Source organism: Kitasatospora sp. NPDC006697 (assembly GCF_042869935.1).
GTDB lineage: Bacteria > Actinomycetota > Actinomycetes > Streptomycetales > Streptomycetaceae > Kitasatospora.
Genome location: NZ_JBIAGU010000028.1, coordinates 57,672 through 113,339, shown reverse-complemented (window position 1 = coordinate 113,339; position 55,668 = coordinate 57,672). Strand labels below are relative to the sequence as shown.

The window sequence follows — 55,668 nt, the reverse complement described above, 5'->3', positions numbered from 1 at the left end:
TGGAGGGCGTCTTCGGCGCCTACGCCACGGTGGCCCCGGGCGCGCCCGTCGGGCCGCCGACCAGCTCGCGGGACCGCTCCGGCCATGTGCTCGCCTATGGCACCGACGGGCCTGCGGCGGCCGCGATCGCCGACAAGGCGGCGGCGCTGATCAGCTTCGAGCTGGCGGACTGACCGCGTGGGGGCGGGGCCACGGCCCCGCCCCCACGCCGGTTCAGCCGGCGGCGTGCCGGGCCCGCAGCGCCTTCTTGTCCACCTTGCCCATGCCGGTGACCGGCAGCCCGTCGGTGAACTCGACCACGGCGGGGGCGAAGTACTCGCGCAGCTGCCCCGCGACCAGCGCGCGCAGCTCCTCCGCGCCGACCCCGGCCCCCGGCGCGCGAACCACGTAGGCGTAGACGGCCTCGCCCAACTCCTCGTCCGGCACGCCGATCACGGCGGCGGCGCGGACCTCCGGGTGGCTGGTGAGGGCGTCTTCCACCACCCGGGAGAAGACGTTGGCGGCGCCCCGGCCGGTGACGATCATGTCCTTGGCCCGGTCCACCACGTAGAGGTAGCCGTCGGGGGCCAGCCGGCCCAGGTCGCCGGTGTTCAACCAGCCGTCCACCAGGGTCTCCCGGGTGAGTTCGGGATCGTCCCAGTAGCCCGTCATCACCAGCGAGCCGGCCACCCAGATCTCGCCGACCTCGCCGGCCGGCAGCGGCTTGCCGTCCCCGTCGCGGATCTCGATCCGGGAGTCGCGGAACGGCAGGCCGCAGGAGGCGATCCGCTCCGGGTGCGCCGGATCGGGCGCGGCGCCCGGGTACTCGCTGACGAAGGCGGCCTCGCTCAGCCCGTAGACCACCCGCACCACCGGGCCCAGCCGCTCGGTCGCCTGCGCCAGGCGGCGCGGGAAGACCGGCGCGCCACCGGTGTTGAGCAACTGCAGACTGCTCAGGTCGGCCGTCGCCAGGGCCGGGTGGTCCAGCACCTGGTAGAGCTGGACGGGCGTGAGCAGCACGCTGCTGGCGCGCTCGGTGGCGATCAGCTCCAGCAGCTCCGGTATGTCGAAGCCGCGGAAGAGCACCAGGGTGCTGCCGGTGAAGAGCATCAGCAGGTTGGTGACCTGCCCGCTGACGTGCGCGAAGCCGGCCGTGGCCACCTGCTTGAGCTGCGGGCCGCCGGCCGCCAGGTAGCCGGCGCCGAAGGCCAGCAGGGCCTGGAAGAAGCGCTGTTCGTGGTGGACCAGCTTGGGCCGCCCGGTCGTGCCGCTGGTGTAGAAGAGCGCCTCGGGGTCGGGTCGGCCCGCGGCCCCGGCCGGGTCGGCCGGCGGGGCGTCGACGGCCAGCAGGTCCGGACCGGCGCCGCCCGGGCCCAGGCAGAGCACCCCGCCCTGCCAGTCGCCGCGCGCGAGCAGGTCCGGGCCGTTCTCCCGGTTGTGGGTGGTGTCGTAGACCAGGAAGTCCGCCCGGGACCGGCCCAGGTAGTCCGCCTGCTCCTGGGCCGGGCTGTAGCCGGCCATCCAGACCGTGCGGCAGCCGAGCAGGTGCGCGGCGAACTGCAGCATGACGGTCTCGGGTTCGTTGCCGCTGAGCACGGCGACGGCCGAGCCCCCCCGCACGCCCTGCGCATGCAGCGCGCCGGCCAGGCGCAGGATTCCGTCGTGCAGATCGGCATAACTCAGTCGGCGGGAGCCGGAGACGATGGCTTCCCGATCGCCGAACTCGGCGAATCTTCGAAGGGCGATGACCACGTAGTTCGCGACCGAGTCGCGGGCAGCAGCATCCACGTGGGCCATTCAACCAGAGCTGCAATTCCTGTCAATGAGGACGACGGGCAACAGAATTGACGCCCGCGCTTTTCCGCCACCACTTCGCCGGACGGTTCGTCGTCGGAGCGATATCCCGCGTGGCACCCGAATGACGCATCCGATTCATGGCGCTATCGGGGCAATTGCTCTTGCCCGCGGGGGTACGGGCGTAGCGCGGTTGGAAGACCCGCGGTGCAGGCGGCCCAACCGGCCGGCGGGTGGTGGGTGGTGACCAAGGGCAGGGCCCGAACGCAGTCCGCCGAGCTGCCTCGCTCTGGGCGCGGCAGCTCGGGCCGACACCTTCTCGCGCGCCTTCCGCACCGGCGTGGTCCGGCCGACCACCGGGCCTCACCCCGCCCCCAGGTCCTTCGTCACCTCCGTCATCACCGTCTCGAGCAGCGGGCAGGCGTCCAGCTGGTCGCTGCCCTTGCTGGCGGGGGCCGGGCTGACGTCGACGGAGATCAGCTGGGCGTCGCCGGAGGCCTGCGCGGTCTGGCGGGTGAAGTTCAGCGAGCCCAGGCAGAAGCCGGTGCCGGGGAACTCGAGGCCGTCGACGTGCCCGATGGTGATCGGGTGGGACTGGCCGGAGCCGCCGGTCTGTTCCGCGTCCTGCTTGAAGGTGACGGCGATCCGGTAGGTGGTGTCCTCCTTGACCAGGGGGAGGACGCAGGCGTAGGCGCCGGTGTAGTACGCCGTGGCGGTGCTCCACCCGTTGGTCGCGAGCGCAGTGGGGTCCAGGCCGTGGCAGGGGTCCTTGCCGATCAGGGAGCGGCCGGTGGGCTGGGCCGGGCGCATCGCGAGGGCCTGGACCTTGGGGTTGATCAGGGCCGCGTACTCGGCGGCGGTGGAGCAGGCCTCCGCCCAGGGGGCCTGGTCGCTGTTCTGCTGCGGGTAGTAGCGGTTGACCTGCAGGGAGGCGCCGAATCCGGTGGTGCCGTAGGGGAGGTAGACCGTGCAGTTGTTGTCGGAGGGGGAGTTCGGGCCCTGGAACATCTGCACGCCGCCCGAGCTCACCGGGCTGTACTGCACCCGGGCGCCCGCCGTCAGGTCGGCGCTCAGGTTCACCCGGAAGCGGACCGACAGGTCGTTGGCACCGCCGTTGCTGGCGATCACCTGGCACTCCGTCAAGGGAGCGGAGGGGTGCGGGACGTGCTGCACCGACGTGCCGAACTTGGTCGGGTAGGTCAGGTCCAGCACCGCGCACGGGTCGCTGGCCCGGACGCGGGACAGAAGCGCGGCCCCGGCGGGGGCGGCACCCGCCTGCTCGGGCTTGTCCGGGACGGTGGTGGCGGCGACGGAGGGGGAGGGGGAGGCGCTGGGAGCCGGGGGTGCGCCGGTGGAGCCCGCGTGGGTGGCGTGGTGGGTGGGCGCGGAGGACGGCCAGAGCACCGCCACCAGCGCGGCCGCGGCCGCCGTGGCGACGCCCGCCGACAACCCCAGGGCCAGCCGCCGGCGACCGCCGGAGGGCGCGGGCGGCTGCGGCGGCCGGTCCCGCAGGGTCGCGTCGCCCGTCAGTGCCGCCCGGACCTCCGCCGCGCTCTGCGGGCGGTCGGCCGGGTCCTTCGCCATCAGCCGCAGGATCAACTCCGGCAGCCACGGCGGCAGGTCGGCGCGGCTGGTGCCCGGGCGGGCGGGTGTCGTGTTCAGCTGCTGCAGCATCACCGCGTGCACCGAGTCGGCGGCGAACGGCGGACGGCCCTCGACCAGGGCGTAGAGCAGGCAGCCCAGCGAGTAGAGGTCGCTGCGGTGGTCGATCCGCTCGCCGCGCACCTGCTCCGGCGACATGTACTGCGGGGTGCCGATCAGCGCGCCGGTCAGGGTCAGGGTGGGCGCCTGGGTGCGGGTCTCGACGAAGCGGGCGATGCCGAAGTCGAGCACCTTGACGGTGCCGTCCACGCCCTGGAAGACGTTGCCGGGCTTGATGTCGCGGTGCACCACGCCCTGCGCGTGCGCGGCGGTGAGGGCGTCGCAGACGCCGACCCCGACCGCGTGCACGGTGGCCGCCGGTACCGGACGGCCGTGGGCCAGCAGGGCGTTGAGCGGGGTGCCCTGGAGCAGTTCCATCACCAGGTACGGGGTGGAGCGGCCGTTCAGCACCGTCCGGCCGAAGTCGTGCACGGCCACGATCGCGGGGCTGGCGAGGGCGCCCGCGATCCGGGCCTCGCGGTCGAAGCGGTCCAGCGCCTCCTGGTCGTAGTAGCCGCTGAGCAGCTTGACCGCGACCTCGCGGCCGATCCGCTCGTCGCGGGCCCGCCAGACCTCGCCCATGCCGCCGCTGCCGAGTGTGGCCAGCAGGCGGTACCGCCCGTCGAGCAGCAGTTGGTCCACCGTGGGTGCTCCGTCCTTCGTCAGCGGTAGGCGTTGAGGGTGTTGCCGTCCAGCGCGAGGACGGTGCGGCCGGCCACCGCCGCCATCCGGTGGCCGTCCGCGCCGGAGCCGGGCAGCCGGCAGACCGCCGCACGCCGACCGGAGGCGCTGTCCAGCACGGTGAGCGCGGTGCCGTGGGCGGCGGCGAAGGCCGCGAAGCCGGGTCCGGCGAAGGCCGGGTGGGTGCTGCTGGCGTCGCCGCCCGCGTCGCGGTCGGGTGCCGCGCCGGAGTCGGCGGTCCAGTGCCAGCCGGTGTGCCCGGTCGCCGCGTCCACGTACCAGGCGTCCGGGCCGCAGCCGAAGTAGAGCCGGTCGCCGACCGCGCAGCTCGTGAGGTAGCCGTCGGAGCGGACGTCCTTGTTGCTCCACAGCTGCCGGCCGGTGGCCGGGTCCAGGCCGAGCAGGCGGGTGCCGTCCAGCACCGCCCAGACCCGCGCGGTGAGCACCGAGCGGGCGACCCGGGCCGGGTCGAGGCTGTTCGGCGCCTGCCAGGCGTCCGCTCCGGTCCGCGCGTCCACCGCGTATCCGGTGCCGCCGTCCAGGACGTGGACCAGCTTCCCGTCGGTCTGCACGCTCAACGCGTAGAGACGGTCGGGGGTGTTGATCGGGCGGCGCCAGAGCAGTCGGCCGCTCGACACGTCCAGGGCCGTGAGCTGCGGTCGGCTGCTGCCGGGCGGCGAGGCCGGGAAGAGTGCGATGCCGCCGCCGACGTCCCACATGAGGGTCTGTGAGTCGAGGCCGGCGTCCGGCGGGATCGGGCAGTTCACGGTGGTCGCGCCGTGCTCGTCCACGCCGAAGAGGACGTCCGGCCCGCCGTGGCTGAGCACCCAGGAGTAGCAGCTGCCGTCGAATACCCCGTAGACGCCCATCAGCGCGTTGCTGTCCGGCGGCAGCTTGCTCTGCCCGTCCAGGCCGGTGGAGCGGAGGTTCCACAGCGGCGTGCCGTCGTCCAGCCGGTAGGCCTCGGCCCGGCTGTCGCCGTGCCAGACCACGGTGGAGCCGAAGACCTGCATCCGGGTCACGGAGACGCCTGCGGGTCTGGGCCGGGTCCACACGGGCTGTGCCCCCAGCGAAGCACCGCTACCGTCGCCACCGCCGCCGCCCCGGACCGCCGCGAACACCGCCGCCCCGCCCGCCAGCGCGGCCACCCCCGCCGCCGCGCCGAGCAGCACCGACCGCCGGCTGCGCCCGGCGCCCGCCCGCCGCGGCGGCGCGGGCTCGGCTGCCTGCCGCAGCCGGGCCAGCTCCTGGTGCGCCGCGGCGACCGTGATCGGCAGCGCCCCCGGGGTGGTGAGCGCCAGGGCCAGGGCCCGCACGCCGTCCGGCGCGCCGGGCGCCAGCAGTCCGAGCAGCAGGCCCAGCCCGTGCGGGTCCCGGGCGGCGGCCTCCGCCCGCTCCAGCGGCGGATCCTGCAGCGCCGCCAGTTCGAAGCCGGAGAGCCGCACCGACCCGTCCGCGCCGATCAGCACCAGCTCCGGCGAGAGCAGCCCGTGCGGCACCCCCTGGGCGTGCGCGTCGGCCAGCGCCCGGCCGAGTTGCTCCGCCCAGACCACCGCCCGGCCCGCCGGCGCGGGCAGCGACTGCGACAGCAGGCCGGCCGGCAGCTCGGTCACCAGGTACGGCAGCGCCCGGCCGCCGACCACGGCCCGTCCGACGTCGTGCACCTGCACCAGCGTCGGCCCGACCAGCCCCGCCGCCGCCCGCAGCCCCGCCTCGCACCGCCCGAGCTGCGCCTCGTCGGCCACCGGGTACACCGCCACCGCGACCTCGCGCCCGACCCGCTCGTCGCGGCACCGCCAGCGGTCCGCCCCCAGCTCGGCGAGCAGCAGGTACCGCCCGTCCAGCCGCTGCCCCGGTCCCAGCCCATCCATGCGTCGACGTGCCCCCCCTCGCGCCGCCCCCCTGACGGCGCTCCGGCAGCCTACTCAGCCGATCAGCGCCGCCGCCACCTGGTGATGCCATGTCAACAAGCGTGCAGGTGGGCCGCCCACCGTGGCCGGGCCGCAGACTAGGGTGACCGGTCAAGGGCCGTGCAACGGGGAAGGACCGGCACAGATGAGCAGGCCGAAGTCGGCGCGGGTGACGGTCCGGGACATCGCCGCCGAGGCGGGGGTGTCGATCGCCACCGTCTCGCGGGTGCTGAACGGCGGGGCCGCCGTCAGCCCGGCCACCCGGCTGACGGTCCGGCAGGCGATGGAGCGGCTGGGGGCGGCCGTACCGGTGCCCGTCGCGCGTCCGGCCGGGGCCCGGACCGGGGCGGTCTTCGTGCGCTGCCCGTACCTGCTCACCGACTACTTCGGCACCCTGGTCTCGGCCGTCGCCGAGGCGCTGGACCGGCACGGCCGCCGGCTGATCCTGAACGCGGGCGACGCCGCCAAGGAGGCCCGGGTGCTGGCGGGGCTGCCGGAGCGGCGGGACATCGACGGGGCGCTACTGGTGCTGCCGGTGGAGGAGGCGGCGGAGCTGGCCGAACTGCGCAGCCGGGACTTCCCGTTCGTGGTGGTGGACCCGCGCACGCCGCTGCCCCGGGACATCGCCGGGGTCTCCGCCGCGCACTTCGCGGGCGCGCGCAGCGTGGCGGCGCACCTCGCGGAGCTGGGGCACCGGCGGATCGGGCTGATCAACGGGCCGGCGGACTGGCTGGCCAGCAGCTCGCGGTTCGGCGGGCACGCCTCCGCGCTGGCCGAGGCCGGGGTGCTGGTCGCGCCGGAGCTGGTGGTCAACGTGGAGCCCACCGCCGAGGAGGGGTACCGGGCGGCCGGCCGGCTGCTCGACCTGGCGGACCGGCCGACCGCGCTGGCCGCCTTCAACGACAAGACGGCCGCCGGGGCGCTGCGCGCCGCGCACGAGCGCGGGTTGCGGATCCCCGGCGACCTGTCCGTCGCCGGCTTCGACGACCTCTACCTCAGCCGGACCTCGGTGCCGATGCTCACCACCGTCCGGCAGCCGCTGGCCGAGCTGGGCGGGCTGGCGGTCAGCCTGCTGCTGCGGCTGCTGGACGGGCACACGGTGGAGGCGCTGCACGTGGAGCTGGCCACCGAGTTGATCGTGCGCGGCTCCACCGGGCCGGTGCCGCAGCACCGTTGAGGGCTCAGGGGCCGGCGGTGAGGTAGGTCACGGTCGGACTGCCGGAGACCTGGCCGCCGGAGTTGTCGATCACGTGGCGGATGGTGCCCTGGCCGCCGAGCGAGACGGTGACCATGTCGTGGAACGAGGAGCCGGCGGACGGCACTTCGATCGCCCGGTCGGCGACCACCGAGGAGTTGGTGCTCATGTAGCAGTAGACGCCGAGGCCCCAGGCCTGGTGCGAGGTGACCGAGTCGGCCACCTTGTAGGACGGGTAGCCGCTCTCGCCCCCGCCGGGGGTCCAACTCGCGTTGTCCGGGACGTCGTAGGGCATCTCGGACTGGTAGAAGTAGGTCCGGCCGCCGTTGCCGTTCCAGAGCGTCTGGTACTGCTGGTAGTGCTCGACGGCGAGGCCGTACATGGTGACGTTGTTCCCGTTCACCACCAGGCCGTTGGCGGCCGGGTTGGTGGTCCAGCCGACCGTGCCGCCGTTGCCGTGGTCGGCCCGCCAGATCCACAGGTCGCTGCCGATGGTGTTGTTGCTGTTGACCACCAGCGACCGGGTGGCCCGGCCGGCCACGTCGCCGCCGACCCGGAAGAAGACGTCCTGCAGGACGGTCGGGTCGGCCGAGTGGTCGGCGCTCGCGCCGGCCGGGCCGATCTGCACCAGCGAACCGCTGTTGGCCGTGCCCGCGCTGACGATCAGTCCGGCGATGTCGATGCCGTTGACGTCGGCCGTGGTGATCGCGGTGACGCCGTTGTCGGGCATCAGGGTGGCCATGCCCAGGCCGAGCACCACGGTGTCCGGGCGGGTGATGTTCAGCGGCTGGTCCAGGTGGTAGACGCCCGGCGTGATCAGCAGGTTCTTCCCGGAAGAGAGCGCCGAGTTGATGGTCCCGGCGGTGTCGCCCGCCTTCACCACGTAGAACTGGGTGATCGGGAGCGAGGTGCCCGCGGTGGTGCCGCCGGTCCAGTCCGGGCCGCCGGCGTTGCTGCGCAGCGCCGGGACCATGACGTTGTAGAGGCCGGTGGAGTCCTCGTACAGGTAGGGCTTTTCGCGCACCGTGGGGGTCTGCGCGACGGTGGTGTAGGTCGGGAAGGACTGGGCGGGCGCGCCGTTGTCGCCGACGAAGACCATGTTCCAGTTGGAGCCGGCCCAGCTGCCCATGCTGCTGTCCTGGGTCAGGAACTGCTGCTGGGTGCCGGAGTTGACCTGGCCGGAGATCCGGGAGTCGCCGATGAAGCCGCCGGAGGACCAGTTGCTGCCGGAGTTGCCGGAGGTGTAGTCGTCCAGCGTCATGTTGCCGTGCACGTCCACCCGGCGGAACGGGTCGGCCTGCGAGACGGCGTACTCCAGGGTGCCGGAGGACGGGGTGTCGGAGAGGTTCTCCACGTCGCGCCAGAAGTTCTGGGTGGCGTTGCCGCCGGACCAGGCCGCGTCCACGTGCACGCCGCCGCCGGTCAGCGAGACGTCGTCGGGGGAGGCGCCGAGGCCGGCGACCTGGGTGTAGAAGCCGACCGGCACGTCCACGCTGTAGCTGCCCGGGGCGAACAGCAGGGCGTACCGGTTGCCGCCGAACTGGTCGGACTGCTGGGAGTTGTAGACCGAGTTGATGGTGGACTGGATGCTCGCGGCGGACATCGACGGGTCGAAGAGCTTGACGTTCGGGCCGAGGTCCGGGTTGTTGGGGTTGCCCGGCGGGGTGGTGCCGCCGCTGACGGCGTTCAGCGCGAAGGACTGCGCGCCGGTGCCGTTGCAGGAGTACTGCTGGAGCTGCACCGAGTCGGCGGTGGAGGCGCTGGGCACGTCCAGGCAGAGGCCGCTGTAGTGGTTGACGAAGTGGTAGCCACCGCCGGCCTCCTGGACCGGCTGCCACTCCTGGCTGCTCCAACCCCCGTTGGACCAGAGGTGGATGAGCGCGCCGTTGGCGCTGGAGGGGCCGGCCACGTCGACCGCGGGCTGGGCGCCGTTGGAGTTGACGATCACGTAGTAGCCGGGGTCGGCGGCCGGGCGCAGCTGCCACTGCTGGGCCGTGGTGCCGTTGCAGGAGTACTGCTGGACGACGGTGCCGTTGGCGGTGCCGGCCGCGGCGGCGTCCACGCACTTGCCGCTGTTGGCGTTGACCAGGGTGTACCAGGTGGAGCTCGAAACGGCGGCGTGCGCGCTGCCCGCGCCCGCGGCGGTGGCGAGCGCCGTGGCGACCAGGACCGCGGCGGCCCCTGGTCCGAGCACGCGGCGCGCCGACCGGCCGTGCTTCGGGAAGTGTTTCATGATGGCCTCTCCCGGACGGGATTCTGTTTCTGAAACAAAAAGGCGCACATCCCGGACCGATGCGGTCGACGGCTGCTGCTCGGGGTCGCCTGGTCGAACGTCAGGCCCCGCGATGTGTGTTTCTTGAAGGAAGCAGAGGGGATGACGCCGCGTCAATACTTCGGACTCAACTGGTCCAGACCAAGTTGAGTTCAGATCATGGAAGTAAATGCGGGGCTGAGCAGGCGTTTCGCTACGACTCTTGACGCGATGTCATGGCCGCCCCCAGACTCCCGTTCTGCTCGGGTCTGATGCAGCAGATGCAGCACCGGATGAAACAGCATCCCCCACCGCCCCCACCATCGGCCATCCCTGGAGCCCCCATGCGTGCCACACCCCCGCGCCTCAAGCACGGCTTCGCCGTGCTGGCCGCGACCGCCCTCGCCTCCTCCGCCGCCCTGCTCGGCACGGCGGGTCAGGCCCACGCGGCCGCTCCGGCCCTGCCCGCCCACTTCGCCGCCCCCTACCTGCAGCTCAGCGACGGCACCGCCGGCGACCTGGCGTCCGACCTGAACGCCACCGGCCTGAAGTACTACACGCTCGCCTTCCTGATCCCGCAGTCCGGCTGCACCGCGCAGTGGGAGGACGGCGGCGCCGGGGTCGGCGCCTACACCTCGCAGATCAACGCCCTGAAGGCGGCGGGCGGTACGGCGATCATCTCGTTCGGCGGCGCGTCCGGTGGCGAGCTGGCGCAGACCTGCACCTCGGTCTCCGCGCTCACCGCGGCCTACGCCAACGTGGTCAACACCTACGGCATCACCCGCCTCGACTTCGACATCGAGGGCGGCACCCTGGGCGACAGCGCCGCCAACCAGCGCCGCAACCAGGCGCTCGCCGCGCTGCAGGCGCAGAACCCCGCGGTGCAGGTGGCCTACACCCTCGCCGTGGACCCGACCGGCCTGCCGGGCGAGGAGTACGGCGTGCTCACCGACGCCAAGAGCAAGGGCGTCAACGTCAGCGCCGTCAACATCATGACGATGGACTTCGGCAACGGCCAGAACGCGCTCAACGACGCCGAGTCGGCCGCCCGCGGCACCGCCGGCCAGCTGGCCGGGCTCTACGGCATCTCGACCTCGGCGGCCTACGGCCGGCTCGGCCTCACCCCGATCGCCGGGCAGAACGACGACAACGAGTACTTCTCGCAGTCCGACGCGCAGACCCTGGAGGGCTTCGCCGCCGCCAACGGCGTCCAGGAGCTCGCCTTCTGGGAGGTGGACTACTACGACAAGCCCACCGGCTATGCCTACTCCCGGACCTTCAACCAGCTGACCGGCGGCGGTGGCGGCTCCACCCGCACCGGCCGGATCACCGGCTACGGCGGCAAGTGCGTGGACGTCGCGGGCGCCAACTCCGCCAACGGCACCGCGGTGCAGCTCTACGACTGCAACGGCACCGGCGCCCAGCAGTGGACCGTCGGCACCGACGGCACGCTGCGCGCGCTCGGCAAGTGCATGGACGTCACGGCGGCCGGCACCGCCGACGGCACCCAGGTGCAGCTCTACGACTGCAACGGCACGGCGGCCCAGGCCTGGCAGCCGCAGGCCAACGGCGAACTGCTCAACTCCAACTCGGGCAAGTGCCTGGACGCCACCGGCCCCAGCTCGGCCAACGGCACCCGGCTGCAGATCTGGACCTGCTACGACAGCGCCAACCAGCAGTGGGCGCTGCCCAGCTGACCCCCTAGCCCCGCTAGCCCAGCTGACCCCGCTGACCCTGCGCCCGACGCGCCCTGAAGGCGGCCGCCTTCACCCGGCTCTGGCAGGCGGTGCCGCAGAACTGGCGCACCCCGTTGCGCGAGGTGTCGACGTAGACCCGGTCGCACAGCGGAGCCTGGCAGACGCCGAGCCGGCCCGCCAGGTCGCTGCCCACCGCCAGCGCGAGAGCGGTCGCGCAGCCGGCGCTCCACCCGACGGCGAGCGAGTCGTCGGACCCGTGGAAGTGCAGCTGCCAGGGCTCGCCCGGCGCCCGGTCCAACTGCGGCCGGGCGCCGGTGCCGAGCAGCAGGGCATTGACGGCGGTCGCCGCATCGTCGATCCGCTGCTCCTCGACGGCCTCGAAGACCAGCCGCAACTGCCGTGCGGTCTCGGCGAGCTGGGCGGCCTGGGCGGGGTGGACCGGGGTGCGGTCGGCGGTGGCGGGCAGCGCGGCGGCGACGGCGCCGGGCAGGGCGTCGCCGGTGGGCGCGGTGTAGCGGCGGCCGCGCTGCCCACCGTCGGTCAGGGCGTTCACGAGCGAGACGGACACGGCGAGCAGCGTCCCCACGTGACTGTCGAACATCACTTGACCGGTCACTCCTTTGGCATCTAGCGTGCGTGACTGACGATACCAAGTTCGTCGGTAATGCATACCTCGGGGGTGCCATGGGATCCGTACCGCGCACGGTCCGGCTGCTGGTCGTGGCCCGGGCCGTCAACCGGCTCGGCGCGTTCTCACTGCCGTTCCTCACCGTGCTGCTCACCACCCGCTACCACGCGAGCGCAGTGACGGCGGGCGGCGTGGTGGCGGCCTTCGGGATCGCCACCATCCCGTCACGGCTGGCGGGCGGGCGCCTCGCGGACCGGCTCGGGCGGCGGCGGACGATCGTGCTGGGGCTGACGGGGTGTGCGGTGGCGCAGGTGGGGATCGCCGCCGCCCGCGGCCTGGCCGTCGCCGCCTTGTCCGCCGTCCTCCTCGGCCTCTGCTACGAGGTCTACGAGCCGCCCAGCCAGGCGATGATCGCGGACGCGACCGGCGACGAGCACCGGGTGCGCGCCTACGGCCTGCTGAACGCGGCCCTGGCGGCGGCGGGGATGGGCGCGGGACTGCTCGCGGCGGGGGTGGGGCGATGGGACCTGCGCTGGCTGTTCGCGGTGGACGCGGGGAGCTGCCTGGCGTGCGCGGTGATCGTGCGGCTCGTCCTGCCTCCTGACTGCCCGTCGGATACGCCTCGCTCCGCCACCCCCGCCCCATGGCGCGACCGCAGACTCCTGGCAATGCTCGCAGCGGGCACCCTGTTCGCCCTGGTGTACCTGCAGATCATGCTCACCCTGCCGCTCTCGCTGGCCGACCGCGGCCTCCACCCCGCCGACGCGGGGCTGCTGATGACCGCCTCCGCCGCCACCATCGTCGCGGGCCAGCCACTGCTGCGCCGCACCTCGCTGCCGACCGCGCCGGCCTTCGCCGTCGGCTGCACCCTGCTCGCCGCCGGGCTGGCGGGTTATGCCGCTGCCCGCACCCTGCCCGCGCTGCTGGCCGTCACTGTCCTGTGGAGCCTCGGCGACCTCCTGCTCGTGGGCCGCGCCCATGCCGCGGTCGCCACCCTCGCCCCGACCGGCGCCACTGCCCGCTACCTCGCTGTCTATGGCACGAGTTGGGGCGTGGCCGGGGTGGCGGCCCCGGTGCTCGGCACGCAGTTGCTGCAACACCTGGGCCCGGCCGGGCTCTGGCTGAGCATGTCGGGGGCCGCGCTGGTGCTGGCGGCGGGGTATCCGCTCGCGCTGCGGGTGCCGCGCCCGGGAGGCGGCTGAACAGGAGAACGGCCCACCCGCCGCCTGGTCCATGCGATACGTCGGACGGATCGGGCGGCCACCCGCGGTCGGCTCCGCGATATGGTGCGATCCGGTGGTGACAGATCAGACGTATCGCCGCGAGCCGACCCGCCGTCAATCCGAACCGGCCGATCGGCGTGCGCCGCTGTGGTAGACGACTGACCGGTCGACAACCCATCAGCGCGCAGTGCACCCACCAGGTCCGCACCAGGTCCGCCCGGAGTCGTTCCACCGGGGCGGACCACGCACGCCGAGACCGCCAGGAGACCGAGCCGCCATGCCGGACACCCCCACCCGCCCCCGTCTCGCCGACGTCGCCGCTGCCGCCGCCGTGGACGCCCTGCCCTCCGGCCTGGCCGGCGGCGAACCCGGCACCGTGGTCATCCCGACCGTTCCCCGCATCGTCACCCGCGGCTCCGCCGGCGCCCCGCCGGCCGCCGCCCAGCGAAACGAGACCTGAGTGAAGATCTGGCACACCGCCCCCGAACCGCTCGACCACCCCGCCCTGCTGCTCGGTGAGGGCCCGCGCTGGGACGCCGCCACCGGCACGCTGAGCCTGGTGGGCATCGAGGACCGGCTCTTCGGCACGGTCCGCGACGGCGTCTGCGCCTTCGCCGCCGTGCCCGACACGCTGGGCTGCGCGGTGCCCTGGCAGGACGGGCGCTGGCTGGGCGCCTGGGGCACCACCGTCGGCGGGCTCACCGCCGAGGGCGCGGACCCGGTCCCGTTCGCCCAGCTGCCGCCGGACGCCGCCGAGTTCCGGGCCAACGACGGCGCCTGCGACCCGGCCGGGCGGTTCCTGGTCGGGGTGATGTCCCGCCGCGCCGCCGAGGGCCTGGGCGGGCTCTGGCAGGTCCGGCCGGACGGCACCCACCAGCAGCTGCTGGACGCGATGACCATCCCCAACGGCCTCGGCTGGTCCCCGGACGGCTCGGTGTTCTACGTCACCGACTCCGGGCCCGGCACCATCACCGCGTACGCCTACGACCCGGCCACCGGGGAACTGGGCGAGCGCCGCGGCGTGTTCCGGATCGACCCGCGGCTCGGTGCGCCGGACGGCCTGGCCGTCGACGCCGACGGCAACCTGTGGACGGCCGTCTGGGACGGCGGTGCGGTCCTGCGGCTGGCCCCCGACGGCGGGATCACCGGCGTGCTGGAGTTCCCCTTCGCCCGGCCCAGCGCCTGCGCCTTCGCCGGCCCGGAGCTGGACGAGCTGGTGGTCACCTCGGCCCGGGTCGGGCTGGAGCAGGCAGAGCTGGACCGCTTCCCGCTGTCCGGCCGCACCCTGCGGATGCGGGTGGACGCCCGCGGCCTGCCCGCCACCCGGTTCGGGGCCGCGGGGTGAAGCGGGTCGCCGTGATCACCGGGGCGGCTGCGGCCCAGGTGGTACCGGTCACCCGCATGATCCCGGCGAACCGGCCTGCCCGCCGGGAATGACCGGCGGGGGCAGCGGGGCCGGGCCGAGCGTGGTGGTGCCGGGGCGGGCCAGTCGGGTGAGGCCGTACCGGTAGGCCTCGACGGCTTCGCGGGTGCGGCCCTGGCGGTCGAGCAGGTCGCCGAGCAGGCGGGAGGTGTCGGCGAGGTCGCCGGTGACATCGGCCTCCTGCTGGAGGGCGATCGCGGTGCGGTAGTGGGTCTCGGCGCCGGACAGGTCCTCGGCGCGTTCCCGGATCCGCCCGAGCAGGTGGTGCGCGGCGGCGGCGTGGACCGCGCCGTGGCCGGGGCCCAGGCCCGTCAGCAGCTCCCCGAGGAGCTCCTCGGCCTCCGCGACGCGGCCCAGGCGCCAGCGGACGTCGGCCAGTTCGACCTCGACCTGTACCGCGTAGAAGGCGGCTCCGGTGGCCCGCAGCATGGCGGCGGCGGCGCGCAGTTCGGTCTCGGCGTCGTCCAGGCGGTCGTGCTGGGCGTGCAGGTAGCCGCGCATCCAGTGGCACTGGGCGAGTTCGGCGCGGATCTCCCACTGCTGGTACACCTCCGCGGCCCTGATCAGGGCGGCCTCGGCCTCGTCGAACCGGCCGGCGGCCGCCAGGGTGCGCGCCACGGAGCGGTGCAGGGTGGCGATGGCGACGGGGTCGGGTACGCGTGGTGCCAGGTCGAGGGCCAGTTCGGCGGCCTTCGTGGCGCGTTCCAGCGCACCGAGATCCAGGTAGGGGCCGATCACCGAGGCGTACAGCAGCATCAGCGCGCCCGGATCGGGCAGCCCGCCGCTGTTGAGTTCGTTGATCGTCGACTCCAGCAGGTAGCAGGAGTACCGCACGTCGCCCTGGAGGTAGTGCGCGGTCGCCCGGCCGCGGACGGCGCGGACCCGGGCCGGCAGCGGCTGGTCGGCCAGCAGCGCCTCGGCCTGCTCGAACTGCTCCCGGCCGGCGCCCAGTTCGCCGCGCTGGAGGAGGAACGAGCCCAGCGTGGTGCGCAGTTCGGCGACCAGGTCACCCAGGTCGTGCGCCGCGGCCCGGTCGATCAGCTCGGTGAGCACCGCTTCGGCCCGGCCCGGGTCGCCGCCGTCCATCAGTGAGCGGGCCGCGGCCTGCCCTTCGCGGATCTCGGTGCGCAGGCCGCCCGGCACGCCGTCCGCGAGCTCCTCGTAGCTGACGGCGAGCCGTTCGGCGAAGTAGCGCAGCGCCGTCTCCGAGGGCCGGGCCTTGCCGGACTCCACGGTGGAGACGAAGGCGGCGGTGTACCCGGGCTCGGCCAGGGCGCGCTGCGTCAGCCCGCGTGCGGTACGCAGCTTCTGCAGTCGCCGGCCGACCCGCTGCTCCGCGGTGTCCTGACCGCCGGCGGAACCGGGCATCGTCGCTCCTCCTCGTTCGGGGCGGGGGATTCCCCGCACTCCTACCACGAAACCGCACGGGGCCTTGTGCCCCGCGAGGTCCTGCCCTACGTTAAATCGTGCAGTAAGTGAAGTTACTGATTCATTTAACCAGGGGCGTGGGGACCGTGCGATCCGGCATCCGGCCGACCGGCCATGTGTGCGATGCTCCGCCGTTCCACGACCGCCGACCGGCGGACGCCTGCTGCCCCACCCTGCGCCCGACCGCGCGGGCCGCCTCGCGACCGCGCGGCCGGGTCCCGGGCTTCGACGCCGCATCGGCCCTGAACCGGCCGGCGGAGCCCGCGGTGCTCGACCACCTCATCCAGCTCGCGCGCGACGCGAGCCCTCTCCCCCAGGAGGAGTCCCCATGACAACGTGGAAGTCCCGCACCGCTCGCAGGCGGGCGAGCCGGCCCCGCACGGCCGCGGCAGTCATGGCCGCGGCGGCGCTCTGCTCCGGTCTGCTCGGGGTGGCGCCGGCCGTGGCGGCCACCCCGGTGGCGGCCACCGCCGCTCCGGCTCCGCCGCCCAGCATGCCGCCGGTCGCCGCGCCGGCCGCCAACGGTCCGATCTGCTGGTACGGGGCCTGCTACGACTACGTCAGCGGCCACCAGTGGACCGACACCACCGGCGCCCAGGTCCTGATGAAGATCGAGGCCCCCGTGGTCAACCCGGCCCGGACCGGTGAGCACAGCCTGCAGGAGATCGCGCTCCAGAACACCGCGCGGACCTCCACCGTCGAGATCGGCTGGACCGTGGACCCCGAGCTCAACGGGGACAGCCGGCCGCACCTGTTCGTCTACCACTGGGTCGACGGCCAGGAGAGCTGCTACAACGGCTGCGGATTCGTCCAGGTCTCCCCGGCCGTCCAGCCGGGGATGCCGCTGCCGCCGCACGCCGCGGCGAGCTTCGCGATCCGCAACATCCACGGCGACTGGTGGACCTTCCTCGACGGCCTCCCCGTGGGGTACTTCCCCGGCTCGCTGTGGAACGGCACCTACCGGAGCGCCCAACTCGTCTCGGTCTTCGGCGAGGTGGCGGAGAACACCGCCGACACCCCCAGCTGCACGCAGATGGGCGACGGCCGGTACGGCACCGATGGCGGCTCCTCCTGGATCCGCGACTACCGCATCGATGGCACGGCCGACCGGCCGAACCTGACCGTCAGCGCCACGAGCCCCACCCACTACGACGCCGGGGCGGTCACCGCCACCTCGTTCCGACTGGGCGGCCCCGGCACCGGGGCCTGCACGACGGCCGCGAGCACCACCGGCTGAACCCCGCCCGCCCTGCCGGCGGCCGTGGCGCCCCCGGTCACCTCCAGGCGTACGGACCGCGTGAGGCGTGAACGGCAGCCGTGTGCACGCTCACAACGGAGTCCGGGCCCCGGCTCCGGCCGTGAAGACCGTCGGAGCCGGGGCCCGGGGCCACAGCCGGATCACCAGGCGCACGGCCCGCCTCAGGCGAGCCGGGTGAACTCCACCCGCACCTGCGGAAGTTCGCCCTGGGCGCCGCGGTAGACCCCCTTGTGCGGGGGGACGTCGCCGTACTCGCGTCCGCGGGCGACGATGACATGGGACTCGCCCGGCTGGGTTCCGTTGGTGGGGTCGTGGCCGACCCACTCGCCTGCCCAGTACTCGACCCACGCGTGGCTCTCACCGGCCACCGGGCGGTCGAGCTGGGCGTCGGGCGAGGGATGGAGGTAGCCGGAGACGTAGCGTGCGGGGAGCCCGGCCGCGCGGAGCAGCGCGGCGGTGAGATGGGCGAAGTCCTGGCAGACGCCCACCCGGTGGTCCCAGGCGTCCTGCGCGCCGCTCTGCACACCGGTGGTGCCCGGGGTGTAGGCGAGGCGCTCCCCGACCAGTTCGCTGAGCGCCGCCGCCGCCTGGTGGGCGTCCAGGCCGTCGGCGGCCGCGACGGCCCGGGCGGCGAGGTCCGGGCTCACCGTGGTGCGCGGCGTCGCGGAGAGGTACTCCGCCAGGCGGGACTCGGCCGACCGCGCGGCGATCTCGGCCCGGCTCGGCGGGGTGGGCAGCTGGGTCGGTGGGGCGGTCTCGACCAGGCTGGTCGCCGTGAGCGAGAGGCTGGTGTGGGGGTCCGCCAGGTCGAACACGGTGACCTGGGTGCCCCAGTAGTCCCAGTAGGTCCACATCGCCGCGCCGGGGGTGACGACCACCCGCGAGTCCAGCACGGTCTGGGTCGGCAGGGTGAGCGGGGTCATCCTGGCCTCGTTGTGCGAGGAGGAGGCGGGGCTCGGGTATCCCACCCGGGTCTCGTGGCGTATCCGCAGTCTGCTGGCCATGCCGGTCACACTCCCTCGCGTGGTACGGAATCGTGGTGGGACCACTCGACCGGGCCGTCGTAGGGGAAGTAGCGCTCGGCCACGGCCCGGGTGGCCTCACCGCAGGCGAGCTGGAGTTCGCTCAGCAGCGCGGGCAGCCGCTCCAGCTCGGCAGCGTCGAGGTACTCCAGCCGGGTGCGCATCCGGCCCACGGTCAGCCGCGCCGGTTCCGGCCGCTGCCACGCGGGAGTGCCGCCGCCGAGCTCGGCCAGGCAGCCCTCGGCGGCGGTCAGCGCGTGCAGGACGGAGCGCGGGAATCCGCGGTCCAGCAGCAGGAAGGCCGCCGCCTCGCCCGGATCGGTGCCGGCGCCGCGTGCCCGGACGAACGCCTCGTCCGCGCCGCTGGCGCTGAGCAGTGTGGGCCAGTCGGGGGCGTGCACGGCGGCGAGCACCCGGACCGCCAGCAGCCGGGCGGTCATGTCGACCCGTTCGAGGCTGCGCCCGAGGACGACGATGCGCCAGCCGTCGTCGCGGCTCATGGTGGAGTCGGCGAGCCCGAAGAACAGGGCCGCCCGGCGGCGGACCAGCCCGAGGTAGGCGTGCGGTCCGGTGCGGCGCGCGGCGCGGCGGTGCTCGGCCAGCTGGTGCCAGGTGGAATTGAGGGTCTCCCACATTTCGGTGGAGACCACGTCGCGCGCCGTCAGCGCGTTCTGCCGGGCCGCGGTGAGCGCGCCCTCGATGGAGCCCGGGTTGATCGCGTCGAAGGCGAGCCGGGCCAGTACCGAGCCCATGTCGCAGTGCTGTTCGGCCGGGACGGCCACGCCGAGGATGGCGTGCAGGGAGCGGCAGGCGGCGTCCTCGTCGCTCCACGGGTCCTCGAGGAGCCGGTGCAGGTAGGCATCCAGGATGCGGGCGGTGTCGTCGGCGCGCTCCACGTAACGGCCGAGCCAGAACAGGGACTCGGCGATCCGGGAGAGCATGGTGTCGGTGGTGATCACTGCTGCTGTGCCTCCTCCTGGGTCGAGCTTCCGGGTATGCTCCCGGCTCCCGGTCCGAACTGACGAGGGCTCACCTCCTGTACAGCGGCGGGCTGTTCGGCGGCCTTCCGGGCCGGCTGGGTGCCGGGGGCCAGCACCCAGGTGTCCTTGGAGCCGCCGCCCTGGCTCGAGTTGACGATCAGGTTGCCCTCGCCCAGGGCCACCCTGGTCAGCCCGCCGGGCAGCAGCCACACGTCGGTGCCGTCGTTGACGGCGAACGGCCGCAGGTCGATGTGGCGGGGTGCGAGCCCGTCCCGGCCGTCCGCCCGATGGCTCAGCGTCGGGGAGGTGGAGAGCGCCACCGGACGCTGGGCGATCCAGCCGCGCGGGTCGGCCGCCACCTCCTTGGCGAGCCGGTCCAGCGCGTCCCGCTCGGCCCGCGGGCCGATGACGATGCCCTTGCCGCCGGCGCCGTCGACCGGCTTCAGCACGAGTCGGTCCAGCTGGTCCAGCACCTCTTCCAGCCGGCCCGGCTCCTCCGGCCGGATGCTCTCGACATTCGGCAGCAGCGGCTCCTCCGCCAGGTAGTAGCGGATCAGGTCGGGAACGTAGGTGTAGAGCAGCTTGTCGTCGGCGATGCCGTTGCCCACCGCGTTGGCCAGGGTGACGGTCCCGGCGTGCGCCGCGGCCATGATGCCCGGTACGCCGATCAGCGAGTCGGGGCGGAAGTGCAGCGGGTCGAGGAAGTCGTCGTCGAGCCGCCGGTAGATCACGTGGACCGGGGACTCGCCCCTGGTGGTGCGCATCCGCACCCGGTTGCCCGAGCAGACCAGGTCGCGGCCCTCGACCAGCTGCACGCCCATCAGCCGGGCCAGCAGGGCGTGTTCGAAGTAGGCCGCGTTGGCCACCCCCGGAGTGAGCACGACCACGACCGGATCGGTCACGCCCTCGGGCGCGCAGGCCTGGAGAGCGGCCAGGAGCCGCTGGGGGTACTCGGCCACCGGGCGCACGGGCTGCTCGGCGAAGAGCGCGGGGAAGGTCCGGGTCATCACGCGGCGGTTCTCGATCACGTAGGACACGCCGGACGGCACCCGGACGTTGTCCTCCAGCACCCGGAACAGGCCCTCCTCGTCCCGGACCAGGTCGATCCCGGAGACGTGGATGCGGACCCCGTTCGGAGGCTCGACACCGTGCGCCGCGCGGTGGAAGTGCGGCGACGAGAAGAGCAGCCGGTAGGGCACCACACCGTCGGCGAAGACCCGCTGCCTGCCGTAGGCGTCGGCGAGGAACGCCTCCAGGGCCAGGACCCGCTGTCGCACGCCCCGGCTCAGCTGATCCCACTCGACGGCGTCGAGCAGGCGTGGCACCAGATCGAGCGGGAAGGGGCGTTCCTCGCCGCCGTAGGAGTAGGTCACCCCGCGGTCGGTGAAGGCGCGCGCCATCTGGTCGGTCCGGTACCGGAGTTCCACGGAATCCAGGGGGTTCAGTGCGGCGAAGACGGCCTCGTAGGCCGGCCGCACCACCCCGGGGCGCTCGAACATCTCGTCCCACGCGTCCGCCGGCGTGTACGAGTCAAAAATATCGGCCATGACGAGACGCTATGGGCGCCCGGTTTCCGCCCTGTCACGGCTGGACTACCGAAAATCACACGGCCCAGCTCAGGCCGGCCGTAAGGACCGGCCGCACCGTGCAAGGTGACGATGTGCCACCTGAACGGGCGTCAGGTGCGATCGACCCTCCGAACAGACGGATGACCCGATCAGAGTCTGATCGGGTCATCCGTCGATATGTGTCCGAGGGGGGACTTGAACCCCCACGCCCGATAAAGGGCACTAGCACCTCAAGCTAGCGCGTCTGCCATTCCGCCACCCGGACTGGGTGTGCGCCTCGGGAATTCTGTGTGGTCCCCGTGGCGACAGAGAGAACAGTAGCAGGTTTTGGAGGGGTCCCACCTGCGGGTTCCTGCGGGGGTGAGCGGTAGTGCGCCGGTTGTGGGGGGTGGCGCGGTCGGAAGTGGCGGCGGATCGGTCGGGAGCGGTCGGAAGCGGTCGGGGGCGGACAAGTTCCTCGTCCTCGGGTGGGGAGCGGGGGGTGCTCTCCTAGCCTCGGGGGGAGTGGGGGACCCGGACCGGAGCCCTGAACGGAACGCCCCGTTCACCGGGCCCCCGGTCGTCAGAAGGGCGGCAGGACGTGGAGCGGACCAGCGCGACGGCAGCGGGACCCGTGCAGCGGGCCGACGGCGGGTGGCGGATCGTCGCCGAGGCCCGGGAGGCGGCGGTGCCGCGGGTGCGGCACGCCGTGCGGGACCTGCTGGCGGAGCAGGGGCTGGTCGGCGAGCGGTACGCGGACCTGGTGGACGGCCTGCTGCTGATCGTCTCCGAGCTGGTGACCAACGTGGTCACCCACGCGGCACTGCTCACCCCCCTGGTGACCTGCGAGGTGCTGATCGGCGACGGCCGGGTGCGGGTCGCGGTGGAGGACGGGCACCCGTACCGGCCCAAGGCCGTGCAGAGCGACGAGGAACAGACCGGCGGCCGCGGGCTGATGATGGTCAAGAGCATCAGCCTGGCGGCCGGCGGCGCCTGCGACGTGGAGCAGACCGGGGACGGTGGCAAGGTGATCTGGGCCGAGCTGCCGCTCCCCGGGCGGTGAGCGGCTACCAGCCCCGGCCGGCGATCTCCCGGATGCCGGGCAGCGCGGCCTCGAAGACGGTGCTGAACCAGACCGAGAAGGGCTTCTCCGCCTGCAGCTCCTTCAGCTCCTGGGCGGTCACGAAGCGGGTGGAGTCGACCTCGTCCGGGTGCGGCCGCAGCTCGTCGGTGACCAGGCCGACGAAGAGGTGGTTCCACTCCCGCTCGATCAGCCCGGTGGCCTCGTCCGGCAGGTCGTAGCGCACGGTGCCGGCCGAGCAGAGCAGCGCCGGGGCGGCGCCCAGCTCCTCGGCGGTGCGGCGGGCGGCGGCGACGAACGGCGGCTCGTCCGGGTACGGGTGGCCGCAGCAGGTGTTGGACCAGACGCCGGGGGAGTGGTACTTGCCCAGCGCCCGGCGCTGCAGCAGCAGCCGGCCCTGCTTGTCGAAGAGGAAGACCGAGAACGCCCGGTGCAGGTGCCCGGGCTGCTGGTGGGCCCAGTGCTTCTCCGCGGTGCCGATGGTGACGCCCTCGTCGTCCACCAGCTCCAGCAGGATCTCGGGCGCGGCCGCGGCCACGTTCTCGGCGGCCAGGCTGGTCGGTCGGCTCTCGGGCATGGGACCTCTTTCGGCACGGGGACCGGCGCCGCCACCCGGACCTCCCGGCCGGGCGAGCCCCCCCGGTCCTGCGGACGGCAGCAGTCGGCCCCCGGAAAGGCGGGCGCGACGAACGGGTGCAACGAGCACGCCCCCGGAGCGGTCACGGCCGGTCCCTGAGGGCGCAGGTGCCAGTCTGCCCCATGCCCGGCGCGCGGGGACGGATTCGACGCCGTTGCCCGGTACGGGGGCCCTTTCGGGGGGCGCGCGCCCGGCCGCGCGCCCCCGCGCCGTCCACGCCGCACCCCCGCGGCCGGAGATTCGTCCACAACTCATCCACGGCTCGGACACCGGCGGCACCCCTGGCGGACCACCCGCCTCCACCGAGCCGGACGCCGGCACGGCACCGGGCCCCGGACCGGCCCGGCCGCCGTTCGGGCCGGTCACGCACGTCGCCTACCATCGCTTACGGCACAGCCCGCGGCCCGGCGGAGACGAAACCGGCCACCGGCGTGAGCGCTGCCGACCGCCCGGTCCGACGAACCACAGGAGACCCCGCATGATCGGCCTCGTTCTGGCAGCCGGCGCCGGCCGCCGGCTGCGTCCGTACACCGACACGCTGCCCAAAGCCCTGGTGCCGGTGGACGGCGAGAAGACCGTGCTGGACCTGACCCTGGGCAACTACGCGGAGGTCGGGCTGCGGGAGGCCGCCATCGTGGTCGGCTACCGCAAGGAGGCGGTCCAGGAGCGCAAGGCCGAGCTGGAGCGGCGCTACGGGGTGCGGCTGACCCTGGTGGAGAACGACCGCGCCGAGGAGTGGAACAACGCCTACTCCCTCTGGTGCGCCCGCGAGCTCTTCGCCGAGGGCCTGCTGCTGGCCAACGGCGACACCCTCCACCCGGCCTCGGTGCAGCGCACCCTGCTGGACGCCAACGACCGGCTGACCGCCGAGGGCCGGGCCCCGGGCCTGCTGCTCGCGCTGGACACCGTGAAGAAACTGGCCGACGAGGAGATGAAGGTCGTCGTCGACCCGGCAAAGGGCGTGCAAAAGATCACCAAGCTGATGGACCCGGCCGCGGCGACCGGCGAGTACATCGGCCTCACCGTGATCAACCCGTCGGCCGGCGCCGACCTGGCGGACGCGCTGCGCACCACCTACGAGCGCGACCCGCAGCTCTACTACGAGGACGGCTACCAGGAGATGGCCGACCGCGGCCTGCGGATCGACGTGCAGCCGATCGGCGAGGTCTCCTGGGTCGAGGTCGACAACCACGAGGACCTGGCGAAGGCCCGGGAGATCGCATGCCGGTACTGACCAGGCTGATCCCCTCCCCGCTCTTCGTCGAGATCCGCGCCGGCGCGCTGGACGCGCTGGCCGGCATCCTGGCCGACCAGCGGCTCTCCAGCGCCGGCCGGATCGCGGTGGCGATCAGCGGCGGCAGCGGCGCCAAGCTGCGCCAGCGGCTGGAGCCCCAGCTGCCGCAGGCCGACTGGTACCGGGTCGAGGACGGCACCCTGGACGCCGCGGTCAAGCTGGCCGAGCAGATGCGCGGCGGCCACTACGACGTCCTGGTCGGCATGGGCGGCGGTAAGATCATTGACGCCGCGAAGTACGCGGCGGCCCGGGTCGGGCTGCCCGTGGTCGCGGTCGCCACCAACCTCGCGCACGACGGCCTCTGCTCCCCGGTCTCCTCGCTGGAGAACGACGCCGGGCGCGGCTCCTACGGCGTGCCCTCGCCGATCGGCATCGTGGTCGACCCGGACGTGGTCCGGGAGGCACCGCTGCGGTTCGTCGCGTCCGGGATCGGCGACATCGTCTCCAACATCTCGGCCTGCGCCGACTGGGAGCTGTCGCACCGCGAGACCGGCGAGGCGGTGGACGGACTGGCCGTCGCGATGGCCCGGTCCGCGGGCGAGAACATCCTGCGGCACCCCGGGAAGCTGCCCGACCCGGACCTGCTGACAGCGCTCGCGGAAGCACTGGTACTGTCCGGCATCGCGATGAACATCACAGGCAGCACCCGGCCCTCGTCGGGCGCCTGCCACGAGATCTCGCACGCCCTGGACGTGCTGTACCCCAAGCGTTCCGCCCAGCACGGCGAGCAGGTCGGCCTCGGGGCCGCCTTCGCGAGCCACCTGCGGGGCGAGCGCGAACTGACCGGTCTGATCGTCGACTGCCTGCGGACCCACGGCCTGCCGGTGACCGCCGATCAGCTCGGTTTCTCCGAGGCGGAGTTCACCGACGCGGTGCACTACGCTCCGAATACCCGCCCGGGCCGCTTCACCATCCTCGAGCACCTCGACCTCTCGCCCACAGCCATCAGGGACGCGTACGCCGACTATGTCCAAGCCGTCAACTGCTGAGTCGCCCTCAGCCTCCCGCCCGCCGGTCGACCTCACGGTCCGCCCCTCGATCGAGGAGCTGCGCGCGGTCATCCACCCCGCCGGCATGCTGCAGCGGCGCAGCGCCGAGCACTGGGCGGGGCGGCTGTACATGCGCAGGATCTCGCTGCGGATCACCCGGCTGCTCTCCACGGTCACCGTGATCACGCCGAACGGCCTGACCTACCTGATGATGCTCACCGGCATCCTGGCCGGCGCCGCGCTGGTCATCCCGGGCATCGCCGGGGCGATCGCGGCCGCGCTGCTGATCCAGCTCTACCTGCTGCTGGACTGCGTGGACGGCGAGGTGGCCCGCTGGCGCCGGCAGACCTCGCTGACCGGCGTCTACCTGGACCGGGTCGGCCACTACATGTCCGAGGCCGCGCTGCTCACCGGCCTGGGCCTGCGTGGCACCGACCTGTTCCACCGGGCCGGCCACGGCAGCCACTGGGAGTGGGCGTTCCTGGGCACGCTGGCGGCGCTCGGCGCGATCCTGATCAAGTCGGAGACCGATCTGGTGGACGTGGCCCGGGCCCGCTCCGGGATGACCGCGGTGGAGGACAGCGCCGCGGTGCCGCGCTCCACCGGGGTGGCCAGGGCCCGCAAGGCGGCCGCCTTCCTGAAGTTCCACCGGCTGGTCGGCGCGGTCGAGGCCTCGCTCTTCATCCTGGCGGCAGGGATCGCCGACCAGGTGCACGGCGGCCTCTTCTTCACCCGCCTCGCGGTGGTGGTGCTGGCGGCGATCGCCATGCTGCAGACCGTGCTGCACCTGCTGAGCATCGTCCTCTCCAGCAGGCTGCGATGAGCACCGCGGTGACCGGGACCACCGGGCAGGCCGAGCGGTTCCGGCTCGGCGCGGTGATCATCACCATGGGCAACCGGCCGGCCGAGCTGGCCGCGCTGATCGACTCGGTGCGGGCCCAGCAGGGCGCCGAGGTGGAGCTGGCCGTGGTGGCCAACGGCGCCCCGCTGCCCCCGCTGCCGCCGGGCGTGCGGACCGCCGAGCTGCCGGAGAACCTGGGCATCCCGGGCGGCCGCAACGTCGGCATCGAGCTCTTCGGCCCGAACGGCCGGGACGTCGACGCGGTGCTCTTCCTGGACGACGACGGCCGGCTGCCCGGCACCGACTCGGCCCGGCTGCTGCGCGAGGCCTTCACCGCCGATCCGGAGCTGGGCATCGTCAGCTTCCGGATCGCCGACCCGGACACCGGCGAGACCCAGCGCCGGCACGTGCCCCGGCTGCGCGCCAGCGACCCGCTGCGCTCCTCCCGGGTGACCACCTTCCTCGGCGGGGCCAGCGCGGTCCGCTGCGCGGTCTTCGAGCAGGCCGGGCAGCTGCCCGCCGAGTTCTTCTACGCCCACGAGGAGACCGACCTCGCGTGGCGCGCGCTGGACGCCGGGTGGTCGATCGACTACCGGGCCGACATCGTGCTCCACCACCCCACCACCTCGCCGGCCCGGCACGCCACCTATTTCCACAACGTGGCGCGCAACCGGGTCTGGCTGGCCCGGCGGAACCTTCCGGTGCCGCTGGTGCCTCTCTACCTCTGCACCTGGATGCTGCTCACTCTGGTCCGCCGGCCCTCGGGGGAGGCATGGAAGGCATGGCGGGCCGGGTTCCGGGAGGGCTGGCGCACACCCGCGGGTGAGCGACGGCCCATGCGATGGCGTACTGTATGGCGATTGACCAGGTTGGGCAGACCGCCGGTCATCTGATCACCTGTACGGCGGATCACCACACCGCCGTCCGGAGACCCCCGTGATCCGCTGGGAACCCGGTTCCGAACGCCCCATCCGGGCCCGGCGACTGCCCCCGGCCAGCAGCCGGACTTCCGATTCGTGAAGGACGAATGTGTCGACAGTGAGTGAACAGGTCAACCTCTCTCTCCCCGGAGGTGTTGACGCCGGGCTGAGCCAGAAGCAGCTCGCCGACAAGTACGGCCTCAGCGTCAGCGGGGCCCGTCCCGGGCTGGTCGCCTACACCAAGCAGCTGTGGGGCCGTCGGCACTTCATCGTCGCGTTCGCCACTGCCCGGCTGGTGGCGCAGTACACCACCGCGAAGATGGGCCAGGTCTGGCAGGTCGTGACCCCGCTGCTGAACTGCGCGGTGTTCTACCTCGTCTTCGGCGTCATCCTGAGCGGCAACAACACTCCGAAGTACATCCCCTGGCTCTGCGTGGGTGTCTTCATCTTCCAGTTCATCCAGAGCGCCGTGCAGTCCGGGACCGGGGCGATCTCGTACAACCTCGGCCTGATCCGGGCGCTGCACTTCCCGCGCGCCTGCATGCCGATCGCCTTCACCGTGATCCAGCTCCAGCAGCTGCTGATCTCGATGGTGGTGCTGGTCGCCATCGTGCTGTCGAACGACCTGATGCCGGGCGCGACCTGGCTGCAGGTGATCCCGGCGCTGGTGCTGCTCTCCTTCTTCAACACCGGCCTGGCGCTGATGATGGCCCGGATCGGCGCCAAGACTAGCGACGTCTCGCAGCTGATGCCGTTCATCCTGCGCACCTGGATGTACCTGTCGGGCGTCATGTACACCATCTCGGACCACGTGCAGAAGTGGCCGGTCTGGATCCAGAACCTGGTCCAGGCCAACCCGGCCTCGGTCTACATGGAGCTGGTGCGGCACGCGATGATCCCGAGCATCTACAGCCCGCACAAGTACCCGAGCAACCACCTGACCCTGCCGGGGCACATCTGGGCGATGGCGGTGGGCTGGGCGGTCGTCGCTTTCGTCATCGGTTACGTCTTCTTCTGGAAGGCTGAGGAGGAGTACGGCCGTGGCTGACACGATCATGGACCTGTCCGAGGAAGAGGCCAAGAAGCAGGCCGAGGAGTTCCGCTCGGGCCGCGACGAGCGGGCGATCGCCGCCGCCCGGGAGACCCGCGTCCCGACCGTGGTCGTGGACGACGTGCACATCGTCTACAAGGTGCACGGCGCCTCCTCCGGCAAGGGCAGCGCCACCTCGGCGCTCTCCCGGCTGATCTCCCGCAAGCGGTCCCCCGCGATCACCGAGGTGCACGCCGTCCGCGGCGTCACCTTCACCGCCTACAAGGGCGAGGCGATCGGCCTGATCGGCTCCAACGGCTCGGGCAAGTCGACCATGCTGTCGGCGATCGCCGGCCTGCTGCCGACCGAGCGCGGCGGCATCTACACCAACGGCCAGCCCTCGCTGCTCGGCGTGAACGCGGCGCTGATGGACGACCTGACCGGTGAGCGCAACGTGGTGCTGGGCTGCCTGGCGATGGGCATGAGCCCGGCCCAGGTGAAGGAGCGGTACCAGGACATCGTGGACTTCTCGGGCATCAACGAGAAGGGCCAGTTCATCAACCTGCCGATGCGCACCTACTCCTCCGGCATGGCGGCCCGCCTGCGGTTCTCCATCGCGGCGGCCAAGACCCACGACGTGCTGCTGATCGACGAGGCGCTCTCCACCGGCGACCAGGCCTTCCAGCGCCGCAGCGAGGCCCGGATCCGCGAGCTGCGCAAGTCGGCCGGCACGGTCTTCCTGGTCAGCCACAACAACAACGCGATCCGGGACACCTGCGAGCGGACCATCTGGATCGAGACTGGCAAGCTGATCATGGACGGCCCGACCGACGAGGTGGTCGGCATGTACGAGCGCGGCGAGCGCCCGTAGCGCCCGCGAGCCCGGCACCGCCGGAGCCGGTGCCCGCCACGCCTGGTGCGTGTGGGCACCGGCTCCGGCGTTTCGACAGGCCGGCGCTGCCCGCGCGAGCGGCCGGGGGCGCGCCCCCGGCGTGTGCGCCGGGCGAGTGAGCAGGCCCGGCGCGCCGGGGGGCGGTCTTTTCGGCTGGTGGTCGGAAGTGAAAGGGTGGGGACCCAGGCGCGGTCCGTTTTTCGCCCCCGGGGGAATATCCGAGTCGATTCCATGGTCAACACCGGTGTAGAACGGGGGAGTGACGGAAGTGACGGTATCGGCTCAGTCCTCGGTGCGTGCGCAGGGCGACTCGGTGGGGAGCACGCTCGACAAGGCGGCGCGGGAGAACTTCCCGGTGGCCCCGGGCTTCCTGCCCGCGGCCTGGCGCGGCGACCTGATGGCGGTCTACGGCTTCGCCCGGCTGGTGGACGACGCGGGGGACGGCGACCTGGCCGACCCGGCGGGGACGGCGCGGCTGCTGGGTGCCGCCACCCCTTCGGAGCAACCTGACGATACGGTTTTCAGACTCGGCCTGCTCGACGCCATCGAGCGCGATCTCGACCGGGCGTTCGAGGCCGGCCTGCCCGGCGGCGCCGGCGAGGCGCCCGGGCACCCGCTGATGCGCGCCCTGGTGCCGCTGGTCGGCAAGCATGCCGTCACCCCCGAGCCGTTCCGCCGGCTGATCGAGGCCAACCGGGTCGACCAGACCGTGGCCCGCTACCGGACCTACGAGGACCTGCTCGGCTACTGCCGGCTCTCCGCCGATCCGGTCGGCCGGCTGGTGCTGGCCCTGGCCGGCCTCGCCACCCCCGAGCGGATCGAGCTGTCCGACCGGATCTGCACCGCGCTGCAGATCGTCGAGCACCTCCAGGACGTCGCCGAGGATCACGCCAGCGGCCGGATCTACCTGCCCGCCGAGGACATGGCCCGGTTCCGGGTCACCGAGGAGGACCTGGGCCGCCCCACCGCCTCCCCGGCCGTGCGCGAGCTGGTCGCCTTCGAGGCCGGCCGAGCCCGGACCCTGCTCGACCGCGGCGCCCCGCTGGTCGGTACGGTTCGTGGCAGGCTTCGTCTGCTGCTGGCGGGATTCACGGCCGGCGGGTACGCGGCGCTGGCGGCCATCGAGGCGGCCGGCCACGACGTGCTCGCCGAGCAGCCGAAGCCCGACAAGCGCCGCCTCGCGATGAAGGCGGCGGCCATCTTCGCGAAGGGAAGGTGAACGCCCGAGTGGCGGCATCACCACTGGCGTCGGCACCGGTCATGGCGGCGTACCGCTACTGCGAGGCGGTCACCGCCCTGCAGGCCCGCAACTTCAGCTACGGGATCCGGCTGCTCCCGGAGCCCAAGCGGCTCGCCATGTCCGCGCTCTACGCGCTGGCCCGCCGGGTCGACGACATCGGCGACGGCGAGCAGCTGACGCCCGAGCGCAAGCAGGAGCAGCTGCTGGCCACCCGGGCTCTGCTGGACGAGATCCGGGCCGGTGCCGTCACCGAGGAGGACACCGACCCGATCAAGGTCGCGCTGGCCGACGCGGCCCGCCGCTTCCCGATCCCGCTGGACGCCTTCGACGAGCTGATCGACGGCGTCGAGATGGACCTGCGCGGCGAGGAGTACCGCACCTTCGACGACCTCAAGGTCTACTGCCGCTGCGTGGCCGGCTCGATCGGCCGGCTCTCGCTCGGCGTCTACGGCTGCGAGGACCCCAAGCGCGGCGCCGAGTACGCGGACACCCTGGGCCTGGCCCTGCAGCTCACCAACATCCTGCGCGACCTGCGCGAGGACGCGGTGAACGGGCGGACCTACCTGCCCGCCGAGGATCTGGCCCGGTTCGGCTGCGAGCAGGGCTTCGCGCTGCCCAGGCCGCCGGTCGGCGCCGACTTCACCGGCCTGATCGCCTTCGAGGCCGAGCGGGCCCAGGGCTACTTCGAGGAGGGCCTGCGGCTGCTCCCGATGCTGGACCGCCGCAGCCGGGCCTGCACCGCGGCGATGGCCGGGATCTACCACCGGCTGCTGGGCCGGATCGCGGCCGAGCCCGAGTCGGTGCTGCGGGGCCGGGTCTCGCTGCCCGGCTGGGAGAAGGCGTACGTGGCGCTCTCCGGCTTGGCCGGAGGACGCTCTTGACCGTCGCCGATCTTGGGCGGAGAGTCACTGAAGCGATCGGGCAGAGCACGAACCGACGACTGAGCAGGGAGGCGAGATGACCGGGCGAACCGGGGGCCGCACGGCCGTGGTGGTCGGCGGCGGCCTGGCCGGGCTGACCGCCGCGCTGCGGCTGGCGGAGGCCGACGTCCGGGTGACCCTGCTGGAGGCCCGCCCCCGGCTCGGCGGCCTGGCCTTCTCGTTCCGCCGCGGCGAGCTGACCGTGGACAACGGCCAGCACGTCTTCCTGCGCTGCTGCACCGCCTACCGCGGCCTGGTCGACCGGCTCGGCGCCGCCGGCCTCGTCGACATCCAGCCACGGCTGGAGGTACCGGTGCTCTCGGTCGACGCCGACGGGCACGGCTATCGGCTCGGCCGGCTCTCCCGGGCCGACCTGCCGGTGCCGCTGCACCTGGCCGCCAGCCTGGCCCGCTACCCGCACCTGGGCGACGCCGACCGGCTGCGGGTGGTCCGCGGCGCGCTCGCGCTGCAGCGGCTCGACCTGGCCGACCCGGCCCTGGACGAGCTCTCCTTCGGCGACTGGTTGCGCTCCCACGGGCAGAACGACCGCACCCTGGCCGCGCTCTGGGACCTGGTCGGGGTGGCCACCCTGAACGCCCGGGCCGACCAGGTGTCCCTGGCGCTGGCCGCGATGGTCTTCAAGACCGGGCTGCTCACCGACCGCGGCGCCAGCGACATCGGGATCGCCTCGGTGCCGCTGGGAGCGCTGCACCACGACGCGGCGCTGCGCGAGCTGGCCGCCGCCCAGGTCGGGGTGCGGCTGCGCACCAAGGCCGTGGAACTGAAGCCGGACGGGGACGGCGGCCACACCGTGCGGCTGGAGGGCGGGGAACTGCTCACCGCCGACACCGTGGTGCTGGCCGGCGCCCAGGACACCGCCCAGGCCCTGCTGCCCCCGGACTCCCTCGCCGGACAGCAGCGGCTGGGCGAACTGGGCTACGCGCCGATCCTCAACGTGCACGTGGTCTACGACCGGCCGGTGCTGCGCCGGCCGTTCTTCGCCGCGCTGGACTCGCCGGTCCAGTGGGTCTTCGACCGGACCGCGCACTCGGGCCTGGCCGCCGTGCACCCCGGCGCCCAGTACCTGGCGCTGTCCCAGTCCGCGGTGCAGGACGAGATCGAGCTGCCGGTGGCCGAGCTGCGGGCCCGCTACCTGCCCGAGCTGGCCCGGCTGCTGCCGCCGGCCCGCGGGGCCGGGGTGCTCGACTTCTTCGTCACCCGGGAGCGGACCGCGACCTTCGACCCGGCCCCGGGCACGGCCGCGTTCCGGCCCGGCCCGGTGACCCGGGTGCCCGGCCTGCTGCTGGCCGGCTCGTGGACCGCGACCGGCTGGCCCGCGACCATGGAGAGCGCCGTGCGCAGCGGCCACGCCGCCGCCGACGCCGCGCTGGCCGCCGCCGGCCGGCGGGCCCCGCTGGACCGCGGCGACGGGCGGTGGCCCCGGTGACTGCCCCGATCAACACGCTCATCAACACCAGCACCAGCCCTATGGCTCAGGGAGAGGGAACACTCGTGGAGGCACGTCCCAGCACGGTCGCGGGCGCGACGGCCCAGGCCGAGCCCGTCTCGGTACCCGAGCTGCTGGCCAGAGGCCGCACGCTCTGCACCCCGCCGATGCGCGCGGCGGTGGGCCGGCTGGCGGCGCCGATGGACGCGGTCGCCGCCTACCATTTCGGCTGGACCGACCAGGCCGGCAACCCGGTCGCCGGGGACGGCGGCAAGGCCGTCCGCCCGGCGCTGGCGCTGCTCTCCGCCGAGGCGGCGGGCGCCCCGGCGCTGGCCGGCGTGCCCGGCGGGGTCGCCGTCGAGCTGGTCCACAATTTCTCGCTGCTGCATGATGATCTGATGGACGGTGACGAGACCCGCAGGCACCGGGCCACCGCCTGGACCGTCTTCGGTCCGGCCCAGGCGATCCTGGTCGGCGACGCGCTGGCCGCCCTCGGCACCGAGGTGCTGCTGGACGCCGGCCGCAGCGGCGCCGCCACGCCCGCGGACGCCGCCCGCGCCGTCAGCCTGATCACCACCGCGACCCGCAAGCTGATCGATGGTCAGGCCCAGGACCTCTCCTTCGAGCACCGCGACGTGGTCAGCGTCGCCGAGTGCCTGGAGATGGAGGCCGGCAAGACCGGCGCGCTGCTGGCCGCCGCCGCCGCGATCGGCGCCGTGCTGGCCGGTGCGGACGAGCGCACCTCGGACGCGCTGCAGCGCTACGGACACCACCTCGGCCTCGCCTTCCAGGCCGTCGACGACCTGCTCGGCATCTGGGGGGCCACCGAGGTCACCGGCAAACCGCACTGGGGCGACCTGCGCCAGCGCAAGAAGTCGCTGCCGGTGGCCGCCGCCCTCGCCGAGGGCGGCGCGGCCTCCCGCCGGCTGGCCGAGCTGCTGGCCGACCCGCAGGGGCGCGGCGAGGAGTCCGAGGAGGTGCTGGCCGGCCGGGCCGCGCTGATCGAGCAGGCCGGGGGCCGGGCATGGACCCAGGAGGAGGCGCGCCGCCAGCACAGCACCGCGCTGGCCGCGCTGGACGAGGTACCGATGGCCGACGAGGTGCGCGACCGGTTCGTGGCGCTGGCCGAGTTCGTCGTGGTACGAGAGAGGTGACAGCAAGTTGACAGCAACCGCGGACGGCCGGCTCGACCCTGAGTACGATTCCGAGCCGGTCGCGGTGGATGAACGGACCGCGGGCCCGGCCGACCGGGCCGATGTCTGGCGGCCCGAGCAGGACGCGGTGGCCACAGGGGGGCCCGCCGCGGAACCGGATGAGCAGTCGTCACCCCTGGACCGCGCGGCGATCGAGGACAGCCTGCGCCGGGCCACCGAGCACCTGCTCTCCCTGCAGGACGAGGAGGGGTGGTGGAAGGGGGACCTCGAGACCAATGTGACGATGGACGCCGAGGACCTGTTACTGCGCCAGTTCCTCGGCATCCGGACCGCCGAGCAGACCGCGGCCACCGCCGAGTGGATCCGGTCCCAGCAACGCGAGGACGGCACCTGGGGGACCTTCCACGGGGGTCCGCCGGAGATCTCCACCACCGTGGAGGCGTACGTCGCACTGCGCCTGGCCGGCGACCTGCCGGAGGCCCCGCACATGCGGGCGGCGGCGGAGTACGTGCGCGGTGAGGGCGGCATCGCCGCCACCCGGGTCTTCACCCGGATCTGGCTGGCGCTGTTCGGCTGGTGGCCATGGGAACGGCTGCCGGAGATGCCACCGGAGATCATGTTCCTGCCCAAGTGGATCCCGCTCAACATCTACGCCTTCGGCTGCTGGGCCCGGCAGACCATCGTGCCGCTCACCGTGGTCTCGGCCCACCGCCCGGTGCGCCCAGCCCCGTTCGACCTGACCGAGCTGCACACCGACCCGGCCAACCCCTTCCCGCTGCGCCCGCTGGCCCCGCCGGCCAGCTGGGACGGCTTCTTCGAACGCCTCGACGTGGTGCTGCACGCCTACCACAAGCGGGCCGTCCGCCCGCTGCGCCGGCTGGCGCTCAACCAGGCCGGCCGCTGGATCGTCGAGCGCCAGGAGGCGGACGGCTGCTGGGGCGGCATCCAACCGCCCGCCGTCTACTCGCTGATCGCCCTGCACCTGCTGGGCTACGAGCTGGACCATCCGGTGATGCGCCGCGGCCTGGACGCCTTCGACCGCTTCACCGTGCACACCGAGGACGGCGCCCGCTGGCTGGAGGCCTGCCAGTCTCCGGTCTGGGACACCTGCCTGGCCACCATCGCGCTGGCCGACGCCGGGCTGCCGGCCGACCACCCGGCACTTGTCAAGGCGACCGACTGGATGCTCGGCGAGGAGATCACCACCAAGGGCGACTGGTCGGTGCAGCGGCCCTCGCTGGCGCCGGGCGGCTGGGCCTTCGAGTTCCACAACGACACCTACCCGGACATCGACGACACCGCCGAGGTGGTGCTGGCGCTGCGCCGGGTGAAGCACCCCGAGCCGGCCAAGGTGGCCGCCTCGGTGCGCCGCGGGGTGGAGTGGAACCTCGGCATGCAGTCCAAGAACGGCGCCTGGGGCGCCTTCGACGTGGACAACACCAGCACCCTGCCGAACAAACTGCCGTTCTGCGACTTCGGCGAGGTGGTGGACCCGCCGTCGGCCGACGTCACCGCCCACGTGGTGGAGATGCTGGCCGAGGTCGGCCAGGCGGACGACCCGCGCACCCGGCGCGGCGTCGACTGGCTGCTGGCCAACCAGGAGGCCGAGGGCTCCTGGTTCGGGCGCTGGGGCACCAACTACATCTACGGCACCGGCTCGGTGGTGCCCGCCCTGGTGGCCGCCGGCCTGCCGGAGTCCCACCCGGCGATCCGCCGGGCGGTGCGCTGGCTGGAGGAGCGGCAGAACCAGGACGGCGGCTGGGGCGAGGACATGCGCTCCTACGAGGATCCGGAGAAGTGGTCCGGGCGCGGCGAGTCCACCGCCTCGCAGACCGCCTGGGCGCTGATGGCGCTGCTGGCGGCCGGCGAGGGCCCGGGCGGCAGGTTCGCCCCGGGCGACGGCCGGGGCAGCGCCGCCGTGGAGCGCGGGGTCCGCTGGCTGGCCGCCACCCAGTTGGCCGAAGGCAGTTGGGACGAGCCGCAGTTCACCGGGACCGGGTTCCCGTGGGACTTCTCGATCAACTACCACCTCTACCGGCTGGTCTTCCCGGTCACCGCGCTCGGCCGCTACCTGCACGGCAACCCGGTGCTGGGGCACGCGAGGAGGGCGTCGTGACCGCTCCGCTGCTGGTGCTCTGCGCGCTGGCGCCCGAGGCCTGGGCGCTGCGCGGCGGGGACTGGTCGGGGGCGCTCGGCGGCCCGCCGGTGCTGGTGCGCACCGGGATGGGTCCGGAGAGGACCGCACGGACCGTCAACTCCCTGCTGGCCGGGGAGCCGGGCGCCTACGGCGCGGTGCTGCTGACCGGGTTCTGCGCGGCGGCCGCACCGGGAACAAGACCGGGCGACGTGGTTGTTGCCGACAGGGTGAGCTCCGCCCCGGCGCGTTCCCGCCCGACCCGGCAGCCCGAGCAACTGGCCCGGGCGCTGCGGGGTCTGGGTCTGGACGTCCGGGTCGGCGCCCTGCACTCGGCGGACCACGTGGTGCGCGGCCCGGAGCGGCGCAAGCTGCACCGGGCCGGGGTGACCGCGGTGGACATGGAGACCGCGGCCGCCCTCGACCGGCTGCCCGAGGACCTGCCGGTCGCGGTGGTCCGGGTGGTGGTCGACACGCCCGAGCGCGAGCTGCTGAGACCCGGGACGCTGCCCGGCGGCCTGCGCGCCTTCCGCACCCTGCGGGCCATCGTGCCCGCCCTGCTGGGCTGGCACCGGGCGGTCCTCGCCGAACCGCCGCAGCCCGCTTCTCAGTCCTCTGCCCCGCCGATGGTCTCTCAGGAAGTGAGCTAGTCATGGCCATGCCGCTGCGCCAGTCGCTACGAGTCGGTACGTACCTCATGCAGCAGAAGCTCATCAAGCGGCGCGAGAAGTTCCCCCTGATCGTCGAGCTGGAGCCGCTCTTCGCCTGCAACCTCGCCTGTGAGGGCTGCGGCAAGATCCAGCACCCGGCCGGGGTGCTCAAGCAGCGGATGCCGGTCGCCCAGGCGGTCGGCGCGGTGCTGGAGTCGGGCGCCCCGATGGTGTCGATCGCCGGTGGCGAGCCGCTGATGCACCCGCAGATCGACGAGATCGTCCGTCAGCTGGTGGCCCGTCGGAAGTACGTCTTCCTTTGCACAAATGCGCTCCTGTTGCGCAAGAAGTTGGACAAGTTCACTCCTTCGCCGTACTTCACCTTCACGGTGCACATCGACGGGCTGCGCGAGCGGCACGATGAGTCGGTGGCCAAGGAGGGGACCTTCGACGAGGCGGTCGCGGCGATCCGGGAGGCCAAGCGCCGGGGCTTCCGGGTGACCACCAACAGCACCTTCTTCAACACCGACACGCCGCAGACGATCATCGATGTGCTCGACTTCCTCAACGATGATCTGAAGGTCGACGAGATGATGATCTCTCCGGCCTATGCGTACGAGAAGGCTCCCGACCAGGAGCACTTCCTCGGTGTCGAGCAGACCCGCGAGCTGTTCCGCAAGACCTTCGCGGGCGGCAACCGGGGCCGCTGGCGGCTCAACCACAGCCCGCTCTTCCTGGACTTCCTCGAGGGCAAGGTGGACTTCGAGTGCACCGCCTGGGGGATCCCGAACTACTCCCTCTTCGGCTGGCAGCGTCCCTGCTACCTGATGAGCGACGGCTACGTTCCGACCTACCGGGAGCTGATCGAGAAGACCGACTGGTCCAAGTACGGACGGGGCAAGGACCCGCGCTGCGAGAACTGCATGGCGCACTGCGGGTACGAGCCGACCGCGGTGCTGGCCACCATGGGTTCGCTCAAGGAGTCGATCCGAGCCGCCCGCGAGACGGTGGTCAGTTCCCGCTGAGTCGGCGGCCCGGCGCGCACGTGCAGGAGTGCGCGCCGGGCTCGACCATGGCATCAGGACTACCGGACAGCAAGGATGAGCAGACCCATGACCGCGATCTCGCTGGGGATTCCGCCACTGCCGTTGAAGCCGCTCGCCACCCGCCGGGTCTCCCGGCAGATCATGGTGGGCAATGTGCCGGTCGGCGGCGATGCGCCGGTGTCGGTGCAGTCGATGACCACCACGCTGACCTCGGACGTCAACGCGACGCTGCAGCAGATCGCGCAGCTGACGGCCTCGGGCTGCCAGATCGTGCGGGTGGCGGTGCCCTCGCAGGACGACGCGGACGCGCTCCCGATGATCGCGAAGAAGTCGCAGATCCCGGTGATCGCCGACATCCACTTCCAGCCGAAGTACGTGTTCGCCGCGATCGAGGCGGGCTGCGCGGCGGTGCGGGTGAACCCGGGCAACATCAAGGCCTTCGACGACAAGGTCGGCGAGATCGCCAAGGCCGCCTCCGAGGCCGGGACGCCGATCCGGATCGGCGTCAACGCCGGCTCGCTGGACAAGCGGCTGCTGGAGAAGTACGGCAAGGCCACCCCCGAGGCGCTGGTCGAGTCCGCGCTCTGGGAGTGCTCGCTCTTCGAGGAGCACGGCTTCCGCGACATCAAGATCTCGGTCAAGCACAACGACCCGGTCGTGATGATCAACGCCTACCGGCAGCTGGCGGCGGCCTGCGACTACCCGCTGCACCTCGGTGTGACCGAGGCCGGGCCGGCGTTCCAGGGCACGATCAAGTCGGCGGTGGCGTTCGGCGCGCTGCTGGCCGAGGGCATCGGGGACACCATCCGGGTCTCGCTGTCGGCTCCGCCGGTGGAGGAGGTCAAGGTCGGCATCCAGATCCTGGAGTCGCTGAACCTGCGTCAGCGCGGTCTGGAGATCGTCTCCTGCCCGTCCTGCGGGCGGGCCCAGGTGGATGTGTACAAGCTGGCCGAGGAGGTCACCGCGGGCCTGGAGGGCATGGAGGTGCCGCTGCGGGTCGCTGTGATGGGGTGCGTGGTGAACGGTCCGGGCGAGGCGCGCGAGGCGGACCTGGGGGTGGCCTCCGGCAACGGCAAGGGCCAGATCTTCGTCAAGGGCGAGGTGATCAAGACCGTGCCCGAGTCGAAGATCGTCGAGACCCTGATCGAGGAGGCGCTCAAGCTGGCCGAGGAGATGCAGGCGGAGGGCGGTCCGGCAGGCGCGCCCGCCGTGGTCGCCGCAGGCTGAGAAGCAGTCACCCGGCCCGCCGCAGGAGCGGGCCTTCCCCCACCGCACCCCCAGTGCAACGAAGCCGAGAGGTGGAGCCATGTCACTGCTGTCCTCCGTCCAGGGACCGGTCGACCTGAAGAAGCTGCCGGCCAACCGGCTGCCCGAGCTGGCCCAGGAGATCCGCGACTTCCTGATCGAGGCGGTCTCCCGCACCGGCGGCCACCTGGGCCCGAACCTGGGCGTGGTGGAGCTGACCATCGCGCTGCACCGGGTCTTCGACTCACCCGAGGACCGGATCCTCTTCGACACCGGACACCAGTCCTACGTGCACAAGCTGCTGACCGGCCGCCAGGACTTCAGCCGGCTGCGGGCCAAGGGCGGCCTCTCCGGCTACCCGTCCCGGGCCGAGTCCGAGCACGACGTGATCGAGAACTCGCACGCCTCGACCGTGCTCAGCTACGCCGACGGGATCGCCAAGGCGCACCAGCTCCAGGGCCGCCGGGACCGCCGGACGGTCGCCGTGATCGGCGACGGCGCGCTCACCGGCGGCCTGGCCTGGGAGGCGCTGAACAACATCGCCGAGGCCCAGGACCGCCCGCTGGTGATCGTGGTCAACGACAACGAGCGCTCCTACGCCAAGACCATCGGCGGCCTGGCCAACCACCTCGCCACCCTGCGCACCACCCAGGGCTACGAGCGCTTCCTGGCCTGGGGCAAGGAGGCGCTGCAGCGCACCCCCGTGGTCGGCCAGCCGATCTTCGAGGCGCTGCACGGCGCCAAGAAGGGCTTCAAGGACTCCTTCGCCCCGCAGGGCATGTTCGAGGACCTGGGCCTGAAGTACATCGGCCCGATCGACGGCCACGACATCGCCGCCGTGGAGTCCGCGCTGCGCAAGGCCCGCGGCTTCGGCGGCCCGGTGATCGTGCACTGCCTGACCGTCAAGGGCCGCGGCTACCGCCCGGCCGAGCTGGACGAGGCCGACCGGTTCCACGCCGTCGGCGCGATGGACCCGTACACCTGCCTGCCGATCTCGCCGGCCGGCGGCACCTCCTGGACCTCGGTCTTCGGCGAGGAGATGGTGGCCGTCGGCGCCCAGCGGCCGGACGTGGTGGCGATCACCGCGGCGATGCTGCAGCCGGTCGGCCTGGCCCCCTTCGCCAAGGCCTACCCCAAGCGGATCTTCGACGTCGGCATCGCCGAGCAGCACGCCGTGACCAGTGCTGCCGGCCTGGCCACGGCCGGCCTGCACCCGGTGGTGGCGGTCTACGCGACCTTCCTCAACCGGGCCTTCGACCAGGTGCTGATGGACGTGGCGCTGCACAAGCTCGGCGTCACCTTCGTGCTGGACCGGGCCGGGGTGACCGGCAACGACGGCGCCTCGCACAACGGCATGTGGGACATGTCGGTGCTCCAGGTGGTGCCCGGACTGCGGCTGGCCGCCCCGCGGGACGCCGAGCAGCTCAGGGCCCAGCTGCACGAGGCCCTGGAGGTCTCCGACGCGCCGACCGTGGTCCGCTTCCCCAAGGGCGAGGTCGGCCGGGTCTTCCCCGCCGTCGAGCACCTCGGCGGGGTGCACGTGCTGCAGCGCACCCGGGTGCCGGACCGGAGCGGCCAGCAGATCCTGCTGGTCTCGGTCGGCGCGATGGCCGGCGCCTGCCTGGACGCGGCCGCGCTGCTCACCGCCGACGGCTTCGCCACCACCGTGGTGGACCCGCGCTGGGTCAAGCCGGTCGACCCGGCGCTGGTCCGGCTGGCCGCCGAGCACGACCTGGTGGTCACCGTGGAGGACAACGGCCGGACCGGCGGTGTCGGGGCGGCCATCGCCCAGGCGCTGCGGGACGCCGAGCTGGACACCCCGCTGCGCGACCTCGGCCTGCGCCAGGAGTTCCTGGACCACGCCGGCCGGGGCGAGATCATGGAGGAGGCCGGCCTGACCGGCACCGGCATCGCCGCCCAGGCCGCCTCCTACGCCAAGCACCTGCTGCCCGACCGAGGAGTGAACGAGCCCCGTGCCAGCTGACCGCCCCCAGAACGCGCTAGACCTCGCCGCCCTGCTCGCCGAGCGCGGCGGCGAGCGGTACGAGCTGCACGCCCGCTACCTCAACCCGCAGCTGCCCCGGATGCTGCACACCATCGGCTTCGACAAGACCTACGACCGCGCCGCCGGTCCGTACTTCTACGACGCCGAGGGCAACGAGTACCTGGACATGCTGGCCGGGTTCGGCATCTTCGCACTGGGCCGGCACCACCCGGTGGTGCGGGACGCGATCCAGCAGGTGATGGACCTCGACCTGCCGGACCTGACCCGGTTCGACTGCCCGCCGCTCCCCGGCCTGCTGGCCGAGCGGCTGCTCGCCCTGACGCCCGGCCTGGACCGGGTGTTCTTCGGCAACAGCGGCACCGAGGCGGTGGAGACGGCGATCAAGTTCGCCCGCTACGCCACCGGGCGCGGCCGGATCCTCTACTGCGACCACGCCTTCCACGGCCTGACCACCGGCTCGCTCTCGATCAACGGCGAGGGCGGCTTCAAGAAGGGCTTCGGCCCGCTGCTGCCGGACACCGCGATCCCGCTCGGCGACCTCGGCGCGCTCCAGCGCGAGCTGCGCAAGGGCGATGTCGCGGCGCTGATCGTGGAGCCGATCCAGGGCAAGGGCGTGCACCAGGCGCCGCCCGGCTGGCTGCGGGCCGCCCAGGACCTGCTGCACGAGCACAAGGCGCTGCTGATCTGCGACGAGGTGCAGACCGGCATCGGCCGCACCGGCGCCTTCTTCGCCTACCAGGACGAGCCGGGCGTGCAGCCCGACCTGGTCTGCGCGGCCAAGGCGCTCTCCGGCGGCTACGTGCCGATCGGGGCCACCCTCGGCAAGGACTGGATCTTCGAGAAGGTCTACTCCTCGATGGACCGGGTGCTGGTGCACTCCGCCAGCTTCGGCTCCAACGCCCAGGCGATGGCGGCCGGCCTGGCCACCCTGCAGGTGATGCAGGACGAGAAGGTGGTGGAGAACGCCCGGGTGGTCGGCGACCTGTTCCGCTCCCGGCTCTCCGCGCTCACCGAGAAGTACGAGCTGCTCGCCGAGGTGCGCGGCCGCGGTCTGATGATCGGCATCGAGTTCGGGCGGCCGAAGTCGCTCAAGCTGCGCACCGGGTGGACGGCGCTGCAGGCCGCCCGCAAGGGCCTGTTCGCCCAGATGGTGGTGGTCCCGCTGCTGCAGAAGCACCGGATCCTCACCCAGGTCTCCGGGGACCACCTGGAGGTGATCAAGCTGATCCCGCCGCTGATCATCACCGAGCGCGAGGTGGACCGCTTCGTCGACGCCTTCTGCGAGGTGATGGACGACGCCCACCGGGGCAGCGGCCTGATGTGGGACTTCGGCAAGACCCTGGTGAAGCAGGCGGTCAGCAACCGCTGACCGCTCAGAGCTCCACGCGGCGGCGCCGGACCACCACGTAGAGGTCGACGGCGGCGAAGACGGTCAGTGCGAACATCACGATCGCGAAGCCGACCAGGGTGCCCCGGGAGGGCACGCTGGTCGGCCCGGCCAGGGCGGCGAAGACCGCGAAGGCGGCGGTGGCCAGCGCGAAGAGCGGGGTGAAGAGCACCGAGAGCAGGAACCGCAGCTTGAGGTCGCTGCGCGCGAACCGGGGCTCCGTCCCGCTGCGCCAGCGCCGTGGGGTGGTCGCGTACCGCATGCCGGCACCTCCCGAACGTAGCTGCCAAGTCGGTACCCGGACACTTCCAGCCTAATCCGGCGGTACCCTCGTGAGCCGGAGCTCGAAGAGCGGAGGAGCGGCGTGAGCATCGCGGTGTGCACCATCTGCACCGGCACCGGCCGGCTGGCCGGGTTGCAGTGCCGGACCTGCAAGGGCACCGGCACCACCGAGCGGGACGGCGGCGGCAACTGCTTCCTGTGCACCGGCACCGGCATCTACACCCGCTACCGGGTCTCCGCGGACGGCAGCAAGCAGGCCTACCGGGAGGAGCCCTGCCGGACCTGTGACGGTACCGGAACGATCTCGGCGGGCCATCCGGTCGACATCTGAGCGTCCTTCAGGCCGTACTTTCTGATGTACGGTCAAGACGCTACGGTGGACGTACTCTTCGTATCCGATGCGAGGTCGTCCATGGTCGGCACTGACACGTACACCCGGTACTGCGAGTCCTGCGGTACGCCGGTCACCGAAGGACCGGAGGGCGGGTACGTGTGCGGGGCGTGTTTCCACGTGGTGGAGCCCCGCGGGGCCGACGAGGCCCGCAAGCGGCGCCGGATGGAGCGGGCCGCCATGGTCGCCGCGGCGGCCCGCCTGCGGGAGCTGCGCCAGTACTGAGGACCGCTACGGCTTCCGGGCCACCACGGCGTAGCCCGGCGCCCAGGTCGCGGCCTCCTCGGCCGACTCGGCCCGCCAGGCGGCGGCCGGCACCAGGCCGGGCTCCAGCGGCTCCAGGCCGGTCAGGAAGCGCTCCAGCTGCGCCCGGGAGCGCGGGGTCACCTGGGCGGTGGCCTTGCGGTAGACGTCAGTGCCCGCCGCCACGTCGGCCGGCGGGTCGAAGTCGCCGGTGCCGTGCGAGAGGATCAGGTGGCTGCCGGAGGGCAGCGCGTCCAGCAGGGTGGCGACCAGGCGGTACGGGTCCTGGTCCTCGTCGACGAAGTGCAGCACGGCGACCAGCAGCAGGGCCACCGGCCGGTCGAAGTCCAGCGCCTCGCGGACCTGCGGGTCGGCCAGGATCTTCTCCGGCTCGCGCAGGTCGGCCTGGAGCACGGTGGTGCGGCCGTGGCCGGGGCCGGCCATCAGGGCCCGGGCGTGCGCCAGCACGATCGGGTCGTTGTCCACGTAGACCACCCGGGCGGCCGGGTTGACCTGCTGGGCCACCTCGTGGGTGTTGCCCTCGCTGGGTATGCCGGTGCCGATGTCCAGGAACTGGTCGATGCCCAGCTCGGAGACCAGCCGGACGGCCCGCTGCAGGAAGACCCGGTTGCACCGGGCGGCCGCCTGGATGCCGGGGGAGAGCGCGATCAGCCGCTCGGCGGCGGCCCGGTCGGCCGGGAAGTTGTCCTTGCCGCCCAGCAGGGCGTTGTAGATCCGGGCCGGGTGCGGGATCTCCGGGCGCAGATCGCTGGCGGGGGGCGGCTCCTCGGCCCAGTCCCGCGCCATCCAACCGTTGTTCTCGGCCATCTCCGGCTCCCGCCTCGTCCAGGTGAACTGGCAGCAGCATAGACAGTGGGCGATCGGTTGTCCGACGGTCAGTCAGATCCGGAACGGCAATCGTGACTGTGAATTTCCCCGCAGTTTGAAGAAGTTGCTGGGAGTACGATCGAAAATGCGGGTGACTGACACGATCCTGGCCACCGGTCCGGAGGGGTGACCAGGATCGCTACGCCGTACCGACTAGTCGAGCGGACCGCCCGCGACGTAAATCACCTGGCCGCTGACGAATCCGGCACCCTCGCTGGCGAGGAAGGAGACCGTGTGGGCGATGTCCTCCGGCAGGCCGACCCGCTGGACTGGGATCTGCGAGGCCGCGGCCTGCTTGAAGGCCTCGAACTCCATGCCGACCCGGGCGGCGGTGGCCGCCGTCATGTCGGTGGCGATGAAACCGGGCGCCACCGCGTTGGCGGTCACGCCGAACTTGCCGAGCTCGATCGCCAGGGTCTTGGTGAAGCCCTGCAGGCCGGCCTTGGCGGCCGAGTAGTTGGCCTGGCCGCGGTTGCCCTGGGCGGAGGACGAGGAGAGGTTGACGACCCGGCCGAACCCGGCGTCCACCATGTGCTTCTGCACCGCGCGGGTCATCAGGAATGCGCCCCGAAGGTGCACGTTCATGACGGTGTCCCAGTCCGCGGCGGACATCTTGAACAGCAGGTTGTCGCGCAGCACGCCGGCGTTGTTGACCAGCACCACGGGCGCGCCCAGTTCGGCCGCGATCCGGGTGACGGCCGCCTCCACCTGGGCCTCGTCCGAGACATCGGCACCCACCGCGAGGGCCTTTCCGCCGGCCGCCGCGATCCGCTCGGCGGTCTCCTTGCCGGCCTCCTCGGTCAGGTCCACCACCGCGACGGCGTAGCCGTCGGCGGCCAGCCGCAGGGCGGTCGCGGCGCCGATTCCGCGGGCGGCACCGGTGACGACGGCGACCCGCTGGGAACTGGTCTGCTCGGTCATATGGACTACTCGTCTCTACTCGATTCGGGGTGGAGTTACCCTACCGGCGAGTAGTGACGCGGAGAAGGGTGCCACGAATCCGGCAGGTCAACTCCTCGGCGCGGGACGAAATACCACAACTGGGCCGAACATCCGTCTACTATCAGCCCCTGCCTGCCGCATTGCGGGCTCCGTTTGTATAGTGTGCGCCAGCAGCCGTCGGCTGCACGGCGGAGCTCCCCTCGATCCGGGTCGCATCACTGCGGTTGGTGCCGATCCGCTTGGGGGAGGCCAGCGCGCCGCTACTGCCCCGCCCGGGTGTCCCACAGCACGCCGGGTGTGACATCAGGACGGATTCATGGTGCTGGGGGAGATCCCGACGACCCGCGTGCCCGGACGACTGCAGCAGTCACCCGGTCACCTCATCCGCGTGGCCCAGCAGGTTCACACCCGGCTGTGGTCCGAACACGTGGGAGCCGAATTGACGGCTCCTCAGTTCGCAGTCCTGCTTGCCCTCGCACTCGAACCGGGCGCCGACCAGCGCACGGTCGGTGAGCGGGCCTCGCTGGACAAGGCGACCATGGCCGAGATGGTCGCTCGGCTGGTACGGCGTGGCCTGGTGCTGCGCCGACGCGATCCGGCGGACGGCCGGCGCAAACTGCTCGCACTCTCGCAGAACGGCGCTCAGGCGGTCCGCGAGGCCACCGGCGGCGTGGTGCGCGTGCAGCGCACCCTGTTCGAGCCGCTGTCGGCGGAGGAACAGCTCGAACTGGTCAGGGTGCTGGCCAAGATAGCCCGGCTGGAACCGGCCGCGGTGGCGTCGTTGACGGACACCCGGCCGCTGCTGGACGCGCAGCGCGCGGTCGGCTACCTGATCCGGGTCGGCCAGCAGGTCCACACCAAGCTCTGGTCGGAGTGCGTCGGCTCCGAGTTGACGGCACCTCAGTTCGCGGTGCTGGACGCTCTGGAGACCGAGCCGGGCGCCGACCAGCGCACGGTCGGCGAGCTGGCCTCGCTGGACAAGGCGACGATGGCCGAAATGGTCTCCCGCCTGGTCCGCCGCGGCCTGGTGCTGCGTCGGCGCGACCCCTCGGACGGGCGCCGCAACCTGCTCTCGCTCTCGCCCACCGGTCAGGAGCTGCTGCACAGCGCCGCCGCCGGGGTGGCACGGGTGGAGCTGCAGCTGCTCGAGCCGCTGGACGAGGCCGAACGTCAGCGGGTGCTGGTGCTGCTGGGCAAGGCCGCGCGGCTGACGCCGGTGGCGTAACGATTCGTCAGCTTTTCACGGGCCGACACACGTATGGGCGCCCCTTTCCAGGGGCGCCCATACGATTTTTCACTGGCCGGGGAACAGTCTTAACCGTTCAGTAGCGGGTCAGTTCCAGTCGAAGGTCGTCGGGTCCGGGCCGATCCGCTTGCCGGTGGCCACCGAGGCGATCTCGGCCAGGTCGGCGGCGTCCAGCTCGAAGCCGGTGACCTCCAGGTTCTCCCGGATCCGGGAGGGGGTGACGGACTTCGGGATCGCGATCCCGCCGTTCTGCAGGTGCCAGCGGAGCACCACCTGGGCGACCGTGCGGCCGTGCTTGGCGGCGATCTTCGCCAGCGCCGGCTCGGACAGCAGGTCGCCGCCCTGGCCCAGCGGGCTCCAGGCCTCGGTGGCGATGCCGTGCTCGGCGTGGAAGGCGCGCAGCTCGTTCTGCGGGAAGTACGGGTGCAGCTCCACCTGGTTCAGCGCCGGGACCACCGAGGAGGTCTCCAGCAGGTGGGTCAGCTCGGCCTGGCCGAAGTTGGAGACGCCGATCGCCTTGGTCCGGCCGCTGGCCAGCAGCTCCTCGAGGGCCGACCAGACGTTGGCGTAGCTGCCGTGCATCGGGCGCGGCCAGTGGATCAGGTACAGGTCGAGGTAGTCGGTGCCGAGCTTGGCCAGCGAGGCGTCGAACTCGCGCAGCACGGCCTCCCGGCCGGCCGGGCCGGACCAGTCGCGGGTGCCGCTGTTCCACAGCTTGGTGGTGAGGAAGAGCTCCTCGCGGGGGACGCCGGCCTGCTTGATGCCGAGGCCGGTGCCGGTCTCGTTCTCGTAGATCGCGGCGGTGTCGATGCTGCGGTACCCGGTCTCGATCGCGGTGCGGACGGCGGCGCTCGCCTCCTGGTCCGGGACCTGCCAGACGCCGAAGCCGAGCTGGGGGATGACCACGCCGTTGTTGAGGGTGATGCCGGGGATGGTGCTCACGGGGAGGTGGTGCCCTTCGTCGATCGTGCGGTGCTTCCGGACGGTGAACCGCCGGGTCGCCGCAGGTGTTCCCGAAGGGGCACGATCCGTTCCCGCGAGCGAGCCGGGCCACCCGTTGGGGGGACCTGCCGTCCTCCGATCGAGGGAGCCCGGTGCGGCTGGCGGCGGCTGACGGGCGCTCGGCGCGCAGACTTCCGGTGTGACCAAAAACCCGGGCAGTTCGTTCCACCCCAAGAAGAAGAGCGAGATCGCGGGCATCCCCACCAATGTGGTGGTCGGCGTGGTCGCGGCCGCCCTGGCGCTCTGGTTCCTGCTCGCCAATCTGGAGCGGGTGAGGATCCAGTTCTGGGTGTTCACGGTGACCGCGCCGCTCTGGATCGCGCTGGCCGCCACGCTGCTGATCGGCGCGGTGCTGGGATGGGTGATGAAGGGGCGACGGGGTAGTCGCTAGGCGTCCAGGCCGACGACAGGGGAGGGAGGGCCGGTGAGCAGCACCGCGCCGTTCACCCCGCTGATCGAACTCAGCGGGGTCAACAAGCACTTCGGCGAGCTGCACGTGCTCCGCGAGATCGACCTGACGGTCGGTCGGGGCGAGGTGGTGGTGGTGATCGGGCCGTCCGGTTCCGGCAAGTCCACGCTCTGCCGGGCCATCAACCGGCTGGAGGCGATCGAGAGCGGCACCATCACCATCGACGGGCAGCCGCTGCCGGCCGAGGGCAAGGGGCTGGCGCGGCTGCGGGCCGAGGTCGGCATGGTCTTCCAGTCCTTCAACCTGTTCGCGCACAAGACCGTGCTGCAGAACGTGACGCTGGCCCAGCTCAAGGTCCGCAAGCGCGGCCGCGACGAGGCCGAGGCCAAGGGCCGGGCGCTGCTGGAGCGGGTCGGCCTGCTGGCGCACGCCGACAAGTACCCCGCCCAGCTCTCCGGCGGCCAGCAGCAGCGGGTGGCGATCGCCCGGGCGCTCGCCATGGACCCCAAGGCGCTGCTCTTCGACGAGCCCACCTCCGCGCTCGACCCGGAGATGATCAACGAGGTGCTGGACGTGATGCGGTCGCTGGCCGCCGACGGCATGACCATGGTGGTGGTCACCCACGAGATGGGCTTCGCCCGGGCCTCCGCCAACCGGGTCGTCTTCATGGCCGACGGCTCGATCGTCGAGGACCGGGAGCCCGGGGAGTTCTTCGCCCGCCCGGAGAGCGAGCGGGCCAGGGACTTCCTCTCCAAGATCCTCAAGCACTGAGGGGCCGCCGTGCGTCGCGTACTCCTGCTGGTGCTGCTGGTGCTGCTGCTCGCCGCCTGCGGCAAGCCCGGCACCCCGCCCACCAAGGGCCCCAAGCCCGGCTCGCTGCCCAGCTACCAGGTCGACACCGCCGCCGCGGATGCCGGCTCGCCCACCCTGGCGGCCGCCCGCAGCCGCGGCCACCTGGTGGTCGGGGCCAAGGAGGACCAGCCGTACCTGGGCGAGAAGGACCCCGCCAGCGGGGTCTACTCCGGCTTCGACATCGAGATCGCCAGGATGGTCGCCGCCGACCTCGGCTTCCGCGCCGACCAGGTGCAGTTCAAGACCATCGCCTCGGCCAACCGGGAGACCTCGCTGCAGAACGGCCAGGTCGACTACTACGTCGGCACCTACACCATCAACGACAACCGCAAGAAGCTGGTCGGCTTCGCCGGCCCGTACTTCATCGCGGGGCAGGGGCTGCTGGTCCGCAAGCGCGAGACCGGCATCAACGGCCCGCAGGACCTGGCCGGCAAGACCGTCTGCTCGGCCGCCGGCTCCACCCCCTACCAGCGGATCCAGCAGCAGTACCCGAAGGCCAAGCTGGTCGGCTACGACACCTACTCGGCCTGCGTGGACAACCTGATCACCGGTCAGGTGGACGCCGTCACCACCGACAACGCGATCCTCCAGGGCTACGCGGCCAAGGTGCCGGACGAGCTGAAGACCGTCGGGCAGCCGTTCTCCAGCGAGCCCTACGGCATCGGCACGCCCAAGGGCGACACCGCGCTGCGCAACCTGCTGGACGACGCGCTGGAGCGTCACGAGGCGAACGGGGACTGGAAGAAGGCCTACGACGCCACCCTCGGGCGCTCCGGCGTGCCGGCCCCGGCCCCGCCCCAGATCCAGCGGTACTGAGGAGGCGCGGATCATGCACGTCCTGACCGCCAACTGGTCCACCTACTGGCACGGCTTCGTCGGCACCGTGGAGCTGACCGCGGTGAGCTCGGCGCTGGCGCTCGCCCTCGGGGTGCTGATCGCCGGGTTCCGGGTCTCGCCGGTGCCCGCGCTGCGCGCCTTCGGCACGGTCTGGGTGACCCTGCTGCGCAACACCCCGCTCACCCTGCTCTTCTTCATCGTGGTGCTCGGGCTGCCCCGGTTCGGCATCTCGCTGCCGTTCTTCACCTTCGCGGTGCTGGCGCTCGGCTGCTACACCTCGTCCTTCATCTGCGAGGCGCTGCGCTCCGGGATCAACACCGTGCCGGTCGGGCAGGGCGAGGCGGCCCGCAGCCTGGGCATGACCTTCGGCCAGACGCTCGGCACGGTGGTCCTGCCGCAGGCCGCCCGGGCGGTGGTCGCGCCGGTCGGCAGCCTGCTGATCGCGCTGGCCAAGAACTCGGCGATCGCCGGCTCGTTCAGCGTGGTCGAACTGCTCGGCACCTACCGGACGATCAACGAGCTGGGCTACGACATCGTCTGGACCTTCGTCTGGATCGCGGTCGGCTACCTGGTCGTCACGCTGGCCATCAGCGCCGTCTTCAACCTGCTGGAACGACGACTGGCGGTGTCCCGATGAGCTCGATCACCGAGGCCAGCGCGCTCTACGACGTGCCCGGGCCGAAGGCCCGCGGGCGGCACCGGCTGTACGGGCTGCTGGCGCTGCTCGGGATCGCCGGGCTGCTCAGCTGGCTCGGCTACGAGCTGGTCAGCACCGGGCAGTTCAGCGCCGCCAAGTGGAGCCCGTTCCAGTACACCGGCATCCAGAAGCTGCTCTGGCACGGGCTGCTGAACACCCTCAAGGCCTTCGGGCTCACGGTGTTGTTCGCGCTGCCCTTCGGGGCGCTCTTCGCGGCCGGGCGGCTCTCCGAGCACCGGGCGGTGCGCTGGGTCAGCACGCTGGTGGTGGAGTTCTTCCGGGCGATGCCGCTGCTGGTGATGATCTTCTTCATCTTCGTGGCGATGAAGGTGCAGCCGCTCTGGGCGCTGGTCGCCGGGCTCACCCTCTACAACGGCTCGGTGCTGGCCGAGGTGTTCCGGGCCGGGGTGCTGGCCGTGCCGCGCGGGCAGCGGGAGGCGGCCTACGCGCTCGGCATGCGCAAGACCCAGGTGATGGCGTACGTGCTGGTGCCGCAGGCCAACCGGGCGATGCTGCCGAGCATCATCAGCCAGCTGGTGGTGGCGCTCAAGGACACCTCGCTGGGGTTCCTGATCACCTACGAGGAGTTCCTGCACGCCGGGAAGCTGATCGCCACCAACCTGGACTACGACCTGCCGTTCATCCCCGTGGTGATGGTGATCGCGCCGATCTACATCGGGCTCTGCCTGCTGCTCTCCTGGGTGGCGAAGGTGGTGGAGGGGCGGAGCCGGCGCAGTCCGCGGACCAGGCCCGCGGCGCAGGCGGTGGCGGAGGCCCTGCCGCCGGGGGTGCGGGACACCGGAGAGTGATCATCGGTGCTTTGGGTGGATCTGCAGTACCCAAATTCTGCTTATGATTCCCTCCATGCTCGACTCCCGGCACATCCGGACCTTCCACGAGGTGGTGAGCACCGGCTCCTACACCGCGGCCGCCCGCTCGCTCGGCTACACCCAGCCGGCCGTCACCCAGCAGATCCGGGCCCTGGAGCGGGAGGCCGGGGTGCCGCTCTTCACCCGGGACGGCCGCCGGATGCGGCTCACCGAGGCCGGCGAGACGCTGGCCCGGCACGCCGAGGTGATCCTCGGCAACCTCGGCGCGGCGAAGCAGCAGCTCCAGGCGCTGGCCCGGCTGCGGGCCGGCCGGGTGCGGGTCTGCGCCTTCCCCAGCGCCAACGCCACGCTGATCCCCGAGGCGATGGCCGGACTGCTCGCCGAGCACCCGGAGATCCGGGTGGAGCTGCAGGAGGCCGAGCCGCCGGAGTCGGTCAACCGGCTGCTGGCCGGGGAGTGCGACATCGCGCTCTCGTTCAGCTACCCCGGGATGCTCGGCACCGAGCTGCCGCCCGAGCTGGTGGAGATCCGGCTGATGGAGGACCTGCTCACGGTGCTGCTGCCGGTCGGCCACCCGCTGGCCCGGCGGCACGCGGTGCGGCTGGCCGAGCTGGCCCAGGCCCGGTGGATCGCCGGCTGCCCGCGCTGCCGGGCCACCTTCCTGCACGTCTGCGCCGACCAGGGGTTCGAGCCGGACATCGTGGTCACCACCGACGACAACCTGGCGCTGCAGAGCCTGGTGGCCGCCGGGGTCGGGCTGGCCGTGGCGCCCTCGCTGGTGCTCTCCTTCCTGAGCCACCGTCAGGTCACCGGGCGGGCGCTGGAACCGCACGTGCGCCGGCAGGTCAGCGCCCTGGTGCTGCGCGACCACCTGGCGCTGCCGGCCACCGCGCTGGTGCTGGACGGGCTGCGCCGGGCGGGGGCGGCCCGGGTCGGCTGCTGAGCGCCGTCGGCATCCATAAGCCGGCGTAGGGGGTCGCCAAGGAACGCTCCTTGGACGGTGGTACCGCGCGCGGGGTTTGCTGCCGCCATGACTGCCACCGCCACAGTCCGGCCCGACAGCGCGCACCTCACCCCCGCCGCGCTCGCCCTGATCAGCGACCTGCGGGCCGTGGTGGCCCGCGGCCTGGCGCCCGAGCTGACCGCCTACCTGGTCGGCGAGCGGCTGCGCGACCAGCTCGGCGAACCCGGGCTGCTCACCGCCGCGCAGCAGCAGGGCGACCCCGAGCACTACCGCCAGCACGTGCTGCACGCCGAGCCGGACGGCAGCTTCTCGCTGGTCGCCCTGGTCTGGCTGCCCGGCCAGCGGACGGCCATACACGACCACGTCTCCTGGTGCGTGGCCGGCGTCCACCAGGGCCGGGAGACCGAGCGGCGCTACCGGCTGGTCCCCGAGGGCACCGGCGCCGTGCTGGCGGCCACCGAGGAGGTGGTCAACGAGACCGGCGCGGTCAGCGCCTTCGCCCCGCCCGGCGACATCCACCGGGTCGGCAACAGCGGCTCCGGGACGGCGATCTCGCTGCACGTCTACGGCGCCGACGTGGTGCGGCTGGGCAGCAGCGTGCGCCGCGTCTACCCGGCCCCGGCCGGAGAGTGCGACTGATGGCGATCAGCTCCGGCCACACCCCGCTCTCCGCCGCACTGCCCGGACTGCGCCGGATCCGGCCGCCCGCCGCCGTGCCCGGGCTGCTGCTCGCCGCGCTCGGCGTGGTCGCCGCGATCCTGGTGCACCGGGCGGTGCCGGCCGTGCCGATGCTCACCGCCTCGGTGGTGCTGGGCATCCTCAGCGCCCAGCTGCCCGGCACCCGGCGGCTGGTGCAGGGCAGTGCGCGGACCGGGCTCGGCATCGCCGCCAAGCGGCTGATGCGGGTCGGCGTGGTGCTGCTCGGCCTCAAGCTCAGCCTCTCCGACGTCGCCGGGCTCGGCTGGGAGACGGTGGCGCTGGTGCTCGGCGTGGTCGCCGCCACCTTCGCCGGCACCTGGTGGCTCGGCCGCCGGCTCGGCCTGCCCGGCGACCAGCCGCTGCTGGTCGCCACCGGCTACTCGATCTGCGGGGCCTCCGCGATCGGGGCGGTCAGCCAGGTGATGGGCAGTGAGGAGGAGGACGTGGCCGGCTCGGTGGCGCTGGTCACGCTCTGCGGCACGCTGGCCATCGGGGTGCTGCCGCTGCTGCACGCGCCGCTCGGGCTGGACTCGGTGGGCTTCGGGCGCTGGGTCGGCGCCAGCGTGCACGACGTGGGGCAGGTGGTCGCCACCGCACAGACCGCCGGACCGACCGCGCTGCGGCAGGCAGTGCTGGTGAAGCTGATGCGGGTGGCGCTGCTGGCGCCGCTGGTGGCCGGGCTCGTGGTCGCGGCGCGGCGCGGGGTGCTGGCCCGGCGGGCCGCCGGCGGCGCGGCGCGGGCCGGGAAGAAGCCGCCGGTGGTGCCGCTGTTCGTGGCCGGGTTCCTGGCGATGATCGTGCTGCGCAGCACCGGCCTGCTCGCCGCGGGGACGCTGGACGCGGCCTCGCGGGTGCAGGAGCTGGTGCTGGCGGCGGCGCTGTTCGGGCTCGGCGCGGCCGTCAACCTGCGCACGCTGGCCCGCACCGGGGGGCGGATGGCGGCGCTGGGGCTGGCCTCCTGGGTGGTGGTGGCGGGGGTGTCGTACGCCGGGGTGCTGTTGACGGTGGGCTGACGGGGCGCCGGGCCGGTCAGGAGAACGGGTCCGGCTTCGGCGCCACGGTGGTGCCGAAGGGGTCGCTGACCGGGGCCGGCGAGGCGGTCGGGGGCGCGGCGGTCGGGGCCGCGCTCGGGACCTGGGGGGCGAACGGGTCGAAGTCGTCCGGGGGGACGGCGACGGCGGTGCCCTTGGACCCGGCCGGCGCGGCGGGGGCTTCGGGGACCTGGGGGGCGAAGGGGTCGAAGTCGTCCGGCGGGACGAGGACGGGCGTGCCCTTGGGCTTGCCGTCGGGGGTGCCGGCCGGGGTGGTCGGAGGCGCCACGGGCGGTGCCACCGGGGACGCCGTCGGCGGTGCGGGCGGCGGGGGCGTGCTGGCGACGGCGCGGGGCGGCTCGGCGGGCTGACCGGCCATCACCGTGCCGAAGGGGTCCAGCGGGGCGGGCTTCGGCTCGGGGGCGGGCTCAGGCGCGGGCGCGGGCGTCGGCCGGGGTTCGGGCTGTGCCGCCGGCCGCGGTTCGGGGGCCGGGGCGGGCACGGTCGGGGGCATCGACGGCGGGGGCGGTACCACCGGCACCACCGGCACGGCCGGAGGAACGGGGGGCGCCGGCGGCACCGGTGCGCTCAGCGGGGCCACCGTCGTGTCGGTCACGTCCACCGGCACCGTGGCCCGGGCGTCCACGCCGTCCCAGCCCAGCTCCACGCTGCGCAGCAGCTGCGCGAAGAGCTCCGCGTACCGCTCCCAGTCCTCGCCGTGCGCCGTGCCCAGCTGCACGCTGAGCAGTGACGCACCGTCGGGCAGCGGCATGAACGCCTGCACCACCGAGGAGACCACCCAGCGCCGGGAGCCGTCCTCCGCCAGCGCGGCCGGCACCGCACCGGTGCGGCCCTGCACCAGCACCACGGCGGGCCCGGACGGCAGGATCACCGTCCACACCTCCGCCTGCGGCCGGGCGGTGGCCAGCTCGGCCGCCAGCTCGGCGATCGGCGTGCGGTTCGGCTGCACGGCGACTACCAGGGAGGCGTTGCTCGGCCGCCCGTCGATCTCCACCGCCGCCAGCCCCGCGTACCGGACCCCGGCCTCCGCCGCGTCGTCGGCCAGCAGCGCCGTCAGCACCGCCCAGTCGCGCCGCACCGCCGGGCCGTCGGCCGCGAACAGCTCCTCGGCCACCTCGGCCAGCTGCGCCGCCAAGGCCTCGTCGGACCCGCGCACCGTCAGTGCGTGGAAGGCCGGCGGGACCAGCAGCCGCACCTCCACCCCGGTGCCGGTCGGCAGCTCGGCGGGCCCCAGGGTGTGCCGCCCGCCGGCCAGCTCGGCCAGCGGCGCGGCGAAGGGCGGGCGCAGCCGGGCGGCCGAGGGCTCGGCGCTGACCGGCAGCTGGAACCCGGCGGCGGTCGGCGCCCCGGCCAGCCCGCGCACCGGGCCCTCGCCGAAGCGCGCCAGCAGGCGGGCGGCGGTCCCGGCCGTTCCGGCACTGCCGGGGGCCGGGCGGCCACCGGTGCAGGAGACCAGGGTCCCGGTGCGGGGCAGTGCGAGCCGCCCGGGGCCGGACTGGGTCAGCCAGGTCGCGAACAGCGCCTCGCCCGGCACCCCCGCCTGCAGCGCACTCCCGGGCTGCCGGGTGGCGCGCTGGCCGAGCAGTGCGTCCGCGAAGGAGTCGATGGTGGCGGAGATCAGCTCGGCGGGTGTCCCGGCAGCGATCGCCGCCGCCCCCACCGGGCTCCCCGCCCCGCCGCCGTAGCCGTCCTGCGTCATGCTCCGCAGCCCCCGATCGCGCTTGTTCCGCTGCTTCGTCAGCTTTTGTATCAGACGGTCGGCTTGGCGGTGATCCGCCGGGGCGGGGAGCGGGCGGGGCGCTCCGCCCGGTCCGCGGTTCCGGCGGTCAGGCCTCCGGTTCGCCGGCGGCCAGGGCCGTCAGCGCCGTCAGCAGCTCCGGGTCGCCCAGCAGCCCGGCCAGGTCGCGGACCAGGCCGCCGGTGGGGGAGCCCGGGTGCTCGGAGGCGAGGTAGGTGGCCAGGTGGGGCATGAGGGCGGGCTCGCGGGCGGCGGTGACGGCGAGGGCGACCACGAAGTCCTGCACCAGGCGCTCGCGGATCAGCTCGCGCGGCTCGCTCTGTTTGTCGGCGAGCCACGCCAGCGAGGTGATCTCGGCCTTGGCGATCCAGGCGCGGATGGTCAGCCGCAGCTGCGGGCTGGGGTCGGCGAGGGCGAGGTGGACCAGGATCTGGTCGTGCGCCGCCTGGCGGACGTCGTCGATCACCGCGTTGGTGCCCGGGCTGGCCGCCACCGAGCCGCCGCGCAGCAGGGCCTCGAAGCCGGGGCCGTGGGAGGCGACGAAGTCCAGGTAGCGGTCCATCACCCGGGCCAGCCGCTCGGAGAGCGCGCCGGTCTGCGGCTCCTCGAAGCGGCCGGCCAGCTCGCGGCCGGCCCGGCGCAGGGACTCCTCGTAGATCGCCTGCTTGCCGGGGAAGTAGTGGTAGACCAGCGGCCGGGAGGCGCCCGCGGCGGCCGCGATGTCGTCGATCGACACCTCCTCCGGCGGCCGGGCGCTGAACAGCTCCAGGGCGACGGCGATCAACTGCTCACGTCGTTCGTCCACGGTCAGGCGGCGCCGCGGCTGGGTCTTCGGAGAGGCCATGCGCGCCACCCTAGAGGGTCCGCCGAGAATCGGGTCGAACAGCCGGGTGGCGGCTGCGGGGAAGGTGACGAAAGTCTGACGTCCGCCCCGCCGCCCTGTTCCGGCCCGCCCCCGCGGACGAGA

The 55,668-nt window shown here is 73.0% G+C and carries 51 protein-coding genes and 1 tRNA gene (1 of these 52 cut by a window edge); 35 read left to right on the top strand and 17 right to left on the bottom strand.

Going from position 1 to position 55,668, the window contains the following annotated elements; translation table 11 throughout:
* A protein-coding gene (locus ACFYNO_RS30910) for an ATP-grasp domain-containing protein (RefSeq protein ID WP_388019997.1) crosses the window boundary here: on the top strand, window positions 1-173 show its 3' portion. It extends 1,078 nt beyond the left edge of the window; the window shows 173 of its 1,251 coding nt (coding positions 1,079-1,251); its start codon lies off the left edge, out of view; the stop codon is at window positions 171-173.
* Window positions 174-213: 40 nt separating this feature from the next.
* On the opposite strand, the gene ACFYNO_RS30905 is transcribed toward ACFYNO_RS30910, so the two are convergent.
* The 3 genes from ACFYNO_RS30905 to ACFYNO_RS30895 form a co-directional block, all read right to left on the bottom strand.
* Window positions 214-1,767, bottom strand: coding sequence for an AMP-binding protein (locus ACFYNO_RS30905; protein ID WP_388019994.1), 1,554 nt, complete (start codon window positions 1,765-1,767; stop codon window positions 214-216).
* Window positions 1,768-2,136: 369 nt separating this feature from the next.
* Window positions 2,137-4,116, bottom strand: a complete 1,980-nt coding sequence (locus tag ACFYNO_RS30900; protein WP_388019991.1) for a serine/threonine-protein kinase — start codon at window positions 4,114-4,116, stop codon at window positions 2,137-2,139.
* 20 nt (window positions 4,117-4,136) lie between these two features.
* The gene (locus ACFYNO_RS30895) at window positions 4,137-6,026 is read right to left on the bottom strand and encodes a PQQ-binding-like beta-propeller repeat protein (protein ID WP_388019988.1); all 1,890 of its coding nucleotides are present in this window, start codon (window positions 6,024-6,026) and stop codon (window positions 4,137-4,139) included.
* 184 nt (window positions 6,027-6,210) lie between these two features.
* Here ACFYNO_RS30895 and ACFYNO_RS30890 point away from each other — a divergent pair, with 184 nt between their 5' ends.
* Window positions 6,211-7,242: a LacI family DNA-binding transcriptional regulator gene (locus ACFYNO_RS30890; protein WP_388019985.1), complete on the top strand. Its 1,032-nt coding sequence runs from the start codon at window positions 6,211-6,213 to the stop codon at window positions 7,240-7,242.
* A 4-nt stretch (window positions 7,243-7,246) separates the two neighbouring features.
* On the opposite strand, the gene ACFYNO_RS30885 is transcribed toward ACFYNO_RS30890, so the two are convergent.
* Window positions 7,247-9,493 (bottom strand): RICIN domain-containing protein, encoded by a 2,247-nt coding sequence (locus tag ACFYNO_RS30885; protein ID WP_388019982.1) that lies wholly within the window; start codon window positions 9,491-9,493, stop codon window positions 7,247-7,249.
* 362 nt (window positions 9,494-9,855) lie between these two features.
* Here ACFYNO_RS30885 and ACFYNO_RS30880 point away from each other — a divergent pair, with 362 nt between their 5' ends.
* Complete coding sequence (locus tag ACFYNO_RS30880) at window positions 9,856-11,208, top strand: ricin-type beta-trefoil lectin domain protein (protein WP_388019979.1); 1,353 nt, start codon at window positions 9,856-9,858, stop codon at window positions 11,206-11,208.
* A 13-nt stretch (window positions 11,209-11,221) separates the two neighbouring features.
* Here the strand turns inward: ACFYNO_RS30880 and ACFYNO_RS30875 are convergent, their stop codons facing one another.
* A complete protein-coding gene (locus tag ACFYNO_RS30875) occupies window positions 11,222-11,809 on the bottom strand; it encodes a CGNR zinc finger domain-containing protein (protein ID WP_388019976.1) in 588 nt (195 codons plus the stop codon).
* An 83-nt stretch (window positions 11,810-11,892) separates the two neighbouring features.
* Here ACFYNO_RS30875 and ACFYNO_RS30870 point away from each other — a divergent pair, with 83 nt between their 5' ends.
* The 3 genes from ACFYNO_RS30870 (at window position 11,893) to ACFYNO_RS30860 (ending at window position 14,404) form a co-directional block, all read left to right on the top strand.
* Complete coding sequence (locus ACFYNO_RS30870) at window positions 11,893-13,038, top strand: MFS transporter (RefSeq protein ID WP_388019973.1); 1,146 nt, start codon at window positions 11,893-11,895, stop codon at window positions 13,036-13,038.
* A 298-nt stretch (window positions 13,039-13,336) separates the two neighbouring features.
* Window positions 13,337-13,519, top strand: coding sequence for a hypothetical protein (locus ACFYNO_RS30865; RefSeq protein ID WP_388019970.1), 183 nt, complete (start codon window positions 13,337-13,339; stop codon window positions 13,517-13,519).
* A complete protein-coding gene (locus tag ACFYNO_RS30860) occupies window positions 13,520-14,404 on the top strand; it encodes an SMP-30/gluconolactonase/LRE family protein (RefSeq protein WP_388019967.1) in 885 nt (294 codons plus the stop codon). It abuts the gene before it with no gap.
* A 48-nt stretch (window positions 14,405-14,452) separates the two neighbouring features.
* On the opposite strand, the gene ACFYNO_RS30855 is transcribed toward ACFYNO_RS30860, so the two are convergent.
* Window positions 14,453-15,850 (bottom strand): tetratricopeptide repeat protein, encoded by a 1,398-nt coding sequence (locus tag ACFYNO_RS30855; RefSeq protein ID WP_388019964.1) that lies wholly within the window; start codon window positions 15,848-15,850, stop codon window positions 14,453-14,455.
* A 388-nt stretch (window positions 15,851-16,238) separates the two neighbouring features.
* Here ACFYNO_RS30855 and ACFYNO_RS30850 point away from each other — a divergent pair, with 388 nt between their 5' ends.
* A complete protein-coding gene (locus tag ACFYNO_RS30850; RefSeq protein WP_388019961.1) occupies window positions 16,239-17,147 on the top strand; it encodes a neprosin family prolyl endopeptidase in 909 nt (302 codons plus the stop codon).
* 182 nt (window positions 17,148-17,329) lie between these two features.
* Here the strand turns inward: ACFYNO_RS30850 and ACFYNO_RS30845 are convergent, their stop codons facing one another.
* From ACFYNO_RS30845 to ACFYNO_RS30830, 4 genes are all read right to left on the bottom strand, one after another.
* Entirely contained in the window at window positions 17,330-18,172 is an 843-nt protein-coding gene (locus ACFYNO_RS30845; protein ID WP_388019958.1) for a transglutaminase domain-containing protein, read from the bottom strand.
* Window positions 18,173-18,177: 5 nt separating this feature from the next.
* Complete coding sequence (locus ACFYNO_RS30840; RefSeq protein WP_388020039.1) at window positions 18,178-19,131, bottom strand: alpha-E domain-containing protein; 954 nt, start codon at window positions 19,129-19,131, stop codon at window positions 18,178-18,180.
* A gap of 14 nt (window positions 19,132-19,145) precedes the next feature.
* Window positions 19,146-20,717, bottom strand: a complete 1,572-nt coding sequence (locus ACFYNO_RS30835) for a circularly permuted type 2 ATP-grasp protein (RefSeq protein ID WP_388019955.1) — start codon at window positions 20,715-20,717, stop codon at window positions 19,146-19,148.
* A 201-nt stretch (window positions 20,718-20,918) separates the two neighbouring features.
* Window positions 20,919-21,003 (bottom strand) — tRNA-Leu (locus ACFYNO_RS30830).
* Between the two features lie 315 nt (window positions 21,004-21,318).
* Here ACFYNO_RS30830 and ACFYNO_RS30825 point away from each other — a divergent pair.
* On the top strand, window positions 21,319-21,780 hold the full coding sequence (locus ACFYNO_RS30825) for an ATP-binding protein (RefSeq protein WP_388019952.1): 462 nt from the start codon (window positions 21,319-21,321) through the stop codon (window positions 21,778-21,780).
* Window positions 21,781-21,784: 4 nt separating this feature from the next.
* Here ACFYNO_RS30825 and idi read toward each other — a convergent pair whose 3' ends face one another.
* Window positions 21,785-22,375 (bottom strand): isopentenyl-diphosphate Delta-isomerase, encoded by a 591-nt coding sequence (gene idi / locus ACFYNO_RS30820; RefSeq protein WP_388019949.1) that lies wholly within the window; start codon window positions 22,373-22,375, stop codon window positions 21,785-21,787.
* 538 nt (window positions 22,376-22,913) lie between these two features.
* Between idi and ACFYNO_RS30815 the strand changes: the two genes are divergently transcribed.
* The 16 genes from ACFYNO_RS30815 (at window position 22,914) to ACFYNO_RS30740 (ending at window position 41,611) form a co-directional block, all read left to right on the top strand.
* Complete coding sequence (locus ACFYNO_RS30815) at window positions 22,914-23,669, top strand: sugar phosphate nucleotidyltransferase (RefSeq protein ID WP_388019946.1); 756 nt, start codon at window positions 22,914-22,916, stop codon at window positions 23,667-23,669.
* A complete protein-coding gene (locus ACFYNO_RS30810; protein WP_388019943.1) occupies window positions 23,657-24,718 on the top strand; it encodes an iron-containing alcohol dehydrogenase family protein in 1,062 nt (353 codons plus the stop codon). The genes ACFYNO_RS30815 and ACFYNO_RS30810 overlap by 13 nt, the downstream gene beginning before the upstream one ends.
* An 85-nt stretch (window positions 24,719-24,803) precedes the next feature.
* Window positions 24,804-25,541 carry a CDP-alcohol phosphatidyltransferase family protein gene (locus tag ACFYNO_RS30805; RefSeq protein ID WP_388020036.1) on the top strand — a complete coding sequence of 246 codons (738 nt, stop codon included), beginning with the start codon at window positions 24,804-24,806 and terminating at the stop codon, window positions 25,539-25,541.
* Window positions 25,538-26,452, top strand: a complete 915-nt coding sequence (locus tag ACFYNO_RS30800) for a glycosyltransferase family 2 protein (protein ID WP_388019940.1) — start codon at window positions 25,538-25,540, stop codon at window positions 26,450-26,452. Before ACFYNO_RS30805 ends, ACFYNO_RS30800 begins: the two co-directional genes overlap by 4 nt.
* 136 nt (window positions 26,453-26,588) lie before the next feature.
* Window positions 26,589-27,527: an ABC transporter permease gene (locus ACFYNO_RS30795; RefSeq protein WP_388019937.1), complete on the top strand. Its 939-nt coding sequence runs from the start codon at window positions 26,589-26,591 to the stop codon at window positions 27,525-27,527.
* On the top strand, window positions 27,520-28,380 hold the full coding sequence (locus ACFYNO_RS30790; RefSeq protein WP_388019934.1) for an ABC transporter ATP-binding protein: 861 nt from the start codon (window positions 27,520-27,522) through the stop codon (window positions 28,378-28,380). The genes ACFYNO_RS30795 and ACFYNO_RS30790 overlap by 8 nt, the downstream gene beginning before the upstream one ends.
* Window positions 28,381-28,669: 289 nt before the next feature.
* Window positions 28,670-29,620: a squalene synthase HpnC gene (gene hpnC / locus ACFYNO_RS30785; RefSeq protein ID WP_388019931.1), complete on the top strand. Its 951-nt coding sequence runs from the start codon at window positions 28,670-28,672 to the stop codon at window positions 29,618-29,620.
* A 41-nt stretch (window positions 29,621-29,661) separates the two neighbouring features.
* Window positions 29,662-30,522 (top strand): presqualene diphosphate synthase HpnD, encoded by an 861-nt coding sequence (hpnD, locus tag ACFYNO_RS30780; RefSeq protein ID WP_388019928.1) that lies wholly within the window; start codon window positions 29,662-29,664, stop codon window positions 30,520-30,522.
* 76 nt (window positions 30,523-30,598) lie between these two features.
* The gene (hpnE, locus tag ACFYNO_RS30775; RefSeq protein ID WP_388019925.1) at window positions 30,599-32,008 is read left to right on the top strand and encodes a hydroxysqualene dehydroxylase HpnE; all 1,410 of its coding nucleotides are present in this window, start codon (window positions 30,599-30,601) and stop codon (window positions 32,006-32,008) included.
* 41 nt (window positions 32,009-32,049) lie between these two features.
* A complete protein-coding gene (locus tag ACFYNO_RS30770) occupies window positions 32,050-33,162 on the top strand; it encodes a polyprenyl synthetase family protein (protein ID WP_388019922.1) in 1,113 nt (370 codons plus the stop codon).
* 175 nt (window positions 33,163-33,337) lie between these two features.
* Window positions 33,338-35,278: a squalene--hopene cyclase gene (gene shc / locus ACFYNO_RS30765; protein ID WP_388020033.1), complete on the top strand. Its 1,941-nt coding sequence runs from the start codon at window positions 33,338-33,340 to the stop codon at window positions 35,276-35,278.
* Window positions 35,275-35,946, top strand: coding sequence for a 1-hydroxy-2-methyl-2-butenyl 4-diphosphate reductase (locus ACFYNO_RS30760; protein ID WP_388019919.1), 672 nt, complete (start codon window positions 35,275-35,277; stop codon window positions 35,944-35,946). Before shc ends, ACFYNO_RS30760 begins: the two co-directional genes overlap by 4 nt.
* Before the next feature lie 2 nt (window positions 35,947-35,948).
* Window positions 35,949-36,971 carry an adenosyl-hopene transferase HpnH gene (gene hpnH / locus ACFYNO_RS30755; protein ID WP_388019916.1) on the top strand — a complete coding sequence of 341 codons (1,023 nt, stop codon included), beginning with the start codon at window positions 35,949-35,951 and terminating at the stop codon, window positions 36,969-36,971.
* A gap of 87 nt (window positions 36,972-37,058) precedes the next feature.
* The gene (ispG, locus tag ACFYNO_RS30750; RefSeq protein WP_388019913.1) at window positions 37,059-38,219 is read left to right on the top strand and encodes a flavodoxin-dependent (E)-4-hydroxy-3-methylbut-2-enyl-diphosphate synthase; all 1,161 of its coding nucleotides are present in this window, start codon (window positions 37,059-37,061) and stop codon (window positions 38,217-38,219) included.
* Between the two features lie 79 nt (window positions 38,220-38,298).
* Window positions 38,299-40,221: a 1-deoxy-D-xylulose-5-phosphate synthase gene (gene dxs / locus ACFYNO_RS30745; protein WP_388019910.1), complete on the top strand. Its 1,923-nt coding sequence runs from the start codon at window positions 38,299-38,301 to the stop codon at window positions 40,219-40,221.
* Window positions 40,211-41,611: an aspartate aminotransferase family protein gene (locus tag ACFYNO_RS30740; protein ID WP_388019907.1), complete on the top strand. Its 1,401-nt coding sequence runs from the start codon at window positions 40,211-40,213 to the stop codon at window positions 41,609-41,611. The genes dxs and ACFYNO_RS30740 overlap by 11 nt, the downstream gene beginning before the upstream one ends.
* A gap of 4 nt (window positions 41,612-41,615) precedes the next feature.
* Here ACFYNO_RS30740 and ACFYNO_RS30735 read toward each other — a convergent pair whose 3' ends face one another.
* On the bottom strand, window positions 41,616-41,891 hold the full coding sequence (locus tag ACFYNO_RS30735) for a DUF6343 family protein (RefSeq protein ID WP_388019904.1): 276 nt from the start codon (window positions 41,889-41,891) through the stop codon (window positions 41,616-41,618).
* Between the two features lie 102 nt (window positions 41,892-41,993).
* Between ACFYNO_RS30735 and ACFYNO_RS30730 the strand changes: the two genes are divergently transcribed.
* Both ACFYNO_RS30730 and ACFYNO_RS30725 read left to right on the top strand, forming a co-directional pair.
* Window positions 41,994-42,242, top strand: a complete 249-nt coding sequence (locus ACFYNO_RS30730) for a hypothetical protein (RefSeq protein WP_388019901.1) — start codon at window positions 41,994-41,996, stop codon at window positions 42,240-42,242.
* 81 nt (window positions 42,243-42,323) lie between these two features.
* Complete coding sequence (locus tag ACFYNO_RS30725) at window positions 42,324-42,527, top strand: hypothetical protein (protein WP_388019898.1); 204 nt, start codon at window positions 42,324-42,326, stop codon at window positions 42,525-42,527.
* Between the two features lie 6 nt (window positions 42,528-42,533).
* Here ACFYNO_RS30725 and ACFYNO_RS30720 read toward each other — a convergent pair whose 3' ends face one another.
* Window positions 42,534-43,373 (bottom strand): SAM-dependent methyltransferase, encoded by an 840-nt coding sequence (locus ACFYNO_RS30720; RefSeq protein WP_388019895.1) that lies wholly within the window; start codon window positions 43,371-43,373, stop codon window positions 42,534-42,536.
* Window positions 43,374-43,586: 213 nt separating this feature from the next.
* Window positions 43,587-44,354 carry a 3-oxoacyl-ACP reductase FabG gene (fabG, locus tag ACFYNO_RS30715; RefSeq protein ID WP_388019892.1) on the bottom strand — a complete coding sequence of 256 codons (768 nt, stop codon included), beginning with the start codon at window positions 44,352-44,354 and terminating at the stop codon, window positions 43,587-43,589.
* Between the two features lie 460 nt (window positions 44,355-44,814).
* On the opposite strand from fabG, the gene ACFYNO_RS30710 reads away from it, so the two are divergent.
* Complete coding sequence (locus ACFYNO_RS30710; protein WP_388019889.1) at window positions 44,815-45,600, top strand: MarR family winged helix-turn-helix transcriptional regulator; 786 nt, start codon at window positions 44,815-44,817, stop codon at window positions 45,598-45,600.
* A 108-nt stretch (window positions 45,601-45,708) separates the two neighbouring features.
* On the opposite strand, the gene ACFYNO_RS30705 is transcribed toward ACFYNO_RS30710, so the two are convergent.
* On the bottom strand, window positions 45,709-46,563 hold the full coding sequence (locus tag ACFYNO_RS30705) for an aldo/keto reductase (protein WP_388019886.1): 855 nt from the start codon (window positions 46,561-46,563) through the stop codon (window positions 45,709-45,711).
* A 199-nt stretch (window positions 46,564-46,762) separates the two neighbouring features.
* On the opposite strand from ACFYNO_RS30705, the gene ACFYNO_RS30700 reads away from it, so the two are divergent.
* The 8 genes from ACFYNO_RS30700 (at window position 46,763) to ACFYNO_RS30665 (ending at window position 52,924) form a co-directional block, all read left to right on the top strand.
* On the top strand, window positions 46,763-47,014 hold the full coding sequence (locus ACFYNO_RS30700) for a LapA family protein (protein ID WP_388019883.1): 252 nt from the start codon (window positions 46,763-46,765) through the stop codon (window positions 47,012-47,014).
* A 60-nt stretch (window positions 47,015-47,074) separates the two neighbouring features.
* Window positions 47,075-47,803, top strand: a complete 729-nt coding sequence (locus ACFYNO_RS30695; RefSeq protein WP_388020030.1) for an amino acid ABC transporter ATP-binding protein — start codon at window positions 47,075-47,077, stop codon at window positions 47,801-47,803.
* Between the two features lie 9 nt (window positions 47,804-47,812).
* Window positions 47,813-48,700 carry a glutamate ABC transporter substrate-binding protein gene (locus ACFYNO_RS30690; protein ID WP_388019880.1) on the top strand — a complete coding sequence of 296 codons (888 nt, stop codon included), beginning with the start codon at window positions 47,813-47,815 and terminating at the stop codon, window positions 48,698-48,700.
* Between the two features lie 13 nt (window positions 48,701-48,713).
* Window positions 48,714-49,358: an amino acid ABC transporter permease gene (locus ACFYNO_RS30685; RefSeq protein ID WP_388019877.1), complete on the top strand. Its 645-nt coding sequence runs from the start codon at window positions 48,714-48,716 to the stop codon at window positions 49,356-49,358.
* Window positions 49,359-49,363: 5 nt separating this feature from the next.
* The gene (locus ACFYNO_RS30680; protein ID WP_388020027.1) at window positions 49,364-50,227 is read left to right on the top strand and encodes an amino acid ABC transporter permease; all 864 of its coding nucleotides are present in this window, start codon (window positions 49,364-49,366) and stop codon (window positions 50,225-50,227) included.
* Between the two features lie 55 nt (window positions 50,228-50,282).
* Complete coding sequence (locus tag ACFYNO_RS30675; protein ID WP_388019874.1) at window positions 50,283-51,191, top strand: LysR family transcriptional regulator; 909 nt, start codon at window positions 50,283-50,285, stop codon at window positions 51,189-51,191.
* Between the two features lie 87 nt (window positions 51,192-51,278).
* Window positions 51,279-51,851, top strand: coding sequence for a cysteine dioxygenase (locus ACFYNO_RS30670; RefSeq protein ID WP_388019871.1), 573 nt, complete (start codon window positions 51,279-51,281; stop codon window positions 51,849-51,851).
* The gene (locus tag ACFYNO_RS30665; RefSeq protein WP_388019868.1) at window positions 51,851-52,924 is read left to right on the top strand and encodes a YeiH family protein; all 1,074 of its coding nucleotides are present in this window, start codon (window positions 51,851-51,853) and stop codon (window positions 52,922-52,924) included. Before ACFYNO_RS30670 ends, ACFYNO_RS30665 begins: the two co-directional genes overlap by 1 nt.
* Window positions 52,925-52,940: 16 nt before the next feature.
* On the opposite strand, the gene ACFYNO_RS30660 is transcribed toward ACFYNO_RS30665, so the two are convergent.
* Together ACFYNO_RS30660 and ACFYNO_RS30655 are read right to left on the bottom strand one after the other, a co-directional pair.
* Window positions 52,941-54,662 (bottom strand): hypothetical protein, encoded by a 1,722-nt coding sequence (locus ACFYNO_RS30660; protein ID WP_388019865.1) that lies wholly within the window; start codon window positions 54,660-54,662, stop codon window positions 52,941-52,943.
* Between the two features lie 127 nt (window positions 54,663-54,789).
* Window positions 54,790-55,545, bottom strand: a complete 756-nt coding sequence (locus ACFYNO_RS30655; RefSeq protein ID WP_388019862.1) for a TetR/AcrR family transcriptional regulator — start codon at window positions 55,543-55,545, stop codon at window positions 54,790-54,792.
* Between the last annotated feature and the right edge of the window lie 123 nt (window positions 55,546-55,668).

What these genes read in the sequence shown, in the direction of transcription:
- fabG (WP_388019892.1), bottom strand. Translation starts at nt 44,354, where the DNA reads ATGACCGAGCAGACCAGTTCCCAGCGGGTCGCCGTCGTCACCGGTGCC.
- ACFYNO_RS30815 (WP_388019946.1), top strand. Translation starts at nt 22,914, where the DNA reads ATGATCGGCCTCGTTCTGGCAGCCGGCGCCGGCCGCCGGCTGCGTCCG.
- ACFYNO_RS30850 (WP_388019961.1), top strand. Translation starts at nt 16,239, where the DNA reads ATGACAACGTGGAAGTCCCGCACCGCTCGCAGGCGGGCGAGCCGGCCC.
- dxs (WP_388019910.1), top strand. Translation starts at nt 38,299, where the DNA reads ATGTCACTGCTGTCCTCCGTCCAGGGACCGGTCGACCTGAAGAAGCTG.
- ACFYNO_RS30655 (WP_388019862.1), bottom strand. Translation starts at nt 55,545, where the DNA reads ATGGCCTCTCCGAAGACCCAGCCGCGGCGCCGCCTGACCGTGGACGAA.
- ACFYNO_RS30805 (WP_388020036.1), top strand. Translation starts at nt 24,804, where the DNA reads ATGCTGCAGCGGCGCAGCGCCGAGCACTGGGCGGGGCGGCTGTACATG.
- ACFYNO_RS30845 (WP_388019958.1), bottom strand. Translation starts at nt 18,172, where the DNA reads ATGGCCAGCAGACTGCGGATACGCCACGAGACCCGGGTGGGATACCCG.
- idi (WP_388019949.1), bottom strand. Translation starts at nt 22,375, where the DNA reads ATGCCCGAGAGCCGACCGACCAGCCTGGCCGCCGAGAACGTGGCCGCG.
- ACFYNO_RS30875 (WP_388019976.1), bottom strand. Translation starts at nt 11,809, where the DNA reads ATGTTCGACAGTCACGTGGGGACGCTGCTCGCCGTGTCCGTCTCGCTC.
- ACFYNO_RS30870 (WP_388019973.1), top strand. Translation starts at nt 11,893, where the DNA reads ATGGGATCCGTACCGCGCACGGTCCGGCTGCTGGTCGTGGCCCGGGCC.
- ACFYNO_RS30665 (WP_388019868.1), top strand. Translation starts at nt 51,851, where the DNA reads ATGGCGATCAGCTCCGGCCACACCCCGCTCTCCGCCGCACTGCCCGGA.
- ACFYNO_RS30890 (WP_388019985.1), top strand. Translation starts at nt 6,211, where the DNA reads ATGAGCAGGCCGAAGTCGGCGCGGGTGACGGTCCGGGACATCGCCGCC.
- hpnE (WP_388019925.1), top strand. Translation starts at nt 30,599, where the DNA reads ATGACCGGGCGAACCGGGGGCCGCACGGCCGTGGTGGTCGGCGGCGGC.
- ACFYNO_RS30885 (WP_388019982.1), bottom strand. Translation starts at nt 9,493, where the DNA reads ATGAAACACTTCCCGAAGCACGGCCGGTCGGCGCGCCGCGTGCTCGGA.
- ACFYNO_RS30660 (WP_388019865.1), bottom strand. Translation starts at nt 54,662, where the DNA reads ATGACGCAGGACGGCTACGGCGGCGGGGCGGGGAGCCCGGTGGGGGCG.
- ACFYNO_RS30855 (WP_388019964.1), bottom strand. Translation starts at nt 15,850, where the DNA reads ATGCCCGGTTCCGCCGGCGGTCAGGACACCGCGGAGCAGCGGGTCGGC.
- ACFYNO_RS30770 (WP_388019922.1), top strand. Translation starts at nt 32,050, where the DNA reads ATGGCTCAGGGAGAGGGAACACTCGTGGAGGCACGTCCCAGCACGGTC.
- ACFYNO_RS30725 (WP_388019898.1), top strand. Translation starts at nt 42,324, where the DNA reads ATGGTCGGCACTGACACGTACACCCGGTACTGCGAGTCCTGCGGTACG.
- ACFYNO_RS30675 (WP_388019874.1), top strand. Translation starts at nt 50,283, where the DNA reads ATGCTCGACTCCCGGCACATCCGGACCTTCCACGAGGTGGTGAGCACC.
- ACFYNO_RS30670 (WP_388019871.1), top strand. Translation starts at nt 51,279, where the DNA reads ATGACTGCCACCGCCACAGTCCGGCCCGACAGCGCGCACCTCACCCCC.
- hpnD (WP_388019928.1), top strand. Translation starts at nt 29,662, where the DNA reads ATGGCGGCGTACCGCTACTGCGAGGCGGTCACCGCCCTGCAGGCCCGC.
- ACFYNO_RS30685 (WP_388019877.1), top strand. Translation starts at nt 48,714, where the DNA reads ATGCACGTCCTGACCGCCAACTGGTCCACCTACTGGCACGGCTTCGTC.
- hpnH (WP_388019916.1), top strand. Translation starts at nt 35,949, where the DNA reads ATGGCCATGCCGCTGCGCCAGTCGCTACGAGTCGGTACGTACCTCATG.
- ACFYNO_RS30800 (WP_388019940.1), top strand. Translation starts at nt 25,538, where the DNA reads ATGAGCACCGCGGTGACCGGGACCACCGGGCAGGCCGAGCGGTTCCGG.
- ACFYNO_RS30865 (WP_388019970.1), top strand. Translation starts at nt 13,337, where the DNA reads ATGCCGGACACCCCCACCCGCCCCCGTCTCGCCGACGTCGCCGCTGCC.
- ACFYNO_RS30895 (WP_388019988.1), bottom strand. Translation starts at nt 6,026, where the DNA reads ATGGATGGGCTGGGACCGGGGCAGCGGCTGGACGGGCGGTACCTGCTG.
- ACFYNO_RS30835 (WP_388019955.1), bottom strand. Translation starts at nt 20,717, where the DNA reads ATGGCCGATATTTTTGACTCGTACACGCCGGCGGACGCGTGGGACGAG.
- ACFYNO_RS30720 (WP_388019895.1), bottom strand. Translation starts at nt 43,373, where the DNA reads ATGGCCGAGAACAACGGTTGGATGGCGCGGGACTGGGCCGAGGAGCCG.
- ACFYNO_RS30880 (WP_388019979.1), top strand. Translation starts at nt 9,856, where the DNA reads ATGCGTGCCACACCCCCGCGCCTCAAGCACGGCTTCGCCGTGCTGGCC.
- ispG (WP_388019913.1), top strand. Translation starts at nt 37,059, where the DNA reads ATGACCGCGATCTCGCTGGGGATTCCGCCACTGCCGTTGAAGCCGCTC.
- ACFYNO_RS30810 (WP_388019943.1), top strand. Translation starts at nt 23,657, where the DNA reads ATGCCGGTACTGACCAGGCTGATCCCCTCCCCGCTCTTCGTCGAGATC.
- ACFYNO_RS30840 (WP_388020039.1), bottom strand. Translation starts at nt 19,131, where the DNA reads ATGCTCTCCCGGATCGCCGAGTCCCTGTTCTGGCTCGGCCGTTACGTG.
- ACFYNO_RS30735 (WP_388019904.1), bottom strand. Translation starts at nt 41,891, where the DNA reads ATGCGGTACGCGACCACCCCACGGCGCTGGCGCAGCGGGACGGAGCCC.